The sequence below is a fragment of the Actinosynnema sp. NPDC059335 genome, from assembly GCF_042752395.1.
In the GTDB taxonomy this organism is placed as follows: domain Bacteria; phylum Actinomycetota; class Actinomycetes; order Mycobacteriales; family Pseudonocardiaceae; genus Actinosynnema.
The window spans coordinates 23,095-63,614 of record NZ_JBHYXZ010000035.1 but is presented as its reverse complement, the minus strand read 5'-3'; the positions used below and the strand labels follow the sequence as shown (position 1 = coordinate 63,614).

At 74.0% G+C, this 40,520-nt stretch carries 12 protein-coding genes; 7 read left to right on the top strand and 5 right to left on the bottom strand.

Annotated features, from left to right (window positions below; genetic code table 11):
* A partial coding sequence (locus ACFXGA_RS13755) for an amino acid adenylation domain-containing protein (protein ID WP_378087585.1) occupies nt 1–6,615 on the bottom strand: 6,615 nt, incomplete at its 3' end.
* Between the two features lie 34 nt (nt 6,616–6,649).
* On the bottom strand, nt 6,650–27,052 hold the full coding sequence (locus ACFXGA_RS13750; RefSeq protein ID WP_378087583.1) for a non-ribosomal peptide synthase/polyketide synthase: 20,403 nt from the start codon (nt 27,050–27,052) through the stop codon (nt 6,650–6,652).
* A 656-nt stretch (nt 27,053–27,708) separates the two neighbouring features.
* Between ACFXGA_RS13750 and ACFXGA_RS13745 the strand changes: the two genes are divergently transcribed.
* The 4 genes from ACFXGA_RS13745 to ACFXGA_RS13730 are packed head-to-tail and all read left to right on the top strand — an operon-like array spanning nt 27,709 to nt 33,883.
* Nucleotides 27,709–28,431, top strand: coding sequence for a thioesterase II family protein (locus tag ACFXGA_RS13745; RefSeq protein ID WP_378087581.1), 723 nt, complete (start codon nt 27,709–27,711; stop codon nt 28,429–28,431).
* Nucleotides 28,431–29,255 (top strand): SDR family oxidoreductase, encoded by an 825-nt coding sequence (locus tag ACFXGA_RS13740; RefSeq protein ID WP_378087579.1) that lies wholly within the window; start codon nt 28,431–28,433, stop codon nt 29,253–29,255. The genes ACFXGA_RS13745 and ACFXGA_RS13740 overlap by 1 nt, the downstream gene beginning before the upstream one ends.
* Nucleotides 29,256–29,279: 24 nt before the next feature.
* Nucleotides 29,280–32,171: an amino acid adenylation domain-containing protein gene (locus tag ACFXGA_RS13735; protein ID WP_378087577.1), complete on the top strand. Its 2,892-nt coding sequence runs from the start codon at nt 29,280–29,282 to the stop codon at nt 32,169–32,171.
* Entirely contained in the window at nt 32,171–33,883 is a 1,713-nt protein-coding gene (locus ACFXGA_RS13730) for a carbamoyltransferase N-terminal domain-containing protein (RefSeq protein ID WP_378087575.1), read from the top strand. Before ACFXGA_RS13735 ends, ACFXGA_RS13730 begins: the two co-directional genes overlap by 1 nt.
* Here ACFXGA_RS13730 and ACFXGA_RS13725 read toward each other — a convergent pair.
* The gene (locus ACFXGA_RS13725; protein ID WP_378087573.1) at nt 33,817–35,271 is read right to left on the bottom strand and encodes a glycosyltransferase family 39 protein; all 1,455 of its coding nucleotides are present in this window, start codon (nt 35,269–35,271) and stop codon (nt 33,817–33,819) included. The two genes, ACFXGA_RS13730 and ACFXGA_RS13725, sit on opposite strands and share 67 nt — an antisense overlap.
* 17 nt (nt 35,272–35,288) lie before the next feature.
* Nucleotides 35,289–35,705, bottom strand: coding sequence for a cold-shock protein (locus ACFXGA_RS13720; protein WP_378087571.1), 417 nt, complete (start codon nt 35,703–35,705; stop codon nt 35,289–35,291).
* Between the two features lie 210 nt (nt 35,706–35,915).
* On the opposite strand from ACFXGA_RS13720, the gene dacB reads away from it, so the two are divergent.
* The gene (gene dacB, locus ACFXGA_RS13715; protein WP_378087569.1) at nt 35,916–37,466 is read left to right on the top strand and encodes a D-alanyl-D-alanine carboxypeptidase/D-alanyl-D-alanine-endopeptidase; all 1,551 of its coding nucleotides are present in this window, start codon (nt 35,916–35,918) and stop codon (nt 37,464–37,466) included.
* Nucleotides 37,467–37,485: 19 nt separating this feature from the next.
* Here the strand turns inward: dacB and ACFXGA_RS13710 are convergent, their stop codons facing one another.
* Nucleotides 37,486–38,217, bottom strand: a complete 732-nt coding sequence (locus ACFXGA_RS13710) for a FadR/GntR family transcriptional regulator (protein ID WP_378087567.1) — start codon at nt 38,215–38,217, stop codon at nt 37,486–37,488.
* A gap of 111 nt (nt 38,218–38,328) precedes the next feature.
* Between ACFXGA_RS13710 and ACFXGA_RS13705 the strand changes: the two genes are divergently transcribed.
* Both ACFXGA_RS13705 and ACFXGA_RS13700 read left to right on the top strand, forming a co-directional pair.
* Nucleotides 38,329–38,859, top strand: coding sequence for a gluconokinase (locus ACFXGA_RS13705; RefSeq protein ID WP_378087565.1), 531 nt, complete (start codon nt 38,329–38,331; stop codon nt 38,857–38,859).
* A gap of 25 nt (nt 38,860–38,884) precedes the next feature.
* Nucleotides 38,885–40,273 (top strand): GntP family permease, encoded by a 1,389-nt coding sequence (locus ACFXGA_RS13700; RefSeq protein WP_378087563.1) that lies wholly within the window; start codon nt 38,885–38,887, stop codon nt 40,271–40,273.
* Nucleotides 40,274–40,520 lie beyond the last annotated feature (247 nt).

The following is a 40,520-nucleotide window of genomic DNA, read 5'->3' as shown; positions in this document are numbered from 1 at the left end:
GGCGGGGTGCCGCGCCAGCACCGCCTCGACCTCGCCCAACTCGATCCGGAACCCGCGGATCTTCACCTGGTCGTCCGACCGGCCCAGGTACTCCAGTTCGCCGTCGCGGGTCCACCGCGCCAGGTCGCCCGTGCGGTACATCCGCTCCCCCGCCGGGCCGAACGGGTCGGCCACGAACCGGTCGGCGGTGAGGCCGGGGCGTTCCAGGTAGCCGCGCGCCAGTTGCGCGCCCGCGATGTACAGCTCCCCTGCCACGCCGGGCGGCACCGGGGCCAGACCGGGGTCCAGCACGTACAGGCGGGTGTTCCACACCGGAGCGCCGATCGTGACGCGGGTGTCGGCGTCGGCCGGCGGGCAGGCCGCGGCGGACACCTCGATGGCCGCTTCGGTCGGTCCGTAGAGGTTGTGCAGGGAGCCGCCGAGCACGGCGTGGTACCGGTCGCGCAGCTCGGCGGTCAACGCCTCGCCGCTGCAGAACACCCGGCGGAGGCCGACGCAGTCGCGGGCGGCGGGCTCCTGGAGGAACACGTGCAGCATCGACGGCACGAAGTGGGCGACCGTGACGCGTTCGCGGCGGATGAGGTCCGCCAGGTAGGCGGGGTCCTTGTGGCCGTCCGGCTTGGCCACCACCAGCACGGCCCCGTCGAGCAGGGGCCAGAACAGCTCCCAGATCGAGATGTCGAACGTGACCGGGGTCTTGTGCAGCACCCGGTCGTCCGGGCCCAGCCGGTGGCCCGCGCGCATCCACGCGAGGCGGTTCGCGATGGCCCGGTGCTCGACGGCGACGCCCTTGGGCCTGCCGGTCGAGCCGGACGTGTAGAGCACGTACGCCGGGTTGGCCGGTCGGGCACGCGTGCCGGGGTCGTGCCCCGGACCGCCGGCGGGCGCGTCCGCGCTCGTCAGCACGGTCACGGGCCGGGCGTCGGCGAGCATGAAGTCGATCCGCTCGGCCGGGTGGTCGGCGTCGAGCGGCAGGTAGGCGGCACCGGTCTTGAGCACGGCGAGGATCGCGACGACCAGGTCGGTCGAGCGGGGCAGCGCCAGGCCGACCACGCGTTCCGGGCCCGCGCCCCGGTCGAGGAGGTGGTGGGCGAGGCGGTTGGCGCGGGCGTTCAGCTCGGCGTAGGTGACCGACTGGCCCTCGAACACGACCGCGGTCGCGTCCGGGGAGCGCCGGACCCGGGCCTCGAACAGCTCCGGCAGCGTGGCGTCGGGCACGGCGCGGGCGGTGTCGTTCCACTCGACCAGCACCCGGTGGCGCTCGGCCGGGTCGAGCACGTCGAGCCGCCCGATCGGCACGTCCGGCTCCTCGACGCCCGCCTCCAGCACCCGCACCAGCCGTGCCAGCAGCGATTCGGCGGTGGCCCGGTCGAACACGTCGGTGGCGAACTCCAGCCCCACGTCGACCCCGCCGGCGTCGGGCCGTTCCGCGACGGAGAACGTCAGGTCGAACTTGGCCGTGCCCGCGTCCGCGCGTTCCGGGGTGGCGGTCAGGCCGGGCAGTTCCACGTCGAGGTCCGTCGGGCCGGTGAACGCGAGCATGACCTGGAACAACGGGTGGTGGGCCAACGACCGCACCGGGTTCACCACCTCGACCAACCGCTCGAACGGCACGTCCTGATGCGCAAAAGCCGCCAGATCGACCTCACGCACCCGCCCCACCAACTCACCGAACCCCGGATCACCCGACGTGTCCGTCCGCAACACCAGCGTGTTCACGAAAAACCCGACCAGGTCCTCCAACACCTCGTCCGACCGACCCGCCACCGGAGTCCCGATCGGGATGTCCGTGCCCGCACCCGACCGCGTCAACAACACCGCCAACGCCGCCTGGAACACCATGAACACGGTGGCGTTGCGGCTGCGGGCGAACCCCGCCACCGCCCGGTGGAGCACGGGGCTCAGCTCGCGCGACACGGTCCGGCCGCGGTAGTCGCGCACCGGCGGGTGGGGCCGGTCGACCGGCAGGCCCAGCCGGTCGGGCAGCCCGCGCAACGCCTCGCGCCAGAACTCGACCTGACCGGACACCACGCTGCCCGGATCGTCCTCGCCGCCCAGCAGCTCCCGCTGCCACACCGCGTAGTCGGCGTACTGGACGCGCAGCGGCAACCACCCCGGCGCGCCGCCCGCCGACCGCGCCCGGTACGCCACGCCCACGTCCCGCGCCAGCGGTTGCAACGAGCCGCCGTCGCCGGCGATGTGGTGCAGCACCACGACCAGCACGTGCTCGTCCGGCCGCACCCGGAACACCACCGCCCGCACCGGCACGTCCCGACCGAGGTCGAACCGAGCGCGCACCACGCCGTCCACCGCCGCCGACAGGCCCGCCTCGTCCACGTCCCGCACCGGGACCGTGAAGCCGGGATCGCGCAGCACCCGCTGGAACGGCACGCCGCCGTCCTCGCCGACCACCGTCCGCAACGCTTCGTGCCGCGCCACCACGTCACCCAGGGCCGCCCGCAACGCCTCCACGTCGAGCGCACCGCCCAACCGCAGGACCAGCGGCACGTGGTAGACCGCACCGAGCCCTTCCAACCGGTCCAGGAACCACAACCGCACCTGCGCGAACGACAACGGCACCCGATCCGGGCGCGGCCCCGCCACCAACGCCGGGCGCTCCCCGCCCCGGGCGAACCGCCCCACCAGCCCGGACACCGTCGGCGCCTCGAAGAGGTCCCGGATCGACACCTCCACCCGCAGCACCGACCGCACCCGCGACACCAACCGGGTGGCCAGCAGCGAATGCCCGCCCAGCGCGAAGAAGTCGTCGTCCACGCCGACCGAGTCGAGGCCGAGCACTTCGGCGAAGAGACCGGCGAGGATTTCCTCCTGGGGCGTGCGCGGCGCGGGTCCCGAGGTGGTGGCGTTGAACTCGGGCGCGGGCAGGGCCTTGCGGTCCAGCTTCCCGTTGGCCGTCAACGGCAGCGCGTCGAGCACGACCAGCGCCGGCGGGACCATGTAGTCGGGCAGGCGCCGTTCCAGGTGCGCCCGGAGGTCCCGGGTGAGCTGCCCGGTGGTGTACCAGCGCTCCCGAGGCGTGGTGGGTGGTTCCTGTTCGGTGTCGGTCGCGGTGCGGGTGGCGTAGAGCTGGTACATGCCCGTGCCTTCGAGGCCGTGCGGGATCTCGGTCGTCACCCGGAAGCCGTGGTCCGCCAGCATCGTGGTGACGACCGCCAGTCGGCCGTCGATGTCGTGGACCTCGGCGACGACCTGCCGGATGACGGGCCAGTGCCGGGACTCGACGCCGCGCAGCACGTCCAGCTCGCCCTTCTCGGCGTCGATCTTGAGCAGGTCGACCCGGGTGAGACCGTGCTCGTCGATCACCTGTGACAGCGTGCGCAGCTCCACGTCCACCGGCACGCCGTCCAACCGCTGCTCCAGCACCTCGGCCAGCACGCCCTCGCCGGCGGCCTCGCCGGGTCGCTCGTTGTGGACCACCCGGCGCAGGATCTCCCGGTCTTCGGCCAGGTCCGTGAACCGGCCGGACATCAGCGACATCTCCGGGTAGTAGGTGAACTCGGCACGGCCTGGAGCGTCGGCCAGGCCGCACGTGGTCACCGTCGCGTCCACACCGTGCAGGAACGCGTTCACCCGATAGAACTCCGCCGACTCCGGCATCGGCTCGAACGCGAACACCCGCACATCCCGCGCCACCGAACCCGCCAACAACGAGAAGAACCCCACGTGCCCGCCGACGTCGAGCACGACCGCGCCGTCCCCGACCACCACACCCGCACGCAAATACCCATTGCGCACGAACACCTCATCGAACAAGTACGCCATGTTGGACGGGTTCCGACCCGCGACGACCATCCCGTTCGGCAACTCGTGCACATCCACACCGGACAGACGACCGGCCGACTCCAACTCCCGAAAACGAGCCAGCGCCGGAGCCGCCACCGGATCCACCACGACGTAACCCACCAACCGACGACCGACGGCCGCGTCCTCCCGCACCACCACAGCCGAACGCCGCACCGCGGCATGCCCACCCAGGACCGACTCGACCTCGCCCAGCTCGATCCGGAACCCCCGGACCTTCACCTGGTCGTCCGACCGGCCGACGAAGTCCAGCTCGCCGTCCCCGGTCCAGCGCACCAGGTCGCCGGTGCGGTACATGCGCGTGCCCGCCGGGCCGAACGGATCCGCCACGAACCTCTCGGCCGTCAACCCGGGCCGGTCGAGGTAGCCGCGGGCCAACTGCGCGCCGGCGATGTACAGCTCCCCCACCACACCGGGCAACACCGGCGACAGCGACCCGTCGAGCACGTACCACCGGGTGTTCCAGATCGGCCGGCCGAGGGTGATGTCGCCGTCCGGCACGGCGACGCCCGGTTCGATGCGGTGCTCGGCGCACCCGACCGCGGTCTCGGTCGGCCCGTACTCGTTGAGCACGGTCGCGCCGGGGTGCTGCCGCCGCCAGTCGTGCAGCATCTCGCCGCGCAGGAGGTCGCCGCCGAGCACGAGTTGCCCGGTCGGCGAGAGGTCGCGGGGCAGGGTGGCGAGCAGCGGGGCGTGCGCCGGGGTGCCCTTGACGAACGTCGGCCGGCGCAGCCAGTCGGGAACGCGGTCCGCGGCGGCGTCGAGCGGCGCGAGCTGGACCAGGCCGCCGCGGATCAGCGGGCCGTACAGGCCGGTCACGGTGAGGTCGAAGGCGAGGGACGAGTGGACGAGGGACGCGCCGGCGAGACCGGGGTAGCGCTCGACCGCCCACCGCAGGTAGTGGCACACGGCGCGGTGCTCGATCAGCGTGCCCTTGGGGGTGCCGGTCGAGCCGGACGTGTAGATCGCGTACGCGAGGTCGGCCGGGGTGAGCGGCGCGCGGCGGTCGGCGTCGGTGAGGTCGTCGGCGGACCGGCCGGCCAGGTCGGCGGCGGTGTCGGGGTCGTCCAGGACCAGCACGTCGTGGCCTGCCGGGACGGCGGTGCCGCGCGTGGTGAGGACGGTGAGGGGGCGGCCGTCGGCGAGGGTGGACGCGATCCGCTCGGCCGGGTGGGCGGTGTCGACCGGCAGGTACGCGGCCCCGGACTTCAGCACCGCGAGCACGGCGACGACCTGCTCCGTCGAGCGGGGCAGCGCGACGGCGACGAGCCGGTCCGGCCCGGCCCCGCGCTCGACCAGCGCCCGGGCCAGCCGGTTGGCCCGCGCGTTCAGCTCGGCGTAGGTGAGGGTCGTGCCGTCGCAGGCCACGGCGGTCGCCGAGCCGGTGCGCCGGACCTGCGCCTCGACCAGTTCCGGCAGCGTCGTCGGCGGCACGTCGCGGTCGGTGGCGTTCCAGCCGACCAGCACGCGGTCCCGTTCGGCGGGGTCGAGCACGTCCACCCGGCCCACGGGTTGGTCGAGGTCCGTCGCCATGGCTTCCAGGACGCGGGTGACGCGGGCCAGCACGGTCCGCGCGGCGGTCGCGTCGTAGAGGTCGGGCCGGTGCACGAGCCGCAGCCGCAGGTCCTCGCCGGGGATCACGACCAGGCACAGCGGGTAGTGCGCGGCGTCCTGCCCGTGCACGCCGGTGACGCGCAGGTCGGGGCCGAGGTCCAGGCCGTCGGCCGGGCCCACCGGGTAGTTCTCGAACACGAAGTCGGTGTCGAACAGCTCGCCCGCGCCCGCGAGCCGCTGCACCTCGGTGAGCCCGAGGTACTGGTAGGGGGCCAGGTCGGCCTGCCGCCGCTGCGCGTCGCGCAGCAGGTCGTGCAGGGAGCGGGCCGGGTCGAGCCGGAGGCGGGCGGGCAGGGTGTTGATGAACAGGCCGATCATCGACTCGACGCCGGGCAGCTCGGCGGGGCGGCCGGCGACCGTGACGCCGAGGACCACGTCCTCGCGGCCGGTCAGCCGGCCCAGCACCACGCCCCAGGCGGCTTGCACCAGGGTGTTGAGCGTGATGCCGCGGTCCCGGGACAGCGCGGTCAACCGGACGGTGAGCCCGTCGGGCAGCGGCACGACGACCTCGTCCGGCACGAGCGGCGGGCGGGCGGCCCCGACCGGGGCGACCAGCGTCGGCCCGTCGAGCCCGTCGAGGAGGTCGCGCCACCGGTCGCGGGCCTCCTCCTGGTCCTGCCGGGCGACCCACGCCAGGTAGTCGCGGTAGGGGGTGACCGGCGGCAGGCCGCGGTCGTCGCCCCCGGCCTGGTAGAGGGCGAACAGCTCGCGCGCGAGCAGAGGGCTGGACCAGCCGTCGAGGACGATGTGGTGGTTGGTCAGCAGGAACCGGTACCGGTCGTCGCCGAGGCGGATGAGGGTGAAGCGGATCAGCGGCGGCCGGTCCATCGCGAAGCGCCGCGCCCGGTCCTCGGCGACCAGCCGGTCCAGCTCGGCCGCGCGGTCGGCGTCGCCCAGCGCCGACAGGTCGTGCTCGTGCCACGGCGGGTCCACCTCCCGCAGCACCACCTGGACGGGTTCGCCGGTGCGGCGCGGCCGGAACTCGGTGCGCAGGTTGGCGTGCCGCCGCAGCAACGCCGCCGTCGCGGCCCGCAGCGCCGGGACGTCCAGCGCGCCGCGCAGGTCGACGGAGAGCTGCACCAGGTACACGTCGGGGCCCTGCTCGTCGTACAGGGCGTGGAAGAGGAAGCCTTCCTGCAACGGCGACAGGGGCAGGACTTCTTCGATCCGGGAACTCACCGGGCAACACCTCTCGACACGTCTCGGCGGCGGCTCATCGGGACCGGTCCCGGTCTTCGAACTCGTCGATGTCCTCCTGGCTGAGGGTCACCAACGCCATGTCCGAGGGCGTGTGGCCGCCCGCGCCGGGCCGGCGCGCGTGGCGGACGAGCCCGGTCAGCGCCTCGGTCCAGGACCGGGCGAGGTCGCGCACCTCGTCCTCGGCGAACAGGCGACCGGGCCAGGACCAGGTCGCCCGCAGCACGCCCGCCAGCACGGCCGCGTCCACGGTCAGCGCGTGGGTGGCGGGCAGGTCCGGCGCGGCGGGCCGCACGCCGGCCGCCTCGGGGGCGAGCGCCCAGTCGCCGCCGGGCGCGCCGGCCCGGCCGAGGTAGTTGAACAGGATCTCCGGGCGGGGCAGGGCGGCCAGCGCCGGGCCGGTGTCCGGGTTGAGGTGGCGGAGCAGGCCGAAGCCGAGGCCGTGGTCGGGCACGGCGCGCAACTGCTCCTTGACCCGCTTCACCGCCTCCCCGGCCGCCCGGCCGCCGGCGCGGACCTCGGCGAACGGGACCGCGCCGGGGTCGAGCCGGACCGGGTGCAGCGTGGTGAACCAGCCGACCGTCCGCGACACGTCCAGCCCGACGTCCTCCCGGCCGTGGCCTTCCACGTCGACCACCACGGCGGTGCCGCCGCGCCGGCCGCGCCTGCGCCGCCACGCGTCGATCGCGACGGCCAGGCCGGTCAGCAGCACGTCGTCCGGCCCGGCGTGGAACGCCGCCGCGACCTCGCCGAGCAGGGCCGCGGTGACGTCCGGGGGCAGCTCGACGGACAGGGAGCGCGCCCCGTCGACCCGGTCGAGCGCGGGGTCGAGCGGGTGCGCCGCCAGCGCCGGACCGGGGTCGCGCAGGATGCCGGTCCAGAGGTCCAGTTCGGCGGTCCGGGCGGCGGACGTCGCCTGCTCGGCCAGGCGCTCGGCCCAGCGGCGCAGCGACGTGCCCACCGGCGCCAACGCGGGTGCGCCGGCCACGGCGGCGACCAGGTCGGGCACGAGGATGCGCCACGACACGCCGTCCACGACGAGGTGGTGCAGCACCAGCAGCAGGCGACCGCGGCGGCCGGGACCGGCGTCGAACCAGACCACCTCGACCATCCGGCCTTCGGCGGGGCGCAGCCGGTCCTGGGCCGCGTGCAGCTCGCGTTCCACGTCCGCCCCGGGGCCCACCCGACGCACCCGGTCCCGGACGTCCGCACCGGCCGGTGGCACGTGCGCGCCACCAGGGCCGACGACCAGCCGCAACGCGTCGTGGTGGTCGACCACCGCCCGCACCGCGGCCGTCAGCCGGTCCAGTCCGAGGTCGGCGGGGACGTCCAGCAGCAGCCACTGGCAGAACCGGTCCGCCGAGCCGGCCCGGTCGGCGAGCCACCGCATGATCGGCGTCGGCACCACGTCGCCCACGCCGACGTCCGGTGCCCGGTCGGCGTCCGGGGTCACCGCGACGGCCGCGAGGCCGGCGACCGTCTTGTGCTCGAACACGTCCCGGGGCGTGAGGTGCAGACCCGCCTCGCGCACCCGGCTGACGAGCTGGATCGACACGATGCTGTCGCCGCCGAGCGCGAAGAAGTCGTCCTCGACGCCGACGCGGTCGAGCCGGAGCACGTCGGCGAACACCCGCGCCAGGACTTCCTCGCGCGGGGTGCGCGGCGCGCGGTCCGACACCGCCGCGCCGAAGTCGGGCGCGGGCAACGCGTCGCGGTCCAGCTTCCCGTTGGCCGTCAGCGGCAGCGCGTCCAGCACGACGAACGCCGACGGCACCAGGTGGTCCGGCAGCGGCCCGGCCGCCGCGGCCCGCACCGACCCGACGTCGACCGCCTCGCCACGCGCCGCCACGAGGTAGGCCACGAGCCGCCGCCCGACCACGGCGTCCTCCCGGGCCACCACCGCGACCGCGCCCACGGCGGGGTGCCGGGCGAGCACGGCCTCGACCTCGCCCGGCTCGATCCGGAAGCCGCGGATCTTCACCTGGTCGTCCGAGCGGCCCAGGTACTCCAGTTCGCCGTCGCGGGTCCACCGCGCCAGGTCGCCCGTGCGGTACATGCGGGTGCCCGTCGGGCCGAACGGGTCGGCCACGAACCGGGACGCGGTCAGCCCCGGCCGTTCGAAGTACCCGCGGGCCAGTTGCGCGCCCGCCAGGTACAGCTCCCCCGCCACGCCGGGCGGCACCGGGTTCAGCGACGCGTCCAGCACGTACAGCCGGGTGTTCCAGCCCGGACGCCCCACCGGGACACCGCCCGGCGGTGTCGCGGTCCCCGGTTCGAGGCGCAGCTCCGTCGAGCCGACCGCGGTCTCGGTCAGGCCGTACTCGTTGACGACCACCGTGCCGGGGTGCCGCTCCCGCCACCCGCGCAGCGCCTCGCCCAGCAGCAGCTCACCGCCGATCACCAGCTCACCGGTCGGCGAGAACGCGTCGGGCAGCGACGCGAGCAGCGGCACGTGCGCGGGCGTCGCCTTGAGGAACGTGGGCCGCGTCAACCACGCCGGCGCGCGGCCGCCCACCGCCTCCAGCGGCGCGAGCTGCACGAACCCGCCCGCGGTCAGCGGGCCGAACAGACCCGTCACGGTCAGGTCGAACGCCACCGACGAGTGCACCAGGGACGAGCCGGCCAGACCGGGGTACCGGTCGCGCGCCCAGGCCAGGTAGTGGCTCAACGCGCGGTGCCCGACCGTGACGCCCTTCGGCGTGCCCGTCGACCCGGACGTGTACATGACGTAGGCGGGGTGGTCGGGCGTCGCCCGCTCGGCGTGCGCGGGGTCGTGCTCGGGCAGGCCGGCCAGGCTCCCGATCCCGTCCTCCAGGACGGCCACCGGCCGGGAGTCGGCGAGCATGAACCCGATCCGCTCGGCCGGGTAGCCGGGGTCGATCGGCACGTAGGCCGCCCCGGTCTTCAGCACCGCCAGCAACGCCACCACCAGGTCGGTCGACGGCGGCAGCGCGACGGCCACCAACCGCTCCGGACGCGCGCCCCGGTCGAGGAGGTGGTGGGCGAGGCGGTTGGCGCGGGCGTTCAGCTCCGCGTAGGTCAGCGACTCCCCGTCGCACACCAGGGCTTTCGCGTGCGGCGTGCGGCGGACCTGGGCCTCGAACAGCTCCGGCAGCGTGGCGTCGGGCACGGCGTGGGCGGTGTCGTTCCACTCGACCACGACGCGGTGCCGTTCCGCCGGGTCCAGGACGTCGATGCGCCCGATCGGCACGTCCCGGTCCGCGACCCCGGCCTCCAGGACGCGGACGAACCGGGCCAGCAGCGACGCGGCGGTGTCGTGGTCGAACACGTCGGCGTTGAACTCCAGCGACAGGTCGACCCCGCCGTGACCGGGCCGCTCCACCACGTACAGCGTGAGGTCGAACTTCGCGGTGCCCGGGTCGATCCGCTCCGGGGTGATCGCCAGGCCGGGCAGGTCCGGGGCCGGCCCGGTGGGTCCGGTGAACGCGAGCATCACCTGGAACAACGGGTGGTGCGCCAACGACCGCACCGGGTTCACCACCTCGACCAACCGCTCGAACGGCACGTCCTGATGCGCAAAAGCCGCCAGATCGACCTCACGCACCCGCCCCACCAACTCACCGAACCCCGGATCACCCGACGTGTCCGTCCGCAACACCACCGTGTTCACGAAAAACCCGACCAGGTCCTCCAACACCTCGTCCGACCGACCCGCCACCGGAGTCCCGATCGGGATGTCCGTGCCCGCACCCGACCGCGTCAACAACACCGCCAACGCCGCCTGGAACACCATGAACACCGTCACGTGCTCGTCACGGGCCAGCGCGGCGATGCGCCGGTGCAGGTCCGGGCCCAGCTCGCCGGGCACCGTCCCGCCCCGGTAGCCGCGGACCGGCGGGTGCGGGCGGTCGACCGGCAGCTCCAGCCGGTCGGGCAGCCCGCGCAACGCCTCGCGCCAGAAGTCCACCTGGTCGGGCAGGTCGCGCTGCCACAGCGCGTAGTCCGCGTACTGGACCGGCAGCGGTGCCCAGGCCGGCGCGGCACCCGTCAACCGGGCCCGGTAGGCGACGCCCACGTCCCGCGCCAGCGGTCCCAGCGACCAGCCGTCGCCGGCGATGTGGTGCAGCACCACGACCAGCACGTGCTCGTCCGGCCGCACCCGGAACACCACCGCCCGCACCGGCAGGTCCCGACCGAGGTTGAACCGAGCGCTGACCACGTCGTGGACCGCCGCCGGCAGATCGGCCTCGTCCACCTCCGCCAGTGGGACGTCGAAGCGCGGATCGTCCACCACGCGCTGGAACGGCACACCGTCGTCCTCGCCGACCACCGTCCGCAACGCTTCGTGCCGCGCCACCACGTCACCGAACGCGGCACGCAGGGCGTCAACGTCCAACGCGCCGCGAAGCCGCAGGACCAGCGGCACGTGGTAGACCGCACCGAGCCCTTCCAACCGGTCCAGGAACCACAACCGCACCTGCGCGAACGACAACGGCACCCGATCCGGACGCCGCCCCGCCACCAACGCCGGGCGCACCCCGCCCCCGGTGAACCGGCCCGCCAGGCGCGCCGGGGTGGGGGCCTCGAACAGGTCGCGGACGGACAACTCCGCGCCCAGCACGGACCGCACCCGCGACACCAAGCGCGTCGCCACCAGCGAATGCCCGCCCAGCGCGAAGAAATCGTCGTCCACACCGACCGACCCGACGTCGAGGACGTCGGCGAACAACCGGCACAGGATCTCCTCCTCGGGCGTGCGCGGTGCGCGTCCCGAGGTGGTGGCGTCGAAGTCCGGGTCCGGGAGGGCCTTGCGGTCGAGCTTCCCGTTACGCGTCAACGGCAACGCGTCCAGCACGACGACCGCCGCCGGGACCATGTGGTCCGGCAACGCGTTCTTCACGGACAACCGCAGGTCCACCGCATCGACGTCGCCGACCACGTAGGCGACCAACCGCTGCCCGTGTGCGACCACCGCCGCCTGCCCGACCGCCGGGTGCCTCACCAGGGCGGCCTCCACCTCCCCCGGCTCGATCCGGAACCCCCGGATCTTCACCTGATCGTCCGACCGACCCAGGTACTCCAGTTCACCGTCGCGGGTCCACCGCACCACATCCCCCGTGCGGTACATCCGCTCACCGACCGGGCCGAACGGGTCAGCCATGAATCTCTCGGCGGTCAGACCCGCACGCCCCAGATAGCCCCGCGCCAACTGCGGACCCGCCACGTACAACTCGCCCGCCACACCGGGCGGCACGGGATTCAACCCGGTGTCCAACACGTACGTCCGGAAGTTCGGCAAACCTCGACCGACCACGCTGACACCATCACCGGCGACCACGTGATGCGTGACGTGCACGGTCGCCTCGGTCAACCCGTACATGTTCACCAACACCGGACCAGCCGGATGACGCTCGAACCAGCCCGACAACCGGTCGAACCGCAACGCCTCCCCGCCGAACACCACATACCGCAACGAACCACCGGTAACCCCGGCCTCCACCAACCCGTAGAACGCCGAGGGCGTCTGGCTCAACACCGTCACGCCTTCCGCCACCACCAGATCCCAGAACTCCTCCGGCGACCGCGACACGTCGAACGGCACCACCACCAACCGCCCACCCGACGACAACGGCCCCCACAACTCCCACACCGAGAAGTCGAACGAGAACGAGTGGAACAACGACCACACATCGTCCACACCGAACTCGAAGTGCGCAGCAGCAGCGCTCAACAAAGCCACCACGTTCGCGTGCGACACCGGAACACCCTTCGGCGTCCCCGTCGAACCCGACGTGTAGATCACATACGCCACACCATCGGCGTGCAGTGGGCTCAGCCGGTCGGCGTCGGTCAAGTCGTCGTCCGGGAACCGGTCCAACCCGGCCACCGCGCCCAGGTCGTCCAGCACCACCGCCGGCTTGGCGTCGTCCAGCACGAACGCGATCCGCTCCGCCGGATAAGCAGGATCAACAGGCACATACCCACCACCCGCCTTCACCACCGCCAACACCGCCACCACCAGATCCAGCGAACGCGGCAACACCAAGGCCACCAAGGACCCCGGTCCGACACCACGCCCAACCAGCCACCGGGCCAACCGGTTCGCCCGAACGTTCAACTCCCCATACGTCAACGACTCGCCCTCGAACACCACCGCGACCGCCGAAGGATCACGCCGCACCCACGCCTCGAACAACGCCGGCAACGTCGCCGGCGGCACATCCCGCACCGGACCCTGCCACCCCCGAAGCACCCGCTCCCGCTCGGCCGCATCGAGCACATCGATCCGGCCCAGCGGCACGTCCGGGTCCGCGACCACCGCCTCCACGACCCGCAGCAGGCGACCGAGCACCGACCGGGCGGTGTCGTGGTCGAACAGGTCGGGCCGGTAGGCGAGCCGGAGCCGGAGATCGTCGCCCGGCAGCACGACCAGGGTCAGCGGGTAGTGGGCGGCGTCGCGGCCTCGCGCGTCCTCGACCCGGAGCCCGGCCAGACCGTCCCGGTCGACCGCCACCGGGTAGTTCTCGAACACGAAGTCGGTGTCGAACAGCTCGGCCACCCCGGCGAGCCGGTGCACCTCGGTCAGGCCCACGTGCTGGTGCGCGGTCAGCTCGGCCTGCTGGTGCTGCACGGCGCGCAGCACGTCGACCGCCGGCGCGGCGGGGTCCAGGCGCAGCCGCACGGGCAGGGTGTTGATGAACAGCCCCACCATCGACTCGACCCCGGCCAGCTCGGCGGGGCGGCCGGACACCGTCGTGCCGAGCACCATGTCGTCACGACCGGTCAGGCGGCCGAGCAGGACGCCCCACGCCGCCTGGAGCACGGTGTTCGGCGTCAGTTCGCGCAGCCGGGCGACCGCGGTCAGGCGGGCGGCGAGGTCGGCGGGCACCGTCACGGTCAGCTGCTCGGGGACCACCGCCGGCCGACCGGGGTCCGGCGGCGCGACGAGCGTCGGCCCGTCCACGTCCGCGAGCAGGTCGCGCCAGTACCGCCGCGTCCCCTCCAGGTCCTGTCCCGCCACCCACGCCAGGTAGTCGCGGTAGGGCGTGATCCTCGGCAGCCCCGCGTCGTCGCCGCCCGTGCGGTAGAGCGTGAACAGCTCGCGCGCCAGCAGCGAGTTCGACCAGCCGTCCAGCACCAGGTGGTGGCTCGTCATCAGGAACCGGAACCGACCCTCCCCCAGGCGCACCAGGGTGAACCGGGTCAGCGGCGCGCGGTCGGTGGCGAACCGGCGGACCCGGTCCGCCTCGGTCAGCCGTTCCAGCTCGGCTTCCCGGTCGGCGGCGGGCAGGCCGGTCAGGTCGTGCTCCGCCCAGGGAGGCTCGACGTGCCGCGCGACCACCTGCACCGGCCGGTCCACGCCCTCGGCCACGAACCCGGCCCGGAGGACGGCGTGCCGGCGCAGCAGCGCCGACGCGGCCGCCCGCAGCGCCCGGACGTCCAACCCGCCGATCAGGTCGACCGCCAGCTGCACGAGGTAGACGTCCACGTCGTCCTCGAACAGGGCGTGGAACAACAACCCTTCCTGCAACGGCGACAGCGGCAGGACGTCTTCGACGTCGTGCCACCGGGCCTCGATCCGGTCGAGTTCGGCCTGGGACAGGCGCACCAGCGGGAAGTCGGACGGCGTGGAGCCGCCCGCGCCCGGCTGCCGCGCCGCGGCGACGAGCCGGTCGAGGGCGCTGATCCAGTCGTCGGCCAGGGCGGCGACCTCGTCCTCCGACCACAGCCCGCCGGCCCACGTCCAGGTGGCGTCCAGGCGCGGCCCGTCCCGGTGCTCGCGCGTGACGACGGTGACCTCCAGGCCGTGCGCGAGGGGCATCCGCGGGTCCGCCGAGCCGGTCAGGAACGCCAGCTCGGGCGCGGCGGTCCAGTCGCCGACCGCGCCGTCGGACGCGGGCAGCCGACCGAGGTAGTTGAACCCGATCTGCGCCGGTGTCGCGCCGCCGAGCACGGCGGCGGCGTCGCGCGGGATCGCCCGCAGGGCCTCCTTGACCCGCTTCAACGCCACGAGCGGGTCGCCGGTCCCGGTCACGTCGAGCCGCACCGGGTGGATGCCGGTGAACCACCCGACGGTGCGGGTCAGGTCGGCGTCGCCGCCGTCCCGGCCGTGCCCCTCGACGTCGACCACGACCCCGTCCCCCACCCGGCCGGTGCGCCGCCGGCGGTGGGCGACCGCGATCGCCAGCGCGGTCAGCAGGACGTCCGGGACCGCGCCGCGCACCGCGGCGGGCACGGCGGTGAGCAGCGGTCTCGTCCGGGCGACGGGCAGCGTCACGGTCGTGGCGCGGGCGGTCACGACGACGTCGACCGCGCGGTCCAGGGCACGGTCGGTGAGCGGTTCGTCCGGGGCCGGCGGCTCCGGGGCCCGCCGGTCGGCCGCCGACCGCGCCCACCGGCGCACCGGGGTGGGCACCGGGGGCAGGCGCACCGGATTCCCGGTCGACAGGTCCCGCCACGCGTCGGCCAGGTCGGTGACCAGGATGCGCCAGGACACGCCGTCCACCACGAGGTGGTGGACGACGACCAGCAGCCGCCCGTGCTCCTCCGGGCCGGCGTCGAACCAGACCACCCGCAGCACTACACCCGAACCGGGGTCCAGCAGCGTGCCCGCCGACGCCGCGTGCTCGGCGTAGAGGGTGGCGCGGTCGGCGGGGTCGACGCCGGTGACGTCCACCCGGAGGACCAGGTCGTCCGCTCCGACATCGCCCACCGGGGCGATGTGCCAGGTCGGGTCGCCGGCGTCCGGGCGGGTGAAGCGGGACCGCAGCGCGTCGTGCTGGTCGAGCAGGGCCTGGACGAGCGTCACGAGCCGGCTCCGGTCCAGGCCGCGCGGCGTGGCCAGGAAGACCGACTGGCTGAGCCCGTCGACGTCGCCGCCGTGCTCGTACAGGGCGCGCATGATCGGCAGCAGGGGCGTGTCGCCGACCGCCGCCTCGTGCACGTCGTCCGACCGGTCCGCGACCCGTGCCAGCTCGGCCACGGTCCTGTGCTCGAACACCTGCCTGGGCGTGAGGCGCAACCCGGCCCGGCGGGCCCGGCTCACGAGCTGGATCGACACGATGCTGTCGCCGCCCAGGGCGAAGAAGCTGTCGTCCACGCCGACCGAGTCCAGCCCGAGCACTTCGGCGAAGAGACCGGCGAGGATTTCTTCCTGGGGTGTGCGCGGCGCGCGTCCCGGCGCGGTGCCGGTGAAGTCGGGGGCCGGGAGCGCCTTGCGGTCCAGCTTGCCGTTGGCGGTCAGGGGCAGGTCGTCCAGCACGACCAGCGCGGCCGGGACCATGTGGTCCGGCAGCCGCTCCGCCAGGTGCTCCCGCAGGGCGCGGGTGAGTTGGGCGGGCGTGTACCAGGGTTCCCGTGACGTGGTGGGTGGTTCCTGTTCGGTGTCGGTCGAGGTGCGGGTGGCGTAGAGCTGGTACATGCCCGTGCCTTCGAGGCCGTGCGGGATCTCGGTCGCCACCCGGAAGCCGTGGGATTCGAGCAGGGTCGTGACGGTGGCGAGTCGGCCGTCGATGTCGTGCACCTCGGCGACGACCTGCCGGATGACGGGCCAGTGCCGGGGCTCGACACCCCGCAACACGTCCAGCTCACCCTTCTCCACGTCGATCTTGAGCAGGTCGACGTGCGCGATCCCGTGCTCGTCCATCACCTGTGACAGCGTGCGCAGCTCCACGTCCACCGGCACGCCGTCCAGCCGCTGCTCCAGCACCTCGCCGACCGCGTCGGCCAGGTCGTCACCGCGCTCGTTGCCGATCACCCGCCGCAGCGTCTCCCGGTCCGCCTCGCTGTCGGCGAACCGACCGGACATCAGCGACATCTCCGGGTAGTACGTGAACTCCGCACGCCCAGGCGCGTCCGCCAGCGCACACGTCGTCACCGTCGCGTCCACACCGTGCAGGAACGCGTTCACCCGATAGAACTCCGCCGACTCCGGCATCGGCTCGAACGCGAACACCCGCACACCCCGCGCCACCGAACCCACCAACAACGAGAAGAACCCCACGTGCCCACCGACATCCAGAACGACCGCGCCGTCCCCGACCACCACACCCGCACGCAAATACCCATTGCGCACGAACACCTCATCGAACAAATACGCCATGTTCGACCGGTTCCGACCCGCGACGACCATCCCGTTCGGCAACTCGTGCAAGTCCACACCGGACAGACGACCGGCCGACTCCAACTCCCGAAACCGGACCACCGCCGGAGCCGCCACCGGATCCACCACCACATAACCCACCAACCGACGACCCACCACGGCGTCCTCCCGCACCACCACAGCCGAACGCCGCACCGCGGCATGCCCACCCAACACCGACTCGACCTCACCCGGCTCGATCCGGAACCCACGGATCTTCACCTGGTCGTCGGACCGGCCGACGTACTCCAACCGGCCCTCGTTCCAGCGCACCAGATCACCGGTCCGGTACATGCGCGCGCCCGCCGGGCCGAACGGGTCCGCCACGAAACGCCCGGCGGTCAACCCGGGACGCCTCAAATACCCCTGCGCGAGCTGAACACCCGCGATGTACAACTCCCCCACCACACCCGGCAACACCGGAGCCAACCCGCCATCCAACACGTAAACCCGCGTGTTCCACACCGGAGAACCGATCGACACCACCGACACACCCCGCTCGACCCGAGCGGCGGTCACATCCACAGCCGTCTCCGTCGGCCCGTACAGGTTGTGCAACGGCACGTCCAACACCGAGTGGAACTCGTTGGCCAGCTCGGGCGACAACGCCTCACCACTGCACACCACCAGCCGAAGGGTTGTGCAATCCCCCGCGCCAGGCTCGCCCAGGAAAGCCCCGAGCATCGACGGCACGAAGTGCAGCACCGACACCCGCTCCCGCCGGATCACCTCCACCAAATACGCCGGATCCCGGTGCCCCTCCGGCCGGGCCACCACCAACACCGCACCGGTGATCAACGGCCAGAACAACTCCCACACCGACACGTCAAACCCGAACGGCGTCTTCTGCAACACCCGATCCACCGACGACAACCCGAACTCACCCTGCATCCACAACAACCGGTTCACCACAGCCCCATGCCCCACCACCACACCCTTCGGCACACCCGTCGAACCCGACGTGTAGATCACGTAAGCCGGAGAGTCACCCGTCAGCGGCGCACGCCGGTCGGCGTCCGTCAGATCCGCACCCGACAGATCCCCACCGAACTCCACGCCGTCCAGCACCACCACCGGCTCCGCGTCGGCCAGCAAGAAGTCGATGCGCTCGCGCGGATAGTCCACGTCGATCGGCAGATACGCACCACCGGCCTTCAGAACGCCCAACACCGCCACGACCAACTCGACCGAGCGCGGCAACCGCACCCCCACCACAGAACCCGCACCAACCCCCAAACCCACCAAATAACGCGCCAACCGATTCGCCCGCACGTTCAACTCCGCGAACGACACCGACACACCCTCGAACACCACCGCAACACCCGAACCCGCAACCCGAACACGCTCCTCGAACAAACCCACCAACGACACAACAGGCACATCACGAGCCGTGTCATTCCACGACACCAACACCCGATCCCGCTCACCCGCACCGAACACGTCCACCCGACCCACCGGCATCCCCGGATCGGTGGCCATCGCCTCCAGCACCCGGGACAACCGGTCGAGCACGGCGCCGGCGAACCGCCGGTCGAACAGGTCGGGCCGGTGGATCAGCCGGAAGCTCAGCCCTTGGTCCGGGTGCGCCACCAGGCTCATCGGGTAGTGCGCCGCGTCCTGGCCGTGGTAGCCGGTGACGCGCAGGTCGGGGCCGAGGTCCACCCCGTCGGCCGGGCCCACCGGGTAGTTCTCGAACACGAAGCTGGTGTCGAACAGCTCGTCGGCCCCGGCCTCCCGCAGGACGTCGGCCAACGCCAGGTGCTGGTGGCTCGTCAGCTCGGCCTGCTGCTCCTGCACCCGGTCCAGCACGTCGGCCAGCGGGGTCGCCGGGTCCAGCCGCAGCCGCACCGGCAACGTGGTGATGAACAGGCCGATCATCGACTCGACGCCCGCCAGCTCGGCGGGGCGGCCGGACACCGTCACGCCGAGCACCACGTCCTCGCGCCCGGTCAGGCGGCCGAGCACCACGCCCCACGCCGCCTGCAACAGGGTGTTGAGGGTGATCCCGCGTTGCCTCGACACGGCGGTCAGCCGCGTGACGAGGTCTTCGGGCACGGTGACGGTGACCTCGTCCGGTACGACCGCCGCCCGTGCGGTGTCCGGCGGCGCGACCAGCGTCGGCCCCTCCACACCGGCCAACACCTCGCGCCAACGCCGACGCGCCTCCTCACGGTCCCGGCCCGCCAACCACACCAGGTAGTCCCGGTACGGCGTGACGGGGGGAAGCGTGCTGTCGTCACCGCCGGTGAGGTAGAGGGCGAACAGCTCCCGCGCCACCAGCGGGCTCGACCAGCCGTCCAACAGGATGTGGTGGTTGGTCATCATCAGCCGGTAGCGGTCTGCGCCCAGCCGCAGCAGCGTGAACCGGACCAGCGGCGCGCTGCCCACGTCGAACCGCCGCGCGCGATCGGCGGCGACGATCCGCGCCGCCTCCGCCTCGGCGTCCACTTCGGACAGGTCGTGTTCCCGCCACGGCACGTCCACGTCCCGCAGCACCACCTGGACGGGGTGCCCGACTCCGTCGTACGCGAAGGCGACCCGGAGGTTGGCGTGCCGCCGCACCAACGCTTCCGCCGCCGCGCGCAGCGCGGGCACGTCCACCCGACCCCGCAGGTCCACGGCGAGCTGCACCACGTAGACGTCGGGCCCCTGCTCGTCGTACAGGGCGTGGAACAACAACCCTTCCTGCAACGGCGACAGCGGCAGCACGTCCTCGATCCCCTGCCAGCGCGCCTCGATCGTGTCGACCTCCGCCTGGGACAGGTCGACCAGCGGCAGGTCCGACGGCGTGCGGCCGGCCACACCGGGCTGCCGCGCCTGCTCCACCAACGCGGTCAGCGCGTCGGTCCAGGCACGGGCCAGGGCGCGGACGTCGTCCTCGGCGAACAGCCCTTCCGGCCACGACCAGTCCGCCCGCAGCACGCCGTCCCGTACGATGGCGTTGATCGACAGGGCGTGCGTCGCCGGGAGGTCCGGCGGTGCCGCTCCCACGTCCGCGTCACGGGCGAGCGACCAGCCGCCGACGTCGGCCACGTCCGCGCGACCGAGGTAGTTGAAGACGATCTCCGGCGTGCCCGCGGCCGTCAACGCCTCGGCGGTAGCCGGGTTGAGGTGCCGCAGGAGGCCGAACCCGATGCCGTGGTCCGGGATCGCCCGCAGCTGCTCCTTGACCAGCTTGACCGCCGCGCCGGGCCAGGCGCGACCCGCGTCCAGCCGGACGGGGTGCAGGGTGGTGAACCACCCGACCGTGCGCGACACGTCCAGCCCGAGGTCCGCGCGGCCGTGCCCCTCCAGGTCCACCACCACCGGACCCTCACCACGCCACTCGCGGACGGCGACCGCCAGCCCGGTCAGCAGCACGTCGTCCACCCCGGCGTGGAACAACGCCGGCACCTCGCCCAGCAACGCCCCGGTGACCTCGACCGGCACCTCCACCGACACCGACCGCACCCGGTCCGCGCGGTCCCGTTCCCGGTCCAGCGGACGGGCGGCGAGCAACGGCCCCCGGTCGGCCAGGATCCCCGTCCACAGCGGCAGCTCCGCGACCCGCGCCGCGGCTTCCGCCGCCACCCGCTCCGACCAGCGCCGGAACGACGCGCCCACCGGGGCCAACGCCGGGGTCGCGCCGTCGCGGACGGCCCGCCACGCGGCGGCCAGGTCGGGCAGCAGGATCCGCCACGACACCCCGTCCACCACCAGGTGGTGCAGCACCAGCAGCAGCCGACCGGGCGCGTCGGGACCGGCGTCGAGCCACACCACCTCGACCACCCGGCCCTCGGCCGGGGACAACCGGTCCTGCGCCGCGTGCAGCTCGCGTGCCACGTCACCGCCGACGACCCGGCGCACCCGTTCCCGCGCGTCCACCGAACCGACCGGCCGCACCGTCGGCGTCCCGTCACGATCCACCACCAGCCGCAGCACGTCGTGGTGGTCGAGCACGGCCCCCACCGCCGCCGTCAGCCGGTCCAGGCCCAGGTCGCCGGGCACCTCCACCAGCAGCCACTGGCAGAACCGGTCCGCCGAACCGCCCTGCTCGGCCAGCCACCGCATGATCGGCGTCGGCACGACCTCGCCCACGCCGACGTCCGGCACGTGCTCGGCCTCGTCGTCCAGCGCCACCGCCACGGCCGCCAGACCGGCCACCGTCTTGCGCTCGAACACCTGCCTCGGCGTGATGCCGACCCCCGCCGCACGCGCCCGGCTCACCAACTGGATCGACACGATGCTGTCCCCGCCGAGGGCGAAGAAGTTGTCGTCCACCCCGACCGAGTCGAGGCCCAGGACGTCGGCGAACAGCCGGCACAGCACTTCCTCGCCCGGTGTGCGCGGTGCGCGTCCCGAGGTGGTGGCGTTGAAGTCCGGGTCCGGGAGCGCCTTGCGGTCGAGCTTCCCGTTGTCCGTCAACGGTAACGCGTCCAGCACGACGACCGCCGACGGCACCAGGTGGTCCGGCAACGACTCCGCCACGAACTCGCGCAACTCCGCCGACTCGACCTGACCGACCACGTAGGCGACCAACCGCTGCCCACGCGCGACCACCGCCGCCTGCCCGACCGCCGGGTGCCTCACCAGGGCGGCCTCCACCTCCCCCGGCTCGATCCGGAACCCCCGGACCTTCACCTGATCGTCCGACCGACCCAGGTACTCCAGTTCACCGTCGCGGGTCCACCGCACCACATCCCCCGTGCGGTACATCCGCGCACCGACCGGGCCGAACGGGTCCGCCACGAACCGGCCGGCCGTCAACCCGGCACGACCCAAATACCCCCGCGCCAACTGCGGACCCGCCACATACAGCTCACCCGCCACACCGGGCGGCACCGGGTTCAACCCGAAGTCCAACACGTAGGTGCGGAAGTTCGGAAGGCCCTGGCCGATGACACTGGCACCGCCGCCCGTCACCACGTGATGTGTCACGTGCACGGTCGCCTCAGTCAACCCGTACATGTTCACCAACACCGGACCAGCCGGATGACGCTCGAACCAGCCACCCAACCGGTCGAACCGCAACGCCTCCCCGCCGAACACCACATACCGCAACGAACCACCGGTAACCCCGGCCTCCACCAACCCGTAGAACGCCGACGGCGTCTGACTCAACACCGTCACGCCTTCCGCCACCACCAGATCCCAGAACTCCTCCGGCGACCGCGACACGTCGAACGGCACCACCACCAACCGCCCACCCGACGACAACGGCCCCCACAACTCCCACACCGAGAAATCGAACGAAAACGAGTGGAACAACGACCACACATCGTCCACACCGAACTCGAAGTGCACAGCAGCAGCGCTCAACAAAGCCACCACGTTCGCATGCGACACCGGAACACCCTTCGGCATCCCCGTCGAACCCGACGTGTAGATCACATACGCCACATCGTCCACATGCGACCGACCGCGCTCGACATCGGTCAAATCCGCGCCCGACACGTCCACCCCGTCGAGGAACGCGAGATCGTCCAGCACCACCACCGGCTTGGCGTCGTCCAGCACGAACGCGATCCGCTCCGCCGGATAAGCAGGATCAACAGGCACATACCCACCACCCGCCTTCACCACCGCCAACACCGCCACCACCAAGTCCAACGAACGCGGCAACACCAAAGCCACCAACGACCCCGGTCCGACACCACGCCCAACCAGCCACCGCGCCAACCGATTCGCCCGAACGTCCAACTCCCCATACGTCAACGACACACCCTCGAACACCACCGCGACCGCCGAAGGATCACGCCGCACCCACGCCTCGAACAAGGCCGGCAACGTCGCCGGCGGCACATCCCGCACCGGACCCTGCCACCCCCGAAGCACCCGCTCCCGCTCGGCCGCATCGAGCACATCGATCCGCCCCAACGGCACGTCCGGGTCCGCGACCACCGCCTCCAGCACCCGCACGAACCGGTCGAGCACCGACTCGGCCGTGCCCGGGTCGAAGATGTCGGTGCTGTACTCCAGCGCGAGGTCGATGCCGCCGGTCTCGTGCTCGGTGACGTAGAACGTCAGGTCGAACTTCGCCGCGCCCAGGTCGGTGTTCTCCGCCGTCACGGTGACGTCGCCCAGGTCGGCGCTGATCCCGGCCGGGTGGCCGGCGGCCAGCATGACCTGGAACAGCGGGTGGTGCGACAGCGACCGCTCGGGGTTGAGCGCCTCGACCAGCCGCTCGAACGGCACGTCCTGGTGCGCGTACGCGGCCAGGTCGGCCCGGCGCACCCGCGCCAGCAGGTCGCGGAACGCGGGGTCGCCGGACGTGTCGGTCCGCAGCACGAGGGTGTTGACGAAGAACCCCACCAGCCCGTCGAGGACGCCTTCCCCGCGCCCGGCGACCGGGGTGCCGATCGGCACGTCCGTGCCCGCGCCCAAGCGGGTCAGCAGCGCGGCCAGGGCGGCGTGCAGCACCATGAACACGGTCGCCTGCCCGTCGCGGGCCACCGCGCCGATCGCCCGGTGCAGCGCGGCGTCCAGCTGCCGGGTGGCGGTGCCGCCCCGGTAGTCGCGCACGGCGGGTCGCGGCCGGTCGGCGGGCAGGTCGAGGCGTTCGGGCAGGTCCGCCAGCTCGCGCCGCCAGAAGTCCAGTTGCCCGCGCAGCAGGCTCGTCGGGGCGTCGTCGTCGCCGAGGAGTTCCCGCTGCCACAGGGCGTAGTCCGCGTAGCCGACGGGCAGCGGCTCCCAGTCGGGGGCCTTGCCGTCGGCGCGGGCGCGGTAGGCGGCGGTGAGGTCGCGCACGAGCGGGGTCAGGGACCAGCCGTCGCCCGCGATGTGGTGCACCACCATCACGAGCACGTGCTCGTCGGCGTCGACCCGGAACAGGGCGGCCCGCACCGGCAGGTCCGCGGTGAGGTCGAACCGGGTCCGCACGACCGAGTCGACCGCCGGTCCCAGCGCGGCGCGCGTGGTGGGGGTGACCGCGAGCGGCGGCCGGGTGTCGTCCAGGACGCGTTGGTGCGGTTTGCCGTCCACCTCGGCGAACACCGTGCGCAGGCTCTCGTGCCGCCGCACGAGGTCGGCCAGGGCGGACTCCAGGGCGGGCACGTCGAGCCGGCCGGTGAACCGCAGCACGAACGGCAGGTGGTAGGCCGCGCCGAGGTCTTCCAGCCGGTCCAGGAACCACAGGCGGGACTGCGCGAACGACAGCGGCACGAGGTCGGGGCGCGGCCGGGCGACCAGGTCGGGGCGGGCCGTGACGTCGCCGAGGCCCGCCGCGATGCCGGCGACGGTCGGCGACTCGAACAGCTCCCAGATGGACAGCTCCGCGCCCAGCACGGCGCGGACCCGGGACACGAGCCGCGTGGCGAGCAGCGAGTGCCCGCCCAGCTCGAAGAAGTTGTCGTCCACGCCGACCCGGTCGAGGCCGAGGATCTCGGCGAACAGGTCGCACAGGACCTTCTCCCGCGGTGTGGCCGGTTCGCGCCCGGTGTCGTCGCCGACGAACTCCGGCGCGGGCAGCGCCCGGCGGTCCAGCTTGCCGTTCGCGGTCAGCGGCAGCGCGGCGAGCACGCGGCCGCGGGCGCGAACATTGTGGTGCGGCCGGCGGCCGGCGGCCACCGGCGCCCGCGCGACCACGTCGACCAGGCGGCCGCCGGCGGGCACGACGTAGGCGACGAGCTGCTTGCCGCCGGCGGCGTCCCGCGCCACGACCGCGACCTGGCCCACGGCGGGGTGGCGGCCCAGCACCGACTCGACCTCGGCCGGTTCGACCCGGAACCCGCGGATCTTGACCTGGTCGTCGGCGCGGCCGAGGAATTCCAGCTCGCCGCGGCGGTTCCAGCGCACCAGGTCGCCGGTGCGGTACATGCGGGTGCCGGCGGGCCCGAACGGGTCGGCGACGAACCGGGACGCGGTGAGGCCGGGGCGCTTGAGGTAGCCGCGGGCCACCTGCACGCCCGCGACGTACAGCTCGCCCACCACGCCCGGCGGCACGGGCGCCAGACCGGTGTCGAGCACGTAGGCGCTGGTGTTGTCGATCGGGGTGCCGATGGGCGCGAGGTCGGGCCAGTCGGCCACGTCGAGGGGCAGCGTGTGCGCGGTGACGACGTGGGTCTCGGTCGGGCCGTAGTAGTTGTGCAGGCGGCGGCCGGGCACCAGGGCGTAGAAGTCGCGGACGGCCTGGCCCAGGCCGAGCGCTTCGCCCGCCTGGAGCACGTCGGTGAGGTCGGGCAGGCGTCGGCCGGTCGCGGCGGCGGCCTCGGCCAGGCCCTCCAGCACGGGGTTCGGCGCGTACAGCTCGGCGGTGCGGTGGGTCTCGAACCAGGCGGCCAGCCGGTCCAGGTCGAGCCGGGTCTCGCTGTCGGTCACGACGAGCGTCTTGCCGTACAGCAGGGCCGACAGGATCTCCTGCGCGGCGGCGTCGAAGCTGAGCGCCGCGAACTGGGCGGTGCGCAGGTCGGGGCGGTCGGTGGGGAGGTTGCGCGCGTTCCACGCCATGAGGTTGGCCAGGGCGACCGCGGGCAGGCTCACGCCCTTCGGCCGGCCCGTCGACCCGGACGTGTAGATCACGTAGGCGGGGTGGTCGGGGAGCAGTGGTGTGAGCCGGTCGGCGTCGGTGAGGTCGTCGCCCGGGTAGCGGGCGAGGTCGGCGGCGGTCGCGTCGTCGTCCAGCACCACCGCGCCCGGCACGGCGGTCCGCGCGGCGGCCAGCACCACCACGGGTTCGGCGTCGTCCAGCATGAACCGGACGCGGTCGGCCGGGTAGGCGGGGTCGATCGGCAGGTACGCGCCGCCCGCCTTCAGCACCGCCAGGGTCGCGATCACCAGGTCGGGCGACCGCGGCAGCAGCAGGCCCACCAGGTGCTCCGGGCCGACGCCGAGGTCGACCAGCCGCCGGGCCAGCCGGTTGACGCGTGCGTTGAGGTCGGCGTAGGTGAGCGAGCGGTCGCCGAACACCACGGCGGCGCGCGTCGGGGTGCGCGCGACCTGGGCCTCGAACAGCTCGGGCAAGGTGGTCGTGGGCAACGGCACGGCGGTGTCGTTCCACGCCACGAGCACCCTGGCCCGCTCGTCCGGGTCCAGCAGGTCGACGCGGCCGAGCGGCACGTCCGGGTCGAGCCGCACCGCGGCCTCCAGGAACGACAGGAAGCGCGTCTCGTGCCCGCGCATCTCGTCCTCGCCGTACAGGGCGTTGTTCCAGCCGAGGTCGAGCCGCAGTCCCGCGCTCGTCGGCTCGCCGTAGGCGACCACGGCGAAGTCGTCCACCGGGCCGTTGGACACGCCGTGGATCGTCGCCTCGCACGCGCCGAAGCGGAGGTCCTGGCCGAACGCCATCAGGTTCACCGACGGCCCGAACGGCATCACCTCGTTGGCCGGGACGCCCAGGTCGCGGCGGATCTCCTCGTAGCGGTAGCGCTGGTGCCGCAACGCCTCCCGCATCCGCGCCGCCGTGCGGGCGGTGGCCTCGGCCAGGGTGTCGGCGGGGTGCAGGGGCACGCGCACCGGGACGACGTTCGACATCATCCCCGGCACCGACCGCGCGCGGCCGCCCACCCGGGCGACCACCGGCAGCTCCACCACGGTCTCGGGCGAGCCGGTCATGCGGGCCGTGTACGCGGCGACGGCCGTGGTCAGGACGGCGGACCAGCGCGTGCCGACGGCCCGGCCGACGGCCTGGAGCCGGGCCGCGCCCTCCCCGGACAGCGCGGCCGCGTGGTAGACCGAGGACCGCGCCCTGGTCGGCTTGCGGCCGGCGAGGTTCGTCGGGTCGGCCCGGTCGCGCAGCCGCTCGACCCAGTAGCGCCGGTCCTCGGCGAACCGGTCGGACGCGCGGTACGCGCGGTCCTCCTCCAGCAGCGCCGAGAACGGCGGGAACGGGCCGACGTCCGGCGTGCCCGTGCCGGTGATCGACGCGTACACGCTCGCCGCGCGCCGCACCAGCAGCAGGCCGCTGAACCCGTCGGCGGCGATGTGGTGGGTGCGGTAGTACCAGAGGACCCTGGTGTCGGACAGGCGGAACAGGGCGGTGGCGAAGATCGGGCCGGCGGCCAGGTCGGCGGGCCGCGCCACGTCCGCCTTCATCATCGTCACGGCGGCGGACACCGGGTCGGGCTCGTCGCCGACGTCGATCACCGGGACGGGGAAGTCGTCGCGCGGCTCGATCACCTGGTGCGGCTCGCCGTCCCGCTCGCCGAACCGGCTGTGCAGGCACTCCAGCTCCGCCATCGACCGGCGGACGGCCTCCGCGAGCGCCCCGACCCGCACCGCGCCCCGCACGTCGACGTAGGACCCGATGTTGAACCGCTGCGGCTCCGGGTCCAGCTCCTGGGCGAACCAGATGCCGCGCTGCGGCACCGACAAGGGCAGGTGGAGGCCGGCGGGTCGAGCCACTGTGTGTTCCCCTTTTTCCGATCTCGGTCCGTCACGCCCGACTTCGGCGCGTTGTCCGGTTCACGCCGAAAAGCGTTGACGGGCGTGTCGCCGAGCACCGGGAAGCGGTCGTTAATGCTCCCGTGATCGAGCGCGCGGGAACGCCGGATCCGGTGTTCACGCTTTTCGGTGAACCGACTCCCGGGCGCGCGGGAACGCCGGTGATCACCGTCGCGGAAACGCGTGCCGCGCGGTCACCGGTGCCGGTCCGGTTTTCCCCCGTTATCCCCTGCGCGCGAGCACCGCGGCAGCGGCTTCCCCCGTCCGTCCGCGGCGTCGCGCCGTGCGCCCGCCGCCGGTCCCCCCAGCCGGATCCGTCTTCATGATTCCCCCATGACCTCGACAGATGCGCCGCTCCCGCACCCTCCGGTACCCCCATCATGCCCACGGCACCCTGGTTCGTCCACCCGTCGCACGAGCCGGGCGGCGGTGCCGAAGCGGCCCGCGACCGCACCTCCGGGAGGCCCTTGAGGTTGGCATCGTCCTGTGCCAAGGTGGGCACGGATTGGGTGCCGGAGGGGGCACTGGGGGCAGGGCGCGCACATTGCCGCGGCGAGTTGTCTGTTTTCGCGACTTTCCGCTCCTGGCACGCCTTCTGACGCAGGGGTTCATCGACCATGACCTATGTCTCGCTGGTCTGCCTCCCGTTCGCGGGCGCGGGTGCGAGTGTGTTCAGCCCGTGGCGTCGGCGGCGCGCCGAATTCGAAGTCCGCGCGCTCCAGCTGCCGGGTCGGGAAAACCTGGTGGACGAGGAGCCGCGCACCGACGTGGCGGGCGCGGTGGAGGCGTTGCGGCGCGACCTGGCCGGGAAGGTCGGCGGCGGCGAGGTCGTGCTGTTCGGGCACAGCCTCGGCGCGATCCTGGCGTTCGAGCTGGCCCGCGTCCTCGAAGCGGAGGGCCGGCTGGTCGTCCGGCACCTGGTCGCCAGCGGCTCGTCCGACCCGTGGACGATGCGGGAGGAGCGCGCCACCGGCCTGTCCGACGACGACTTCCTCGCCCGGGTGCAGGAGTTCGCGGGCTACGCGCACCCCGCGCTGGCCGACCCGGAGCTGCGCGAGCTGATCCTGCCGGTGCTGCGGGCCGACGTGGCGCTGCACGAGGCGTACCGGGCCGAGCCCGGCGCGCGGATCAAGGCCCCCGTCACCGCCGTCCTCGGGACCGAGGACGCGCTCGTCCCCGCGGCGCAGGTCGAGGGCTGGCGCGCCGTGACCGAGGGCGCGTTCCGCACCGTGCGGCCGGCCGGCGGGCACATGTACCTGACCGACGACCCGGACTCCGTGCTCGACCTCGTGGCCGACGTGGTCGCCGGGCCCCGCGCCCGACGCCACCGGACCGGCTGATGCGGCTGCGGGACAAGACCGCCGTCGTCACCGGCGCGGCCCGGGGGCTGGGCCGGGCGTGCGCGGTCGCGTTCGCCGCCGAGGGCGCGGACCTGGCGCTCGTGGACGTCGCCGCCGACCTGCCGGGCGTGCCCTACCCGATGGGCACCGGGAGCCAGCTCGCGCACACCGCCGCGCTGTGCCGCGAGCGCGGCGCGTCGGTGCTGGTGCGGCGGCTCGACGTGCGTGACGCGGCCGGCGTGGACGCGCTCACCGCCGACGTGGTCGACCGGTACGGCCGGCTCGACGTGCTGGTCAACAACGCCGGGATCGCCGCCCCGTCGGGCGCGGCCGTGCACGACATCGCCGAGGACGACTGGCGGCTGATGCTCGACGTGAACCTCAACGGCGCGTGGCGGGTGCTCAAGTCGGTCGCGCCCGTGATGGTCGGGCAGCGGTCGGGCAGCATCGTCAACGTGTCGTCCACGGCGGGGGTCGTGGGCTACCGGAACTTCGCGGCGTACGTGGCGGCTAAGCACGGGCTCGTCGGGCTGACCAAGGCCGCCGCGCTCGACCTCGCGCCGCTGAAGGTGCGGGTGAACGCGCTGTGCCCCGGGTCGGTGCGCGACGGCGCGTGGGTGGAGGGGCGGATGCTCGCCGCCATCGCGGGCAGCCTCGGCGTGCCGCGGGAGGGGCACGAGGAGGTGTTCGTGCGGGACCAGCCGACGAACAGCCTGGTCGAGCCGGAGGACGTGGCGTCGGCCGCGCTGTGGCTCGCCTCGGACGAGTCCCGGCACGTGACGGGATCGGTGATCACGGTGGACGGCGGCTTCACCGGCCGCTGACCACGTCGGGGCACGAGGGGGATGATGAACCGCACGCGGCTCGACCAGGCACGGCGCTCGCACCTGTCGGGGGCCGCGGCAGCGGCGTCGGACGTGCACGGCGTCGTGGTGCCCCTGCCGCCGGACCGCACGCCGGACCGGCTCGACCGCGACCTCCGGCGGCTGCTCGGCGGGCTGCCGCACGTGCCGGGCGCGGTCCGGGTGTGGCACGACGAGGTCCCGACCCCGGTGGCGGACCCGTCGTGGCGCGACCGGGAGCTGCGCCGGCCGGTCGGCCCGGACCGCCCGCTGCGCGTCGTGGTCGGCCGGCACCCCGACGGGCGCGAACTCGTCCTCGTCGCGCACCGGGCGTGGCTGCACCGCGCGGAGCTGACGGCGCTGGCCGCCGCGCTGGCCACCGGCGAGCCGGTCGCCGTCGACCGCCGCCCGGCCCCGGAGCCGCCCGACGGCACCGTGGTCGCGTTCCACCCGTTGAGCCTGGACTGGTGCGGGGACGGGCCCGCCGACCGGGGAACGGTGGAGCTGGGGCCGGGGGTCGACGACGCCACCGCGTTCGCGGCGCTCGCGCTCGCCCTGGCCCGGTACGAGAACCGCACCGATCTCGTGCTCGCCGCGATCACCCCGACGGGCACCGCGCTCGTGCCGATCACCGTGGACGAGGACCGCCCGGCGCGGGACCTCGTGGCCGGGGCGGGCGCCGCGCTGGCCGCGGCCGGCCGGCGGCCGGACCCGGCCCGACCCGAGGGCGGGCTCGCCACGGTCGCGGTCCAGCTGGACACCCGCGCCGACCCGGCCGACGGGTACGTGCCGGGGCCGCTCGCCGACTTCCCGCTGACCGTGCACGTGACCCGTGCGCCGTCCGGCGCGGTGGTGGCCCGGGTGCTCGGGGACCGCGACCCGCGCCGGTTCGCCGCCCACTTCGCGCGGCTGGCCCGGGAACTGGCCGCGCACCCGCGCAGGCCGGTGGCGGAGCTGAGGATGCTGGCGGAGCGGGAGGAGCGGGACATCGTCGCGCTCGGCGACGGCGGCCCGCTGCCCCCGCCGGACTTCGCCACCGTGCCCGAGGGGGTGGCCGCGCGGGCCGCCGACCGGCCGGACGCCGTGGCGGTCTCGGCCGAGGACGCCGAGCTGACCTACCGGGAGCTGGACCGCGCCGCCGACCGGGTGGCCGCCGCGCTGCGGGCCCGCGACGTCGGACCGGGCACGCGGGTGGGCGTGTGCCTGCCCCGGTCGGCCGAGCTGGTGGTGGTGCTGCTCGGCGTGCTCAAGGCCGGCGCGGCGTACGTGCCGATGGACCCGGAGCACCCGGCGGACCGGCTGCGCCACATCGCGACCGACGCCGGGCTGACCGCGGTCGTCGCGGCGGACCCGATTCCCGCCGGGCGGGACACGGCGACCCTGCGACCGGCCGACCTGCTCGGCGGCGACGGCACCACGGGCGACGGCGCCACGGCGGACTCCCGTCCGGAACCGTCCGACCGGCCCGCGACCGCCACACCGGGCACCGCCCCCGGCCACCACGCGGCCGCCACGTCGAGCACCGATCCCGGCCCCACCACCACACCCGGCGCCGGGCCCGACGATCCCGCCTACGTCGTCTACACCTCGGGGTCGACCGGGCGGCCGAAGGGCGTGGTGGTGCCGCACCGCAACGTCGTCGGCCTCCTCGCCGCCACCCGCGACCTCTTCGGGTTCGGCCCCGACGACACGTGGACCCTGTTCCACTCGGTCGCGTTCGACTTCTCCGTCTGGGAGCTCTGGGGCTGCCTGACGACCGGCGGCCGGCTCGTCGTCGTGCCGCCGCCGGTGGCCCGGTCGCCGGACGAGTTCGCCGACCTCCTCCGGCGGGAACGGGTGACGGTGCTCAACCAGACGCCCACCGCGTTCGGCCAACTCGCCGGCGCGGACGTGCGGGGGCTCGCGCCGCGGCTGGTCGTCCTCGGCGGCGAGACCCTCGACACCCGGTCGTTGACCGGCTGGTTCGACCGCGTGCCGGAGTCCGCGTGCCGGCTGGTCAACATGTTCGGCATCACCGAGACGACCGTGCACGTCACGGCGGCCGACCTCGGGCGGCGCGACGCGCTCGCCGCCTCGCGCTCGGTCGGCCGGCCGCTGCCCGGCTGGTCGGTGGTGGTGCGCGACGCCAGGGGCCGGGTCGTCCCGGTCGGCGTGGCGGGCGAGATCGTGGTCGGCGGCGCGGGCGTGGCGTCGGGCTACCACGGCCGGCCGGACCTGACCGCGCTGCGGTTCCGGGAGGGCACGTACCGCAGCGGCGACCTGGGCCGGCTGCGCCCCGACGGCGCGCTCGACCACCTCGGCCGGCTCGACGACCAGGTCAGCGTGCGCGGGCACCGGGTCGAGCCGGGCGAGATCACGGCCGTGCTGCTGGAGGACCCGCTCGTCACGGCGGCGGCCGTGACCGCCGAGGAGCACCCCGACGACGGCACCAGGCTGCACGCGTTCGTCGTCGCGCCGGAGGGCGTCGACCCGCTGGAGGTGCGACGCCGGGCCGCGCGGACGCTGCCGCACTACATGCTCCCGGCCACCGTCACGCGCGTGCCGCACCTGCCGTCGACCGGCAACGGCAAGCTGGACGTCGACGCGCTCCGCGCCCTGCCGCGCGCGCAACCGCCGCCGGCGCCCGACCACGGCGGCGAGGGGGTCGTCGCGACCGTGTGCCGCGTGCTGGGCCGCCTGGTCGGCACGGCGGTCGAGCCGGCGGACGACTTCTTCGAGCTGGGCGGCAACTCCCTGCTGGCCACGAAGCTGTCGCTGCACCTGCGGGCCGAAGGGCTGCCCGCGCTGCCCGTCCGGCAGCTCTACCGCAGGCCGACCCCGCTGGGCGTGGCCGCCTACTACGACGAACTCGCCTCGGCCGAGCGGGCCGGCGCGGACCGGAAGGGCGCAACGGACTGATGTTGATCTGCGGCATCAAAGCCTCCCACGACGGCGGGGTCGCCGTCATCGCCGACGACCGCCTGCTGTTCAGCACCGAGATGGAGAAGCTGGGCAACGGGCCGCGCTACAGCGCCCTCGACGACCTCGACCGCGTCACCGCCGTGCTGGCCGCGGAGGGCATCTCACCGTCCGATGTGGACAGGTTCGTGGTGGACGGGTGGTGGACGGCGGGCGCGGACGGCGCGACGGCGGTCCTCACCCGGCGCGCCGGCGCGCCGTTCGACCTGCCGGTCGCGCCCTACCTCGACGGACCGCGGGGCCTGCTGCGGCCGCACGAGTTCGACGCGCACGACTTCGGCGGCCGCACGCCCGGTTACGTGAGCTACCACCACGTCGCCAACCACGTGCTGGGCGCGTACTGCTCCAGCCCGTTCGCCGAGCGCGGCGAGGACTCGCTGGTCCTGGTGTGGGACGGCGGCATGGTGCCGCGCCTGTACCACGTCGGCGGCCGGGCCCGGACGGTCACCGCGATCGCCCCCGTGCTGCCCGTGACCGGCAACAGCTTCGCCGACTTCAGCGCGCGGTTCGAGCCGTTCCGGCGCGACACCGACGACCTGTCGCCGGACGAGGCCGTGCGGCACCACCTGTCGATCGCCGGGAAGGCCATGGCCTACGCCGCGCTGGGCCGGGTCGAGGAGGCCGCGTTCGCCGTGTTCGACGAGATCCTGACCGGCCTGCCCGGCATCGGGCAGGAGAACGCGCGGGTGCTCGCCGAGAAGGTCGCGGTGAACCGGGACCACCTGGTGCCCGGCCTCACCGACGCCGACCTGATCGCGACCTTCCAGGCGTACCTGGGCGACCGGCTGCTCGCCGGGCTCACCGCGCTGATGCGGCGGCGGTTCCCGGGGCAGCGCCCGCACCTGGCGCTCGCGGGCGGGTGCGCGTTGAACATCAAGTGGAACAGCGCGTTGCGCGCCAGCGGCCTGTTCGACGGGATCTGGGTGCCGCCGTTCCCGAACGACGCCGGCGCGGCGATCGGCACGGCGAGCTGCGAGATGTTCCGCGCCGGCGGGCACACCGCGTTGCGGTGGGGCGTCTACAGCGGACCGCGGCTGGTGGCGGGCGACGTGCCCGACGGGTGGCGGGTGCGGCCGTGCGACGAGCGGGAGCTGGCCGCGCTGCTGCACCGCGAGGGCGAGCCGGTCGTGGTGCTGTCCGGCCGGGCCGAGATCGGGCCGCGGGCGCTGGGCAACCGCAGCATCCTCGCGCCCGCCACCGACCCCGGCACGAAGGACCGGTTGAACGCGATCAAGGACCGGGCCGCGTACCGGCCCGTCGCCCCGATCTGCCTCACCTCGCGGTCCGAGGAGGTGTTCACGCCGGGCGGCGCGGACCCGTACATGCTGTTCGAGCACCACGTCCGGCCGGAGTGGGTCGAGCGCATCCCCGCCGTGCTGCACCTGGACGGCAGCGCGCGCCTGCAGACCATCGACCCGTCGGCCGACAGCGCCACCGGCCGCATCCTGGCCGCGTACGCGGAGCTGAGCGGCATCCCCGTGCTGTGCAACACCAGCGCCAACCTCAACGGCCGCGGCTTCTTCCCGGACGTGGCGTCGGCGGCGCGGTGGGGCGGCACCCGGCACATCTGGTCGGAAGGGCTGCTCTACACCAACCCGCGCAGCTCCGCCCACAGCGACGACCACGACCGCTTCGGCCCGTCGCACCGGTAGAGCGGGACGCGGTCGTTCGTCCCCGGCACGCCGCTCGGGTTCTCCACCACGGTCAGCAGCCGCACGCGGTCGAAGTGCCGCCGCAACGACTCCTCGTCGCCGCCGACGTGGACGACCACGTCCGCGCCCTCCGGCGGCGTGCCGAAGTCCGCGTAGCCGCGGTGCGGGCTGTAGACCGCCGGCACGTCGGTGGCCAGCACCTCGACCGCGCCGGCGAGGAAGTAGGTGTCGGCGACGACCACCGCGTGCCGCCGCTCGTCGGGCGTCAACGCGCGGTACGCGGCGTCGACCCGGTCGGCCAGCTCGGGCCAGCCCGTGCTGTACCGGCCGAAGAAGTCCGTGGCGGGCAGCCGGTCGCGGGGCGGCAGCGGCAGCTGGGCGACCGCGACCGCCGCGCACAGCACCGCGACCGGCCACGTCGTGGTCCACCGCCACCACGCCGCCGGCCGACGCCGCTCCAACTCCACCCCGCCCGCCGCCCACAGCAGCGGCACCAGGCCGGACGCGTAGTAGTAGCGACCGCCGGACACCAGGAAGATCACCGTGACGACGACCGCCACCCAGCCCAGGAACCGGTGGTCCGCCAACCCGGGCGACCGCAGCAGCCGCACCCAGCCGTGCACCAGGAGCACCCCGCCGAACAGCAGTCCGCTGTAGAGCAGCAGCATCGGCAGGAACGGCAGCCACGGCGGCATCCCGAACACGGGCTGCCGGCCGAGCGCCGAGGACAGGGTGAGCTGCGGCCACCCGTGGGCCGCCTGCCACAGGACGCCCGGCGCCGCGGACAGCGCCGCGACCGCCGCGCCGGCCCACGCCCACGGCGTGCGGAGCAGACCGCGCGGCCCGACGACGGGCACCACCACCGCGAACGCGGCGCAGAACGCGACGATCAGCCACTTGTTCTGCACGGCGACCGCGACCACCACACCGCACCACAGGAGCAGCCGGTCGTCCCGCGTGCGCACCCACCGCGCCGGCAGCCAACCGAGCAGGGTCCAGCAGAACAGGTCGACGATCACCGTGTGCGTGACGTGGCCGAACAGCAGCGTGGTCGCCGACACCGCGCACGCCGCCGCGGCGAGGAGCTGCGCCCGGTGACCGCCGCCCAGCTCGCGCGCCGTCGCGCCGGTGAGGACCACCAGGCCGGCGGCGAGCAGCGCCGCCGGCGCCCGCAGCGCCACCACGGAGCCCGGGAACAACGCGTCGACCGCGTGCGCCAGCAGCGGCGTCAGCGGACCCTGGTCGGCGAACCCCCAGTCGAGGTGGCGGCCGGCGGCCACGTGGTACAGCTCGTCCCCGAAGTAGCCGTAGCGCCCGCTCACCGCGAGCAGCAGCACGCCCACCGCGGCCCCCAGGACCGTCAGCGGGCGCAGGGCTAACGCGGGCACGGGCTCGCGGGCGCCGTTCAGTCCTCGATCCAGTTGTACTTGCGGGCCATCCCGACCAGGTTCTTGCGCACGTTCAGGATCTGCTCCGCGGTCATCCCCGGCGCGGAGGTCAGCAGCGTCTCGGTGACCTCCTGCAGGAACCGCTTGGTCGACACGACCTCGCAGTACACGTCCCCGCCGTTGACGTCGTCGCCGGACGGGTAGGTCGACGTGCCCGAACGCGGGGACGCCTCGCGCACCAGGCTGACCCGGGACGCCTTCGGGCCGCGCTCGCCCAGCTCCACCAGGAACTCGACCAGGGCGCCCGGCGCCAACAGGCGCTTGTCGAAGTCGATGTCGTTGACGTGGATGAAGACGTCCTCGCCGCCCTCGTCGGGCGAGACGAAGCCGTACCCGCGCACCTCGTCGAACCGGACGACCTTGCCCCTGACCACCACCGCAACCCCTTACCGCCGCATGTGCCACACCCGTGGCCACCGCACCGCGATCGTAACGCGTCCGGACGACGACCGACCGGGGCTCCAGCATGCTTCAGCTCCCGCGTGCCCGCAGCCCGACCCCCCGACGGGTGTGTCAAACCTTCACAAGGCATCACGGCAGGTGGACAATCTTCGCCGAAAACCCGCGCACCCGGAGGAGCACCCATGCCCCGATCACGGTCGTTCGCGCTCGTCCTCGCCGCCGCCCTGCTCGTCGCCGCGCCGGCCGCCGACCTGGCCGCGCCCGCGTCCGCGCAGGCCGACGACGCGCTGCGGCGCGACCTCCAGGCGATCGTCACCGACCCCTCGCTCGACGGCGCGGACGTGGGCCTCGTGGTCCGCCACGCCGGGACCGGCGCGGTGCTGTTCGCCTCCGGGGCCGACCGGCGCGGCCAGCCCGCGTCCAACGGCAAGCTGCTCAGCTCCGCCGCCGCGCTGGAGATCCTGGGCCCCGACCACCGGTTCCGCACCACCGCGGCGGCGTCCGGGCCGGTGCGCGGCGGGGTACTGGCGGGCGACCTGCACCTGCGCGGCACCGGCGACCCGACCGTGCTCGCCGCCGACTACGACGCGTTGGCCGCCGAGGTCGCGCGCCGCGGCGTCAAGCTGGTCCGGGGCAGGCTCCTGGCCGACGACACGTGGTTCGACGACGTGCGGCTGGGCACCGGCTGGGCGTGGGACGACGAGCCGTACTACTACAACGCCCAGATCTCGGCGCTGACCGTCTCGCCGGACACCGACTACGACGCGGGGACCGTCATCGTGCGCGTCGCGCCCGGCGCGGCGGGCGCGCCCGCGACCGTGACCACCGAGCCGCCGACGGACTACGTCACCGTGGTCAGCACCGCGGTCACCGGGCCGCCCGGGTCGGCGTCGAGCGTGACCGTCGAGCGCCGGCACGGGGCCAACGTGATCGACGTGCGCGGCACGGTCCCCGCCGGCGGCGCGGCGGTGTCGGAGTGGAGCACGGTCTGGGAGCCGACCGGGTTCGCCACGTCGCTGTTCCACGACGCGCTCGCCCGCCACGGCGTGCGGGTGCTCGGCGGCACGGGCCTCGGCGCGACCCCGGCGGACGCGCGCGTGCTGGCCGAGCACCTGTCGATGCCGCTGTCGCGGCTGATGGTGCCGTTCCTCAAGCTCAGCAACAACATGCACGCCGAGGTCCTGGTGAAGGCGGCGGGCCGCGCGGTGTTCGGCGAGGGGAGCTGGACCGCCGGGCTGCGCGCGATGACGGCGCGGCTGGCCGGGCTCGGCGTGGACCCGGCGGCGCTGTCGCTGCGGGACGGCTCCGGTCTGTCCAGGATGGACCAGGTCGCGCCGGACCAGGTGGCCGCGCTGCTGCTCGCGGCCAGGGCGAAGCCGTGGTTCCCGGACTGGTACGACGCGCTGCCCGTGGCCGGTGCGGGCGACCGGATGGTCGGCGGCACGTTGCGCAACCGGATGCGCGGCACGCCGGCCGAGGGCAACGTCCGCGCCAAGACCGGCAGCCTGACCGGCGTCAGCGCCCTGTCCGGGTACGTGACCACGGCGGACGGCGTCCCGCTGGTGTTCGCCATGATCAGCAACAACACGCTCACGTCGGCGAAGCCGGTCGAGGACGCCGTCGCGGTGCGGTTGGCGGGCCACCGGGACGGGCAGGACGCGGCCGCGGTGCGGATCGCGCCCGCCCCGGACCACCCCGTCGAGCTGGAGTGCGGTTGGACCAAGTCCTGTTAGGGCGTCCCGCGCGCCGGGGTCAGCGCGGGACCGCGTGGGGTCCGTTGACGGGGACCACGGCGTCGCGCACCTCGGCAACCAGGGCGCGCATGGCCAGCTCGGCCGCCTCGGGGTGACGGGACGCGACCGCCCGCGCCACCTCCTCGTGCAGGTCCAGCGCGCTCGGCACGGGCTTCTCCGGCATCAGGCCCAGGCTCGTCCGGCCGCGCAGGACCACGGCCACCACGTTCGTGAGCGCGGCGAACATCTCGTTGCCGCCGGACTCCAGGAGCAGCGCGTGGAAGGCGACGTCGAGTTCGAGGAACTCGTCGAGCCGGCCCTCCTCGCCGAGCCGGCGCATCCGCCCGGCCAGGTCGAGCAGGCGGTCGCGCTCCCCGGCCGACGCGTTCCACGCCGCCCGCGCCGCCGCCACGGGTTCGACCGCGATCCGCAGCTCGGTGAGCGCCCGCAGCTGCGCGTCGCGGTGCGGGCCCGCCAGCCGCCACCAGATCAGCCGCGGGTCGTAGACGTGCCACGCCGACGCGGGCTGCACCGTGATGCCGACCCGCCGCCGGGACGTCACCAGGCCCATCGACTCCAGCACCCGCATGGTCTCGCGGGCCACCGTCCGGGAGACGCCGAACCGCTCGCGGATGCCGTCGAGGGTCAGGACCCGGCCCTCCGGGAGATCACCGCTGGTGATCTGGAGCCCGAGGGTGTCGAGCACGGAGCGGTGCAGGGCGTCGCCGCCCTCCTGGCGTGGTACCGGCACGGCAGCAGGGTATCCCCCGGGCGGCCTTCCTCGACCGCATCAAAGGTGCTACCTTTCGCCGCCAAAGGTACTACTTTTGATCGTCTCGTCGTCGCAGCCGAGGGGTGTCGCATGACCACCAGCGCCGAGCCGACCTGCGTGGTCGTGATGGGCGTGTCCGGATCGGGCAAGAGCACGGTGGCCCGGTCGCTCGCCGACCGGCTCGGCTGGCCGATGGCCGAGGCGGACGAGTTCCACCCGGCCGCGAACATCGCGAAGATGTCGGCCGGCACCCCGCTCACCGACGCCGACCGCGCGCCCTGGCTGGCCGCGATCCGCGACTGGATCACCGGGCGCGCCGCCGCGGGCGACAGCGCGGTCGTGACCTGCTCGGCGCTCAAGCACGCCTACCGGGACGTGCTGCGCGCGGCGGGCGCGCGGGTCCGGTTCCTGTTCCTGCACGGCGACCCGGACGTGATCGGCGACCGGATGCGCCGCCGGTCCGGCCACTTCATGCCGCCGTCCCTGCTGCGGTCCCAGCTCGACGCCCTGGAACCGCTGCGGCCCGACGAGGACGGCGTCGCGGTCGACGTGGCCGGCCCGCCCGAGCGGATCGTCGACCGCGCGATCGCCGGACTGCGCCTCGCCGGCCCCACCCCCTGACCCTTCGAGAGCGACGGAGCTGCCGATGACCACCACCGACGACTGGGTCCAGACCCTCGGCGCGGGCGCCCTGCTCGGCATCGCCGGGGGCGCGATCGCCCTGCTGCTGATCCTGATCATGTACCTGCGGGTGCACGCGTTCCTGGCGCTGGTGGTGGTCAGCCTGCTGACCGCGTTCGCCGCGGGCATCCCGGCGGGCTCGGTGGTGTCGATCCTGACCACCGGGTTCGGCACCACGCTGGGCAGCGTCGCGCTGCTGGTCGGCCTCGGCGCGATCCTGGGCAGGCTGGTCGAGGTGACCGGCGGCGCGCAGTCGCTGACCGACGCGCTGATCGCCCGGTTCGGCGAGCATCGCGCGCCGCTCGCGCTCGGCGTCAGCTCGCTGGTCTTCGGCTTCCCGATCTTCTTCGACGCGGGCCTGGTCGTGATGCTGCCGATCGTGTTCGCGGTGGCGCGCCGGCTCGGCGGCGGCGTGCTGCGGTACGGGCTGCCCGCCGCGGGCGCGTTCTCCGTGATGCACGTGTTCGTGCCGCCCCACCCCGGGCCGGTCGCGGCGACCGAGCTGCTGGGCGCGGACGTCGGCCTGGTGATCGCGTTCGGCCTGCTGCTGTCGATCCCCACCTGGTACGTGACCAGCTACCTGTACGGGCTGTGGGTGGGCAAGCGGCTCGTGCTGCCCGTGCCGACGATCCTCAGCGGCGGACCGCAGGAGGAGGACCGGCAGGACCCGCCGCGGCCCGCGACCGTCGTCGCGCTGCTGCTGCTCCCCCTGGTCATGATCTTCACCAACACCGGCCTGGACGCCGCGCGGGCGGCGGGGTGGGTCGACGGCGACGCCACGTGGTTCGCCGTCGCCCGCGCGCTCGGCGCGACGCCGGTCGCCCTGCTGGTGACCGTGCTGGTGGCGTCCTACGTGCTCGGGGTGCGCCGCGGGCACGGCAAGGCGGCGGTGGAGAAGCTGGTGGACTCGGCCCTCGGGCCGGTGTGCGCGGTCATCCTGATCACCGGCGCGGGCGGCATGTTCGGCGCGGTGCTGCGGGCCGGCGGCATCGGCGACGCCCTGTCCGACGGCCTGGCCGACCTCGGCCTGCCGGTGTTCGTGGCCGGGTTCGTGATCGCCGCCGCGTTGCGGGTGGCGCAGGGTTCGGCCACGGTCGCGCTGACCACCGCGGCCGGCCTGGTGCAGCCCGTGGTGCAGGCGGGCGGGTTCAGCGCGGTCGAGCTGGCCGCGATCGTGCTGGCGCTGGCGGCCGGCTCGGTGATCGCGAGCCACGTCAACGACTCCGGCTTCTGGCTGGTCGGCAACCTGATGGGCATGGACGTGCGGACCACGTTGAAGACGTGGACGGTCATGGAGACCACGATCAGCCTGATGGGCTTCGGCCTGGCCTCGGTGGTGTTCCTGCTGGGTTGACGGAGGGTCGGCGTCCGGGGGCCGGGGCCGCGGTTCGGGGGCCGGGCCGCTCGGGTTCGGGGCCGGGGCCGCGTCGGCGGGGTCGGCACCTCGCGCGGTTCGGCCCTCGCGGTCCGGCGGCCCTGGCGCGGTCCGGCCCACTCGCGCGGTCCGGGCTCCTCGCGGTCCGGTTCCCGCGGTCCGGCACCCTCGCGCGGTCCGGCCGCCCCGGCGGCGGGGGGGGGAGGCGCGGCCCCGGGCGCCGGCG

Excerpts from the sequence above, each read along its gene's own strand:
- ACFXGA_RS13730 (WP_378087575.1), top strand. The coding sequence starts at position 32,171 with ATGTTGATCTGCGGCATCAAAGCCTCCCACGACGGCGGGGTCGCCGTC.
- ACFXGA_RS13745 (WP_378087581.1), top strand. The coding sequence starts at position 27,709 with ATGACCTATGTCTCGCTGGTCTGCCTCCCGTTCGCGGGCGCGGGTGCG.
- ACFXGA_RS13735 (WP_378087577.1), top strand. The coding sequence starts at position 29,280 with ATGAACCGCACGCGGCTCGACCAGGCACGGCGCTCGCACCTGTCGGGG.
- ACFXGA_RS13705 (WP_378087565.1), top strand. The coding sequence starts at position 38,329 with ATGACCACCAGCGCCGAGCCGACCTGCGTGGTCGTGATGGGCGTGTCC.
- ACFXGA_RS13700 (WP_378087563.1), top strand. The coding sequence starts at position 38,885 with ATGACCACCACCGACGACTGGGTCCAGACCCTCGGCGCGGGCGCCCTG.
- ACFXGA_RS13740 (WP_378087579.1), top strand. The coding sequence starts at position 28,431 with ATGCGGCTGCGGGACAAGACCGCCGTCGTCACCGGCGCGGCCCGGGGG.
- dacB (WP_378087569.1), top strand. The coding sequence starts at position 35,916 with ATGCCCCGATCACGGTCGTTCGCGCTCGTCCTCGCCGCCGCCCTGCTC.